The organism is Methylocella sp. (assembly GCF_041905455.1).
Classification (GTDB): domain Bacteria; phylum Pseudomonadota; class Alphaproteobacteria; order Rhizobiales; family Beijerinckiaceae; genus Methylocapsa.
Genome location: NZ_JAYRLA010000008.1, coordinates 113,322 through 168,807, shown reverse-complemented (window position 1 = coordinate 168,807; position 55,486 = coordinate 113,322). Strand labels below are relative to the sequence as shown.

The window sequence follows — 55,486 nt, the reverse complement described above, 5'->3', positions numbered from 1 at the left end:
GCTCGGGAAGGACGTGGGCGAGGGCGACGTTGAGGGGAATCATGGAGCGCGCCTTAATAAGTCGGACGGTCGGCGGAGACGGCGGAGGCCCGCGCCGTCCCGCTCTCGGCTGCGGCCAGCGTCTGGCCGTCATGCGCCGCGAGCCGCGTGTCGTAGGCCTCGATGAGCTGCGCGATCGAGGCCTTCGAGGCGTCGAGGATCGGCTTCGGATGGACGCCGTAATAGATCGTCAGCGCGACGAGGGGGGCGAAGATCGCCTTCTCCCGCCAGTTGAGGTCGAGCATCGCGCGCAGCGCCGGCTTGTCGAGCGGGCCGAACATCACCTTGCGGTAGAGCGTCAGGGCGTAGGCCGCCGAGAAGATGACGCCGGTCGTCGCGAACAGCGCGATGAAGCTGTTGACGCGGAAGCCGCCGAGAAGGCTCAGGAACTCGCCGATGAAGCCGGAGGTGCCCGGCAGGCCGACGTTGGCCATGGTGAAGACCATGAAAACCACGGCGTAGACCGGCATGCGCGCGACGAGCCCGCCATAGGCGGCGATCTCGCGAGTGTGCATCCGGTCGTAGACGACGCCGACGCACAGGAACAGGGCGCCCGACACGAAGCCGTGCGAGATCATCTGGAACATCGCGCCCTGCACGCCCTGCTCGGTCATGGTGAACAGGCCCATGGTGACGAAGCCCATGTGCGCGACCGAGGAATAGGCGATCAGCTTCTTCATGTCCTCCTGCACCAGCGCCACCAGCGAGGTGTAGACGATGGCGATGATCGACAGCGCGTAGACGAGCGGCGCGAAATAGGCCGAGGCGTCGGGGAACATCGGCAGCGAGAAGCGGATGAAGCCGTAGCCGCCCATCTTGAGCAGGATGCCGGCGAGGATCACCGAGCCCGCCGTAGGCGCCTCGACATGGGCGTCGGGCAGCCAGGTGTGCACCGGCCACATCGGCATCTTCACCGCCAGCGAGGCGAAGAAGGCGAGGAACAGCCAGGTTTGCATCGAGGCCGGGAAATGCGCCTTGAGGAGGGCGACGATGTCGGTCGTGCCGGCGAAGCCGTACATCGCCATGACGGCGAGCAGCATCAAGAGCGAGCCGACGAGGGTGTAGAGGAAGAACTTGAAGGCGGCGTAGACGCGCCGCTTGCCGCCCCAGACGCCGATGATCAGGAACATCGGAATGAGGCCGCCCTCGAAGAACAGATAGAACAGCACGAGGTCGAGCGCGCAGAAGACGCCGAGCATCAGCGTCTCGAGCGCGAGGAAGGCGATCATGTACTCCTTCACCCGGTAGGTGACGGAGGTCCATGAGGCGGCGATGCAGAACGGCGTCAGGAACGCCGTCAGCAGCACGAAGGGCATCGAGATGCCGTCGACGCCGAGCTTGTAGACGAGGCCCGAGCCGAACCAGCCCCTCTCCTCGACGAGCTGGAAGCCCGGCTGCGCGGGATCGAACATGGCCCACGCGTAGAGCGAGAGCAGGAAGACGATGATGGTGGTCGCGAAGGCCGCCCAGCGCGCGTTGTTGAGCGTCGCTTCGTCCTCGCCGCGCAGGCAAAGGATGAAGGCGACGCCGACGAGCGGCAGGAAGACGAGGCAGGAGAGAATGCCGAAGCCGAACATCAGCGGACGCTCCCGACGAGATACCAGGTTATGATGGCGGCGAGGCCGATCATCATCGCGAAGGCGTAGTGATAGATGTAGCCGCTCTGCAGCTTGACGACGCGCCCGGTGGCGTCGACGACGCGCGCCGCGACCCCGTCCGGCCCGAGCCGGTCGATGAGGCCGACGTCGCCTTTCTTCCAGAAGACGCGGCCGATGGCGATCGCGGGCTTGACGAAGATCGCGTCGTACAATTCGTCGAAGTACCACTTGTTGAGCAGGAAGCGGTAGAGCCCGGGCAAGGCCTCGGCGAGGCGGCGCGGCGTCGCGGGCGCGATCACATACATGAAGACGGCGACGACGAAGCCCAGCGCCATCATCACAGTCGGGATCAGCGACACGGCGTGCGGGACCTCGTGCATCTCGTGCAGGATATGATTCTCGGGGCCGAGGAAGATCGCGCCCTTCCAGAACTCGCTGAACTTCTCGCCGATGAAGTCGGCGTGGAACAGGGCGCCGGCGAACAGCGCGCCGAGGCTCAGCACGGCGAGCGGGATCAGCATGACGATCGCCGGCTCGCGCGGGTCGAGCGGCCCGTGATGGGCGTGGTCGTCGTGACCGTGATCGTCATGCCCCTCGTCATGAGCGTGCGCGTCGTCGGCGTGCGCGTCATGGACGGCCGCGGCGCCGAGCGAATGCGCCGGCTCGTGCGCCTCGTCCCATTTCGGCTGGCCGAAGAAGGTCATGAACACGAGCCGCCAGGAGTAGAAGGAGGTGAGGCCCGCGGCGATCACCGTCATCAGGAAGCCGTAGAAGGCGAAGGTTCGGTGCGAGGCGAAGGCCGTCTCGATGATCGCGTCCTTGGAGAAATAGCCGGCGGTGTAGGGAAAGCCGGTGAGCGCCAGCGTGCCGATGGTCATCATCGCGAAGGTGAACGGGATCTTGCGCGCGAGCCCGCCCATCTGCCGCATGTCCTGCTCGTGATGCATGGCGACGATCACCGCGCCCGCGCCGAGGAACAGGAGCGCCTTGAAGAAGGCGTGGGTGAACAGATGGAAGATTCCGGCGGAATAGGCGCCGACGCCGAGGGCGACGAACATGTAGCCGAGCTGCGAGCAGGTCGAATAGGCGATGACCCGCTTGATGTCGTTCTGCACGAGGCCGACGGTGGCGGCGAAGAAGGCCGTCGTCGCGCCGGTCAGGATGACGAAGGAGAGCGCGGTCGGCGCCTGCTCGAACAGCGGCGAGAGGCGGGCGACCATGAACACGCCGGCGGTGACCATGGTCGCGGCGTGGATCAGCGCCGAGACCGGGGTCGGACCCTCCATGGCGTCGGGAAGCCAGGTGTGCAGCAGGAACTGCGCCGACTTGCCCATCGCGCCCATGAACAGGAGAAGACAGGTCACGGTCATGGCGTCGAACCAGCCGCCGAAGACGTAAACGTTCTTGCCGGCGAGGCCCGGCGCCGCGGCGAAGATCTGGTCGAAGGCGACCGAACCGGTGAGGCCGAACACCATGAAGATGCCGAGCAGGAAGCCGAAGTCGCCGACGCGGTTGACGACGAAGGCCTTGATGGCGGCGGCGTTGGCGGAGGGCTTCTGGTACCAGAAGCCGATCAGCAGGTAGGAGGCGAGGCCGACGCCTTCCCAGCCGAAGAACATCTGCAGCAGGTTGTCGGCGGTCACCAGCATCAGCATGGCGAAGGTGAACAGCGACAGATAGGAGAAGAAGCGCGGGCGCGACGGGTCGTCGGCCATGTAGCCGATCGAATAGAGGTGGACGAGCGCCGAGACGGTGGTGACGACGACGAGCATCACCGCGGTCAGCGTGTCGACGCGGATCGTCCAGTCGGCCTTGAGCGCGCCCGACGAGAACCATTCGGCCAGCACGCGGACCGAGCCCGGCTCCTCGCCCAGCGCGACATGCGCGAAGGTGAACCACGAGAAGGCGGCGCAGACGAACAGCAGGCTCGTCGTCACGAGCTCGCTCGGCCGCGCGCCGATATAGCGGCCGAAAGGCCCGGCGATCAGGAAGCCGAGAAGCGGAAGGAAAAGGATCGCCGCATACATCGGCTCAGCCCTTCATCATGTTGATGTCTTGCACCGCGATCGAGCCGCGGTTGCGGTAGTAGGCGACGAGGATGGCGAGGCCGATCGCGGCCTCGGCGGCGGCGACGGTCAAGATGAACAGCGAGAAGATCTGGCCGGTGAGGTCGCCGAAGAAGCTCGAGAAGGAGACGAGGTTGATGTTGACCGACAGGAGGATCAGCTCGACCGACATCAGGACGATGATGATGTTCTTGCGGTTCAGGATGATGCCGGCGACGCCGATGGTGAAGACGATGGCGGCGACGACGAGGAAATGAGCGAGCGACAGGGTCATCAGCGCCTCCCGGCGGCGGCGAAACAGGCGAAATGCTTGACGGAGGCCATCAGACGCCCTCGCGGAACGGCTTCTTGCGCAGCTCGACGGCCTCGGCCGGCGTGCGTGCGTTCTGGGCGGCGACGTTCTGGCGCTTGACGCCAGCCTTGTGATGCAGGGTCAGGATGATCGCGCCGATCATCGCGGTGAGGAGGACCATGCCGGCGGTGAGGAAGGGATAGGCGTATTGCGTGTAGAGCACGCGGCCGATGGCCAGCGTGTTGCTCATGCCGGGCGGCGAGGGCGTCGCGGCGGCGGCGAGCGCGGAGGGTTCGACGCGCCAGCCGCCGACCACCACGACGAGCTCGAGCAGCACGATCGCGCCGATCGTCCCGCCGATCGGCAGGTAGCGCATGAAGCCCTGCCTGAGCTCGGCGAAGTCGACGTCGAGCATCATGACGACGAACAGGAACAGCACCGCCACCGCGCCGACGTAGACGATGACGAGCAGCATCGCCAGGAACTCGGCGCCGAGCAGCAGGAAGAGGCCCGCCGCGTTGAAGAAGGCGAGGATCAGGAACAGGACCGAATGGACCGGATTGCGCGCCGAGATCACGAGGAAGGCGGACGCGATCAGGACCGCGGAGAAGAAATAAAAGAACAGCGCCGCGATCATCGCTCAAACCCCTGTGCGCGCATGGTTCCGGTCATCGTCAGCCCTCACCGGTAGGGCGCGTCGAGCGCGATGTTGCGGGCGATCTCGCGCTCCCAGCGCGCGCCGTTTTCGAGCAGGCGGTTCTTGTCGAAGAAGAGCTCCTCGCGCGTCTCGACCGAGAATTCGGCGTTCGGCCCCTCGACGATGGCGTCGACCGGGCAGGCCTCCTGGCAGAAGCCGCAGTAGATGCATTTCACCATGTCGATGTCGTAGCGCGTGGTGCGCCGCGTGCCGTCGTTGCGGCGCGGGCCGGCCTCGATGGTGATCGCCTGCGCCGGGCAGATCGCCTCGCACAGCTTGCAGGCGATGCAGCGCTCCTCGCCGTTCGGATAGCGGCGCAGCGCGTGCTCGCCGCGGTAGCGCGGCGACTGCGGGTTCTTCTCGTGCGGATAGTTCAGCGTCGGCTTCGGCTTGAAGAAGTAGCGCATCGACAAGAGGAACGCGCCGACGAACTCGGTCAGGAACAGGGCCTTGGCGGACTGGTCGAGTTTCATGTCAAGCTCTTTCAAACCCGGAGCGGGAGGTCAGCGCGCGAGCGCCGCGCCCCAGCCCGTCGCCTGCAACACGGCGGCGACGAGGACGACCATGACGAGGGAGATCGGCAGGAACACCTTCCAGCCGAGACGCATCAGCTGGTCGTAGCGGTAGCGCGGCACGAAGGCCTTGACCATCGCGAACATGAAGAAGACGGCGCAGACCTTCAGCACGAACCAGATCACGCCGGGAACGAGCGTGAAGGGCGCAAAGGGGATGGGCGAGAGCCAGCCGCCGAGGAACAGGATCGTCGTCAGCGCGCACATGGTGATGATCGCCACATATTCGGCGAGCATGAACAGCATGTAGGGCGTCGAGGAATATTCGACCATGAAGCCGGCGACGAGCTCGGATTCGGCTTCGGCGAGGTCGAAGGGCGGCCGGTTCGTCTCGGCGAGCGCCGAGACGAAGAAGATCACGAACATCGGAAACAGCGGCAGCCAGTACCAGCCGAGGAATCCCCAGCCGTTGTCCTGCGCGCGCACGATGTCGGTGAGGTTCAGCGAGCCGACGACGAGCAGCACGGTGATGATGACGAAGCCGATCGAGACTTCATAGGAGATCATCTGCGCCGCCGCGCGCAGCGCCGACAGGAACGGATATTTCGAGTTCGACGCCCAGCCGCCCATGATGACGCCGTAGACGCCGAGCGAAGAGACCGCGAGGATGTACAGAATTCCGACGTTGATGTCGGCGACCGCCCAGCCTTCGGCGACGGGGATCACCGCCCAGGCCGAGAGCGACAGGAGGCCCATGACGAAGGGCGCAAGCAGGAACACGCCCTTGTTGGAGCCGTCCGGGACGACCGGCTCCTTGAAGACGAACTTCAGCATGTCCGCGAAGCTCTGGAAGAGCCCCCAGGGACCGACGACGTTGGGGCCCCGCCGCAGCTGCACCGCCGCCCATACCTTGCGGTCGGCGTAGAGGATGTAGGCGATGAAGATCAGCAGCACGACGAGCAGGACGACGCTCTTCAGCGCCGTCAGCAGCAGCGGAACGAACCAGCCGGACTGTTCCATATTCGTCTACTCCGCCGCCTGGCGCGCGAGGTCGAGGCGCAGCGCGGAGCATTCCGCCATCACCGCCGACGCCCTCGCGATCGGATTGGTCAGATAGAAATCCTCGACCGTCGAGCGGAACGGGGCGGAGCCCGCCGCACCGCCCGCCGCCGCGAGCTTTTCGAGCCCCTGCGCGTCGCCGGCGGCGATCGCGTCGAGCCCGGCGAGCCCGGGATGAACCGAAAACAGCCGCGCGCGCAGGCCTTTCAGCGAATCGAAGGGCAGCTTGCGCCCGAGCGTCTCGGACAGCGCCCGCAGGATCGCCCAGTCCTCGCGCGCCTCGCCCGGCGGGAAATTGGCCCGGTCGGCGAGCTGGACGCGGCCTTCCGTGTTGACGTAGAGGCCGGACTTCTCGGTGTAGGCCGCGCCCGGCAGGATGACGTCGGCGCGCGCCGCGCCCCTGTCGCCGTGCGAGCCCTGGTAGATCACGAAGGCGCCGGGGCCGATCTCGATTTCGTCGGCGCCGAGATTATAGAGGACGTCGAGCGCGCCGGCCTGCGCCATCGCCGCCGCGTCGAGCCCGCCCTGCCCCGGAACGAAGCCGAGGTCGAGGCCGCCGACGCGCGCCGCCGCCGTATGCAGCACGGAAAAGCCGTTCCAGCCCTCCGTGACGACGCCGAGCGACAGCGCCGCCTTGGCCGCGACGGAGAGGATGGCGAAGCCGTCGGGGCGGGCGAGCGCTCCCTGCCCGACGAGCAGGATCGGCTTCTCCATCTTCGCCCTGGCGTGTTCGGAGAAGCCTGCGAGCGTCTCGGGACCGGCGCCGAGATAGGCGTAGTCATAGGTGAGGTCGGCCTGCTCGCCGATCACGCCGATCTTGTAGCCGCCCTTGAGCCAGCGACGGCGGATGCGCGCGTTGAGCACCGGCGCCTCGAGGCGAGGATTGGCCCCGACGATCATCAGCCCGTCGGACTCGTCGATTCCCGCGATCGTCGGGTTGAACAGGTAGCTCGCCCGCCCGAACGCAGGATCGAGCTTCGTCCCGTCCTGCCGGCAGTCGAGCGAGACGGCGCCGAGCCCGCCCATCAGCGTCTTCAGCGCGAACATCTCCTCGAGCGTCGCGAGGTCGCCGGCGAGCGCGCCGACGCGGGCGGGCGGAGCCGCCTTGACCTTCTGCGCGATGAGGGCGAAGGCCTCGCGCCAGGAGGCCGGGCGCAGCCTGCCGTTCTCGCGCACATAAGGCTTGTCGAGCCGGCGCGCCTTCAGCCCGTCGACGATCTGGCGCGCCTTGTCGGAGATCCACTCCTCGTTCACGCTGTCGTTCTGGCGCGGCAGCACGCGCATCACCTCGCGTCCGCGCACGTCGACGCGGATGGCGCTGCCGAGCGCGTCCATGACGTCGATCGAGTCGGTCTTGACGAGCTCCCAGCTGCGCGCCTTGAAGGCGTAGGGCTTGGGCAGCAGCGCGCCCACGGGACACAGGTCGGCGACGTTGCCCTGCAGCTCGGAGCGCATCGCCGTCTCGAGATAGGTGGTGATCTCCATGTCCTCGCCGCGGCCGATCGCGCCCATGTCGGCGGTGCCGGCGACCTCCGCGGTGAAGCGGACGCAGCGGGTGCAGTGGATGCAGCGGTTCATCGAGGTGCGCACCAGCGGCCCGATGTACTTGTCCTCGACCGCGCGCTTGTTCTCGGCGTAGCGCGAACTGGCGAAGCCGAAGGCCACCGCCTGATCCTGCAGGTCGCACTCGCCGCCCTGGTCGCAGATCGGGCAGTCGAGCGGATGGTTGATGAGCAGGAACTCCATCACCCCTTCGCGCGCCTTCCTGACCATCGGCGAATTGGTGAGCACCACCGGCGGCTCGCCGTTGGGGCCGGGCCGCAGGTCGCGCACGGCGACGGCGCAGGAGGCGGAGGGCTTGGGCGGGCCGCCCTTCACCTCGACGAGGCACATGCGGCAGTTGCCGGCGATCGACAGCCGCTCGTGGAAGCAGAAGCGCGGGATCTCGGCGCCCGCCTGCTCGCAGGCCTGCAGCAGCGTGTATTCGGGCGGGACGTCGATTTCGACGTCGTCGACGATCAGCTTGGTCATGCCCTGTCCCTGACGCGGCGCGCCGCCGCGCGGCGCCCGATGCGGTCAATCATGGCGCCCTACTCCGCGGCGGCGACGAAGCCCGAGACGGGCTCGGAATGCGGATTGGCGGCGTATTGGTCGATGCGCTTCTCGATCTCGGGGCGGAAGTGGCGGATCAGCCCCTGCACCGGCCAGGCGGCGGCGTCGCCGAGCGCGCAGATGGTGTGGCCCTCGATCTGCGTCGTAACCTCGAGCAGCATGTCGATCTCGCGCTTCTGCGCCCGACCCTCGGCCATGCGCGAGACGACGCGCCACAGCCAGCCCGTGCCCTCGCGGCAGGGCGTGCACTGGCCGCAGCTCTCATGCTTGTAGAAATGGCTGAGGCGGGCGATGGCGCGGATGATGTCGGTCGACTTGTCCATGACGATGACCGCCGCCGTGCCGAGGCCCGACTTCAGGTCGCGCAGCGTGTCGAAATCCATCGCCGCGTCGATGATCTGGTGCGCCGGCACGCAGGGCACGGAGGAGCCGCCGGGGATCACCGCGAGCAGATTGTCGGAGCCGCCGCGCACGCCGCCGCAATGCCTGTCGACCAGCTCGCGGAAGGGGATCGACATCGCCTCCTCGACGTTGCACGGCTTGTTGACGTGGCCGGAGACGCAGAACAGCTTGGTGCCGGAATTGTTCTTGGCCCCGAAGTTCGAGAACCAGGCCGCGCCGCGGCGCAGGATGGTCGGCGCGACGGCGATGGACTCGACGTTGTTGACCGTGGTCGGGCAGCCGTAGAGGCCCATGTTGGCCGGGAACGGCGGCTTCAGCCGCGGCATCCCCTTCTTGCCCTCGAGCGACTCGAGGAGCGCCGTCTCCTCGCCGCAGATATAGGCTCCGGCGCCGCGGTGGACGTAGATGTCGAACGGCCAGCCGTGAACGTTGTCCTTGCCGACGAGGCCCGCCTCATAGGCCTGCGCGATCGCCGCCTCGAGCCGGTCGGCCTCGAAGATATACTCGCCGCGGATGTAGATGTAGCAGGCGTGCGCCTCCATCGCGACGCAGGCGACGAAGCAGCCCTCGATCAGAAGGTGCGGATCATTGCGCATGATCTCGCGGTCCTTGCAGGTGCCGGGCTCGGATTCGTCGGCGTTGACGACGAGATAGGACGGCCGCGCGGGGTCCGCCTTCGGCATGAAGGACCATTTGAGCCCGGTGGGGAAGCCCGCCCCGCCGCGCCCGCGCAGCCCCGACGCCTTCATCTCGGAAAGGATCCAGTCCTTGCCTTTCTCGATGAGGCCCTTGGTGCCGTCCCACGCGCCGCGCGACCGGGCGCCCTTCAGCGTCCAGTCGCCGTAACCGTAGAGATTGGTGAAGATGCGATCCTTGTCGTCCAGCATCGGATGCGTCCTCAGGCTTTCGCGTCGCTCGGCGGCTCGGCCGCGGGCTTCTCGGGCGGGTCGACTTCAGTGCGCGGCGCGAGCGCGGCGCCGACGCTCTCGGGCTTGCCGACATGCCCGGCGTGCTCCTGCGCGACCTTTTCCACCTCGCCGGCGAGCGGCGCGGCGTCGGCTTGCGGCGCCGGCGGCGTCTCTTGCTCCAGCGCCTGCGCCGCCGCCTCGGTCGCCGCCCGCGACTGCGGGCCGCTCACGCCGTCGACGCCGTAGAGCGTCGTCAGCGAGGTGAGGCCGCCCGTCGGCTCGGAGGAGACGCGGCCGGTCTGCGAGCCGATCTTCACCGGGCGTCCGGCTGCGAGGTCGTCGAGCAGCTTTCCGAAGTTCTCCGGCGTCAGGTCCTCGTAATAATCGTCGTTGATCTGGACCATCGGCGCGTTGCAGCAGGCGCCGAGGCATTCGACCTCGATCCACGAGAACTTGCCGTCGGCGGTCACCTGACCCGAGTCGCCGACACGTTCCCTCAGCACCGCCTTGAGGCCGTCCGAGCCGCGCAGCTGGCAGGGCGTGGTGCCGCACAGCTGGATGAAATGCTCGCCGACTGGGGCGAGGTTGAACATGGTGTAGAAGGTCGCGACCTCGAGCACGCGGATGTAGGGCATGCCGAGCTTGCGCGCGACCGCCTCGATCGCCGCGCGCGGCAGCCAGTAGTCGTTCTGCGCCTGCGCCCGCCACAGCAGCGAGATCACCGCCGAGGCCTGCCGCCCTTCAGGATATTTGGCGATGATCCCTTCGGCCCAGGCCTCGTTGTCGGGCGTGAAGGCGAAGCTGTCGGGCTGGACTTCGGCTAATCTGCGGACGGACATCAGCTTCGCTCGGTCTTGAACGGGAAAGGTCGGGCGGGCGCTCTCATCGGTCGACCTCGCCGAAGACGATGTCGATCGATCCAAGGATGGCGCTGACGTCCGCGAGCATGGACTTGCGGCACAGGAAATCCATGGCGGCGAGATGGGCGAAGCCCGGCGCCCTGATCTTGCAGCGGTAGGGCTTGTTGGTGCCGTCCGAGACGAGGTAGACGCCGAACTCGCCCTTGGGCGCCTCGACCGCGGCGTAGACCTCCCCCGCGGGCACGTGGAAGCCCTCGGTGTACAGCTTGAAATGATGGATCAGGGCCTCCATCGAGCGCTTCATCTCGCCGCGCGTCGGCGGCGTGAATTTTCCGCGCGCCAGCACAGGGCCCTGACCGTCCGGCGCGCGCAGCTTGGCGACGCACTGCTTCATGATGGCGACCGACTGGCGCATCTCCTCCATGCGGATGACCTGCCGGTCGTAATTGTCGCCATGGCGCCCGACCGGAACGTCGAACTCCATCTCCTCGTAGCATTCATAGGGCTGCGCCTTGCGCAGGTCCCAGGCGGCTCCGGAGCCGCGCACCATCACGCCCGAGAAGCCCCAGCGCCAGCAGTCCTCGAGGCTGACGACGCCGATGTCGACGTTGCGCTGCTTGAAGATGCGGTTGTCGATGAAGAGGACTTGAAGATCGTCGCAGGTCTTGAGGAAGGGGTCGCACCACGCCTCGATGTCGTCGATCAGCGCGGGCGGGATGTCCTGATGCACGCCGCCAGGGCGGAAATAGTTGGCGTGCAGCCGCGCGCCCGAGGCGCGCTCGTAGAACACCATCAGCTTCTCGCGCTCCTCGAAGCCCCACAGCGGCGGAGTGAGCGCGCCGACGTCCATCGCCTGCGTCGTGACGTTGAGCAGATGCGAGAGGATGCGGCCGATCTCGCAGAACAGCACGCGCAGCAGCTGCGCGCGGCGCGGGACCTCGATCCCGGCGAGCCGCTCGATGGCGAGGCAGAAGGCGTGCTCCTGATTCATCGGCGCGACATAGTCGAGCCGGTCGAAATAGGGCACGTTCTGGAGATAGGTGCGCGCCTCCATCAGCTTCTCGGTGCCGCGATGGAGCAGGCCGATATGCGGGTCGACGCGCTCGACGACCTCGCCGTCGAGCTCGAGCACCAGACGCAGCACGCCATGCGCCGCCGGATGCTGCGGGCCGAAGTTGATCGTGAAATTGCGGACCTGATCGTTCATGACGAAAATCTCGGGCCTTCGCGGGGCGCTGGAGCGTGAGGCTCAGGACGGGTTGCGGCTCGTCTTCTCGTCGCCCGGCAGCACATAGTCGCCGCCGCCCTCCCAGGGCGAGAGGAAGTCGAAGCTGCGGTAGTCCTGCGTGAGCTGCACCGGCTCGTAGATGACGCGCTTCTCCTCGTCGTCGTAGCGCACCTCGACGTAGCCGGTCATCGGGAAGTCCTTGCGCAGCGGATGGCCGTCGAAGCCATAGTCTGTGAGCAGGCGCCGCAGGTCGGGATGGTCGGAGAAGACGACGCCGTACATGTCGTAGGCCTCGCGCTCGAACCAGATGGCCGCCGGATAGAGGCCCGACAGCGAGGGGACCGGCGTGCGCTCGTCGGTCGCGGTCTTCACCCGGATGCGGCGATTGTGCTTCGGCGACAGAAGATGCGTCACGACGTCGAAGCGTTTCTCACGCGCGGGATAGTCGACCGCCGTAAGGTCGATGAAGGAGACGAACAGGCAGGCCGGATCGTCGCGCAGATGCGCGACAGCCTCGACGAGGCAGTCGGCGCGCACGGTCAGGGTCAGCTCGCCGAAGGCGACGTCCGCCGCCTCCACCCAGCCGCGCAGGGCGCCGCGCAGCGTCTCGGCGAACTGCTTCAGGTCCTCGTCCATCACGCCTCCGCGAAACCTTCGCGTCCGCCGGTCGAGCGGCCGCGCCCGCATGGCGCCGCGTCCCGGGCGCCAGATTCATCCAGACCCGCGCGCCGCGCGGAAGCTAGCGCTCGATCGTGCCGGTGCGGCGGATCTTGCGCTGCAGCAGCAGCACGCCGTAGAGCAGCGCCTCGGCCGACGGCGGGCAGCCGGGGACGTAGACGTCGACCGGCACGATGCGGTCGCAGCCGCGCACGACGGAATAGGAGTAATGGTAGTAGCCGCCGCCGTTGGCGCAGGAGCCCATCGAGATCACGTAGCGCGGCTCGGGCATCTGGTCGTAGACCTTGCGCAAGGCGGGCGCCATCTTGTTGGTGAGCGTGCCGGCGACGATCATCACGTCGGACTGGCGCGGCGAGCCGCGCGGCGCGAAGCCGAATCGCTCGACGTCGTAGCGCGGCATCGAGGCCTGCATCATCTCGACGGCGCAGCAGGCGAGGCCGAAGGTCATCCACATCAGCGAGCCAGTGCGGGCCCAGTTGATGAGCTCGTCCGTCGAGGTGACGATGAAGCCCTTGTCGGCCAGCTTGTCGTTGATCGACTGGAAATAGGGATCGCCGGCGCGCAGCGGCCGGTCGGTCGCCGGGTCAATCTCGACTGGCGGGTTCAATCCCATTCGAGCGCCCCTTTCCTCCATTCATAGACGAAGCCGACGGTCAGCACGCCGAGGAAGGCCATCATCGACCAGAAGCCGAGGGCGCCGACCTGATGGAAGGCGACGGCCCATGGAAACAGGAAGGCGACCTCGAGGTCGAAGACGATGAACAGCAGCGAGACGAGATAGAAGCGCACGTCGAACTGCATGCGCGCGTCGTCGAAGGCGTTGAAGCCGCATTCATAGGCCGACAGCTTCTCGCTGTCGGGCGCCTTGAAGGCGACGAGGAAGGGCGCGACGAGCAGAGCGCCCGAGATCACGGCGGCGATGGCCATGAACACGGCGAGGGGCAGATACTGATCGAGAAGGCTCGGCATTCGCAAGCTCTCAGGCAGGCTTTGGCCTGCGCCCGGGACGGGCGGACGACGGGATCGGGCGACCCGTCGCGGCGACGGCGGGCGCGCCCAAACGCGAGCGCCGCGCCGTTCTGGGATGCGTAGCCCAGCGTTCGCCGCGGCGCAAGACGATGTTTTAAATCCTTCTAAAGCTAAATCGCGGCCATGCGCGCGCGCCTCGGAGAAAGGGGCGGCACTAGTGCTTCAGGAGGATGAGGAAGGCGTGAGGTCCGTCGAAGCGGAACGACGCCGGGCGCGACCGGGACTGGCGAGAGAGACGGGACTTGAACCCGCGACCTCCGGCGTGACAGGCCGGCGCTCTAACCAACTGAGCTACTCCCCCGCGGAGCGCGGCGAGGACGCCGCGAACCGGAGAGCAGTCGGATAGGGCGCGGCGCGACGCAAGTCAAGCGCCAAACCTCGCCTCTCCGGCTGCGGATTCGCGCGGCGCGGACCGGCGCGAATGGGCGCCTGCGCGACTGGTGGGCGGTGACGGTCTCGAACCGCCGACCCTCTCGGTGTAAACGAGATGCTCTACCAACTGAGCTAACCGCCCGGCCGCGCGAGGCCGGCTTCGGATCGCACAGGACGCAGCCCCGGTCAACGCCGCGCCGCCGCGCGCGGGAGACCTGCGCGCGAATCGAAAAGGCCGCGGCTGGACCGCGGCCTTTCGGCTTGCGCCTTGAGCCGGCGGACGCCCGCCGGCCGGCGTCAGTGCGCCACGGCCCCCGAAGCGTCGTCCTCGGCGGCGAGCCCGCGCGCCGGCTTCTTCAGATCCTCCTCCCAGACGATCGGCTGCGGCTGGCGCACCAGCGCATGGGCGAGCACCTCGTCCATGCGCGCGACGGGCACGATCTCGAGCGCGTTCTTGACCGAGTTCGGGATGTCGACGAGGTCCTTGGCGTTCTCCTCGGGGATCAGCACCTTCCTGAGGCCGCCGCGCAGCGCCGCGAGCAGCTTCTCCTTGAGGCCGCCGATCGGCAGGATGCGGCCGCGCAGCGTGATCTCGCCGGTCATGGCGATGTCGCGCCGGATCGGGATGCCGGTGATGATCGACACGATCGCCGTCGCCATGGCGACGCCCGCCGAAGGCCCGTCCTTCGGGGTCGCCCCCTCGGGAACATGGACGTGGATGTCGCGGCGGTCGAACAGCGGCGGCTCGATGCCGAAATCCACCGCGCGCGAGCGCACGTAAGACGCGGCCGCCGAGATCGACTCCTTCATCACGTCGCGCAGATTGCCGGTCACCGTCATGCGGCCCTTGCCGGGCATCATCACGCCTTCGATCGTGAGCAGCTCGCCGCCGACCTCGGTCCAGGCGAGGCCGGTGACGACGCCGACCTGATCCTCGGCCTCCGCCTCGCCGAAGCGATAGCGCGGCACGCCGAGAAAGTCGGCGAGGTTGTCGACCGTGACCTTCACCGACTTGACGTCGCTCGTCAGGATCTGCTTGACCGCCTTGCGCGCGAGCTTGGAGATCTCGCGCTCGAGGTTGCGCACGCCGGCCTCCCGCGTGTAGCGGCGGATGGCGAGGACGAGCGCGGCGTCGTCGATCGACCATTCCTTCGCGCCGAGGCCGTGCTTCTTGAGCGCCGCCGGGATGAGGTGGCGGCGGGCGATCTCGACCTTCTCGTCCTCGGTGTAGCCGGCGATGCGGATGATCTCCATGCGGTCCATCAGCGGCGCCGGGATGTTCAGCGTGTTGGCCGTCGTGACGAACATCACGTTGGACAGGTCGTAGTCGACCTCGAGGTAATGGTCGTTGAAGGCCTGGTTCTGCTCGGGGTCGAGCACCTCGAGCAGGGCGGACGAGGGATCGCCGCGAAAATCCATGCCCATCTTGTCGATCTCGTCGAGCAGGAAGAGCGGATTGGAGCTTTTCGCCTTGCGCATCGACTGGATGATCTTGCCGGGCATCGAGCCGATATAGGTGCGCCGATGGCCGCGGATCTCCGCCTCGTCGCGCACGCCGCCGAGCGACATGCGCACGAATTCGCGGCCCGTCGCCTTGGCGATCGACTTGCCGAGCGAGGTCTTGCCGACGCCGGGCGGGCCGACGAGGCACAGGATCGGGCCGGCGAGCTTGTTGGCGCGCGTCTGCACGGCGAGATATTCGAGGATGCGCTCCTTGACCTTCTCGAGGCCGAAATGCTCGGCGTCGAGCAGATCCTCGGCCAGAACAAGGTTCTTCTTGACCTTGGACTTCTTGCTCCACGGGATCGAGAGCAGCCAGTCGAGGTAGTTGCGCACCACCGTCGCCTCGGCCGACATCGGCGACATCTGGCGCAGCTTCTTGAGCTCGGCCTGGGCCTTGTCGCGCGCCTCTTTGGAGAGCTTGGTCGACTTGATCCGCTCGTCGAGCTCTGCGAGGTCGTCCTTGCCGTCCTCGTCGCCGAGCTCCTTCTGGATCGCCTTCATCTGCTCGTTGAGGTAGTACTCGCGCTGGGTCTTCTCCATCTGGCGCTTGACGCGCGTGCGGATGCGCTTTTCGACCTGCAGCACCGAAATCTCGCTCTCCATCAGCGAGAGGCACTTCTCCAGCCGCTTCGCGACCGAGGTGGTCTCGAGCACGGCCTGCTTGTCGGAGATCTTGACGGACAGATGCGAGGCCACCGTGTCGGCGAGCTTGCCGAACTCCTCGATCTGGGTGACGGCGGCCGCGACCTCGGGCGAGATCTTCTTGTTGAGCTTGACGTAGCCCTCGAACTCCGAGACGACGGAGCGGCCGAGCGCTTCGACCTCGACCTTGTCGACCGGATCGTCGGCGAGCACCTCGGCGTCGGCCTCGTAATAATCGTCGGTCTTCGAATAGCCCTGCACGCGCGCGCGCACCTGGCCCTCGACCAGCACCTTGACGGTGCCGTCGGGCAGCTTCAGGAGCTGCAGCACGGAGGCGAGCGTCCCGGTCGAGAAGATCGCCTTGGGCGCCGGGTCGTCGTCCGAGGCGTTCATCTGCGTGGCGAGCAGGATGAGGCTGTCCGTCTTCATCACCTCTTCGAGGGCGCGGATCGACTTTTCGCGCCCGACGAACAGCGGCACGATCATGTGCGGGAACACGACGATGTCGCGCAGCGGCAGCACGGGATAGCTTTCGACCGCTCCAGGAGGTGCAGGCTCGCGCTTCTGGGTCATTCTTGATCCTAACTGAAAACCCGCCGGCGGCGGGGCGGCGGCGCGGCGCGGGAGGCTGCGGCGACGCCGGGAAGATGATCGTCAGATGGAGAGGGCGGAGCCGCGCCGCAAGCGTCGCCCCGCCGTCACATAGCCGCGAGACGCCGCGCGTCAGGCGCTGGCGCCGGTCTTCTCGTTGCGCTCGGCGTAGATGTAGAGCGGGCGCGACTTGCCCTCGACGACGTCGGGGCCGATGACCACCTGCTCGACGGCGTCGAGCCCCGGCAGATCGAACATGGTGTCGAGCAGGATGCCCTCCATGATCGAGCGCAGGCCGCGCGCGCCGGTGCGCCGCTCGATCGCCTTCTTGGCGACGACGTTCAGCGCCTCCTCCTGGAAGGTGAGCTCGGTGTTCTCCATTTCGAACAGGCGCTGGTACTGCTTGACGAGCGCGTTCTTCGGCTCGGTGAGGATCTTCTTCAACGCCTCCTCGTCGAGGTCCTCGAGCGTCGCGATGACCGGCAGGCGGCCGACGAACTCGGGGATGAGCCCGAACCTGAGGAGATCCTCGGGCTCGACCTTGCGGAAGATCTCGCCGGTGCGGCGGTCGTCGGGCGCCTGCACCTGCGCGCCGAAGCCGATCGAGGTCCCCTTGCCGCGCATGGAGATGATCTTCTCGAGGCCGGCGAAGGCGCCGCCGCAGATGAACAGGATGTTGGTCGTGTCGACCTGCAGGAACTCCTGCTGCGGATGCTTGCGCCCGCCCTGCGGCGGCACGGAGGCGACGGTGCCCTCCATGATCTTGAGCAGCGCCTGCTGCACGCCCTCGCCCGACACGTCGCGGGTGATCGAGGGATTGTCGGACTTGCGCGAGATCTTGTCGATCTCGTCAATGTAAACGATGCCGCGCTGCGCCCGCTCGACGTTGTAGTCGGAGGCCTGCAGCAGCTTCAGGATGATGTTCTCGACGTCCTCGCCGACATAGCCCGCCTCGGTGAGCGTCGTCGCGTCGGCCATGGTGAAGGGAACGTCGAGGATGCGCGCCAGCGTCTGCGCGAGCAGCGTCTTGCCCGAGCCGGTCGGGCCGATCAGCAGGATGTTCGACTTGGCGAGTTCGACGTCGTTGTGCTTCGTCGCGTGGTTGAGCCGCTTGTAATGGTTATGCACCGCGACCGAGAGCACGCGCTTGGCCTGCGCCTGGCCGATCACGTAATCGTCGAGGACCTTGCAGATCTCCTTCGGCGTCGGGATGCCGTCGCGGCTCTTCACCAGCGAGGACTTGTTCTCCTCGCGAATGATATCCATGCACAGTTCGACGCATTCGTCGCAGATGAACACCGTGGGGCCGGCGATCAGTTTGCGGACCTCGTGCTGGCTCTTGCCGCAGAAGGAGCAATAGAGCGTATTCTTCGCGTCGCCGCCGCCAACCTTGGTCATGGATAGTCTCCAGTCGACCGGACTCTCGGGCGAGATCCGGCCTTGCTTGAACAGGACGCCTGCGGCCCGCCGCCGGGCTGCGCGGCGCGTCTTTCGGCGCGGCGGCCGCGCCCTGCGCTTCCCGACGCTCGGGCCGCCGTCCCTTGCTTCGCTCTCCCCCGCTTGCGAACCCGATCCGAAATGCAATCATGTTCGCGGCGCCGACGCAAGGCCTCGCCCCTTCAAGGCGCAAACTAGACGCAAGCGGAGCGCAAGGATGGACGGGAGCGGCGCGGCGCGGTCGCCTCCGCGCGTCAAAACGACGCAGCGAGAGCCGAAGGCCGCGACGCGCCCGGGACGTCTGTTCCGGGTCCGGGAGCGACGCGGCTCAGAGCCATATAAGCAACAAACGCGCCATCGCCAGGACAGGCGTGGCGGCCTCGGCGCGCCCGGCCGGCGATAAAAGGGAGGACGGCGGGCCGAAGGCGCCGGGCGCGCATGCGGCGCCCGGCGCGGATTGCATGCTCAGGACGCGCCGGGCGCGCGTCAGGCCGATTTGCGCTGCTCGGCCGCGTCGTCGGGGCGGTTCGAGATCACCTGATCGACGATGCCGAAGTCCCTGGCCTCGTCCGCGGACATGAAATGGTCGCGGTCGAGCGTCGTCTCGATGGTGTCGTACTCGCGGCCGGTGTGCTTCACGTAGATTTCGTTCAGCCGGCGCTTCACCTTCATGATGTCCTCGGCGTGGCGCAGGATGTCGGAGGCCTGGCCCTGGAAGCCGCCCGAGGGCTGATGCACCATGATGCGCGCGTTGGGCAGGGCGAAGCGCTGGCCGGCCTCGCCGGCGCACAGCAGCAGCGAGCCCATCGAGGCCGCCTGGCCGACGCAGAGCGTCGAGACCTTCGGGCGGATGAACTGCATGGTGTCGTAGATCGCGAGGCCCGCCGTGACGACGCCGCCCGGCGAATTGATGTACATCGCGATCTCCTTCTTCGGGTTCTCCGCCTCGAGGAAGAGCAACTGGGCGATAATCACCGAGGCCATATGGTCCTCGACGGGACCGGTCAGGAAGATGATCCGCTCGCGCAGCAGCCGCGAATAGATGTCGAAGCCGCGCTCGCCGCGGCTCGTGTTTTCGATGACCTGTGGAATCAGATAGTTATTGTAGACTTCGATCGGATCGCGGTCGCGCATTCGCCTTTTATCCCTTGAAGCGTCGGGCGGGCGCCCGCCGCGGCGGACGGCCGCGCGGCCGTCCGTAAATTGCGCGGCCCTGCGGCCGCCTGACCGGGCGCAGCATATCGAAACGTCGCCGTGCGCCAAGCCCGCGCCGCCGCGCGTCGGAATGGAGAAGGCGGCCCCGTCGCGCGCGTCGGTCGGGCCAGTCCCGCGAAGCGGCGGACGCCGCTCCTCCCGTCAGCCCTCCTGCGCCGCGGGCTCGGCGGATTTCGAGGCCGCCGGGATTTCGTCCTCGTCGGGCTCGGGCGCGAGCAGCTCTTCCTTCGGCACGGTCTTGTCGGTCACCTTGATCCTGGTCAGGATATGGTCGACCACCTTCTCCTCGTAAAGGGGGGCGCGGATCTCGGCGAGCGCAGCCGGATTCTTGCGGTAGAAGTCCCAGATCATCTGCTCCTGGCCGGGGAAGGAGCGCAGCCGCTCGACGAGCGCCTGATTGACCTCCTGGTCCTCGACCTTGACGCCGGCGGCGTCGCCGACGTCGGCGAGCAGCAGGCCGAGCCGCACCCGGCGCTCGGCGATCTTGCGGTAGTCGGCCTTCGCCGCCTCCTGCGTCGTTCCCTCGTCCTCGAAGCTGGCGCCCGTGCGCGCCTGCTCCGCCTCGACCTGGCGCCAGATCGCGTCGAACTCCTGCGAGACGAGCGCCTCGGGCAGGTCGAAGGCGTAGCGCTTGTCGAGCGCGTCGAGCAGCGCGCGCTTCCACTTGCGGCGCGACGCGCCGGCGTAATCGCGTTCGATGCTGGCGCGGATGGAGGACTTGAGGCCGTCGAGGTTCTCGAAGCCGTAGCCCTTGGCGAATTCGTCGTCGACCGCGAGCGCGCCGGGCGCGGCGAGCGCCTTGAGGGTCACCTCGAACTCGGCCGGCTTGCCGGCGAGATGGGCGGCCGAATAATCCTGCGGGAAGGTCACGGCGACGGTCTTCGTCTCGCCGACCTTGAGGCCCTCGACCTGCTCCTCGAAGCCGGGGATGAAGCCGCCCGAGCCGAGCACGAGGTCGACGCCCTCGCCCGAGCCGCCCTCGAAGACCTCGCCCTCGAGGCGGCCGACGAAGTCGATGGTCGCCTTGTCGCCCTTCTCGGCCGCGGCGCCCTCCGCCTTCGGCTCGAAGGGCCGCGCCTGGTCGGCGAGACGGTTCAGCGCCGCGTCGATCTCGGCGTCGCCGACCTGCGCCACGAGGCGCTCGATCTCGATGTCCTCGAAGCCGCCGACCTCGATCTTGGGCAGCACCTCGAGCGCCACGGTGAAGGCGAAGTCGCCCTGCGCCTCGAACGCCTTCTCGAGGTCCTCCTTCTCGCCGCCGAAGTCGATCTTCGGCTGCGAGGCCGGACGCAGCGAATTGTCCTCGACGATCTTGCGATGCGCCTCGTTGACCGCCTCCTGCACGACCTCGGCCATCACCGAGCGGCCGTACATCTTCTTGAGGAAGGACAGCGGCGCCTTGCCCGGACGGAACCCGTTGATGCGCGCCTTGGCCCGGATCTCGACGAGCTGGCCCTCGAGGCGGCTCGCGAGGTCGGCCGCCGGGAGCACGACCGCATATTCGCGCTTCAGGCCCTGCGAAAGGGTTTCCGTAACTTGCATGGTCGCTTAAGCCTTTTCCTGTCTCGTCTGTCTCGCGCGAGCCGGGCCCCGGCCGAACGCCTCATGATAAACCCGATGGTGCGGGCGGAGGGACTTGAACCCCCACGATTTTCACCACCGGATTCTAAGTCCGGCGCGTCTGCCAGTTCCGCCACGCCCGCGCGTCCGCCGGGCCCCATGGAGCGCCCGCGGATGTCTTCGGGGGCGCTCTATAGCAACCGGCCGGCTGGCGCGCAGCAAAAAAAGCGTCATTTTGCCGAAGAAGCCCGCGCGCGCCAACCCCGGAAGCCTGATGCGAAAGGCCGACGTCGCCATGTCCCCGCTCCTCTCCCGCCGCGCCGTGGTCGGCGCGGGCCTCGCCCTCGCGCTCACCGACCTCACGAGGGCGCGCGGCGGCGAGGCGAACGCGCAAGGCGCGACGACCCTCGAGGCCGCGCCCAAAGCCCTGCGCCTGGCGCCTGAGCCGGCCAAGGACGCGAGCCTGTTCGCCTATGGCGCGAGCATCCCCGGCCCGCCGCTGCGCAAGCGGATCGGCGAGACGTTCTCGCTGCGCCTCGTCAACGCCCTGCCCGAGCCGACGAGCTTCGCCCTGCTCGGCGCGTCCGCCCCCAACGCCATGGACGGCGTCGCGCCGCTGACCGGGCCGCCCCTCGCCGCCGGCGCCTCGGCCGAGCTGCGCTTTCCCGCCCGCTCGGCCGGCCTCTTCGCCTATCGGCCGCTCTACGCGCCGCTCGCCGCCGGGCAGATCGGACGCGGCCTTTTCGGCGCGATGATCGTCGACGAGGAGCGCCCGCCCGAGGTCGACGGCGACCTTCTCGCCGTCGTCGCCGACTGGCGCCTCGCGGAAGACGGGACGCTCGACCCCGACTTCGCCGCCAGGCCCGACGCCGGCCGGATCGGCGGGCTCGTCAGCCTCGGAGAATCTCCCGCGCCGCTCGCCGTCGCGGGCCGTCCCGGCGCGCGCATGCGGCTGCGCCTCGTCAGCGCCTGCGCCGCCCGCATCTTCCTCGCCGCCTTCGAGGGCGCCGCGCCCACGGTTCTCGCCATCGACGGCGCGCCGGCCGACTCGCCCTTCGAGCCGGGGCGCGGCGCCGTTCCCGTCGGCCCCGGCGCGCGTTTCGACCTCGCCTTCGCCCTGCCCGCCTCAGGCGAGGCGCGCCTCCTCATGCGCGGCGAAGGAGAAGCCGACCGCCCGCTCGTCGTGTTCAAGGTCGAGGGCGAGCCGGCCCCCGCGCGCGGGCCGATCGCGCCCCTGCCGGCCGACCCGCTGCTGCCGACGCGCATAAAACTCGAGGCGGCGAAGCGCGCCGACTTCGTCGTCGAGCTCGCCAAGGCGCCCGGCCGCGGCCCGGACGGGACGCCGCTGCTGTGGAGCGTCAACGGCGCGCTCAACGCGCCCTTCGCGGCCGGGCCGCTCCTTTCCGTCAAGCGCGGCGCGCCGGTCGTGCTCAACCTCGTCAACCGCAGCCCCTTCGCGCAGCAGATCCACGTGCGGGGGCATCATTTCCGCCTGCTGCACGACCTCGACGACGGCTGGGACCCGTTCTGGCGCGACTGCCTGCTGCTCGCGCCCGGGCGCAGCAAGCGCGTCGCCTTCGTCGCGCGCGAGGAAGGGCGCTGGGCGATCCTCTCGCTGATCCCCGACCGATTCGCGGCCGGGCTCTGCGCTTATTTCGTGGTGGCCTGAACCCGCCGGCGGCGTTCTTCTCCTGCGCCGCGTGGACCGTCGCCGCCGCCTCCACCCGCGACACGGCCTTCAGCGTCCGGCTCTCGAGCCCCTGCAGCCGCAGCTTCGGGGCGATCGACGGCGAGCCGGCGCAGGCGGACAGCGCATCCGTCAACTCTGTTTCTCCCGCGGCTCCGCGCCGGGCCATAGCACATCGCGGGAGCGCATCGCGGGTCTTCCGCGCGGGGGTGTCGGAATTTAACGCGGCGCCCTAAAAGGGCGGATGACCGATTTCCCGCCGATCCATGTCGTGGGGGCCGGCCTCGCCGGCGCCGAGGCCGCCTGGCAGATCGCGCGCGCCGGCGTCCCCGTCGCGCTGCACGAGATGCGGCCCTTGCGCCAGACGGCGGCGCACCGCACCGGCGGCTTCGCCGAGCTCGTCTGCTCCAACTCCTTCCGCGCCGACGACGCTCAGGGCTCGGCGATCGGCCTGCTGCATCAGGAGATGCGCCGCCTCGGCTCGCTGATCCTGACGAGCGCCGACGCCTGCCGCCTGCCCGCCGGCGGCGCGCTCGCCGTCGACCGCGACGGCTTTTCCGCGCGGGTCACCGCCGCGCTCGAAGCCGAGCCGCTGGCGACGATTCTGCGCGAGGAGGTCGAGGGGCTTCCGCCGCCCGAATGGGGCGAGACCATCGTCGCGACGGGCCCGCTCACCGCCCCGGCGCTGGCGCAGGCGGTCGCCGCGCTCACCGGCGAGGAGGGCCTCGCCTTCTACGACGCCATCGCGCCGGTCGTGCATTTCGATTCGATCGACATGGGCGCGGCGTGGATGCAGTCGCGCTACGACAAGGCCGGGCCGGGCGGGACCGGCGCCGACTATGTCAACTGCCCGATGACGCGCGAGCAATATGAAACCTTCGTCGCCGGCCTGCTCGCCGGCGAGAAAACCGAGTTCAAGGATTTCGAGAAGACCCCCTATTTCGACGGCTGCCTGCCGATCGAAGTGATGGCCGAGCGCGGGCCGGAGACGCTGCGGCACGGACCGTTCAAGCCGGTCGGGCTCACCAATCCGCATGATCCGGCGGTCAAGCCCTACGCCGTCGTCCAGCTGCGCCAGGACAACGCGCTCGGCACGCTTTATAATATGGTCGGCTGCCAGACGAAGCTGAAGCATGGCGCGCAGGTCGAGCTGTTCCGCACGATTCCGGGGCTCGAGCGCGCCGAGTTCGCGCGGCTCGGCGGGCTGCATCGCAACACGTTCCTCAATTCGCCGAAGCTGCTCGACCCGTTCTTCCGCCTCAAGGCGCTGCCCCGGCTGCGCTTCGCCGGCCAGATCACCGGCTGCGAGGGCTATGTCGAGAGCGCCGCCGTCGGACTGATCGTCGGCCGCATGGCTGCGGCTGAGCGGCTTGGCGCGCCCTTTTCGCCGCCGCCGGCGACGACCGCGCTCGGCGCGCTGATCAACCACATCACCGCCGGCCATATCGAGACGATCGACGCGGGGCCGCGCTCGTTCCAGCCGATGAACGTCAACTTCGGCCTGTTCCCCCCGCTCGACGCGCCGCCGCCGCGCCCGCAGGGCCGCCGGCTGCGCGGGCCGGAGAAAGCCGCGCTGCGGAAGGCGGCGCTCTGCGCGCGCGCGGCGGCCGACCTCGACGCCTGGCTCCGCGCCGGGCCCGCGGCCGCGCCGGCGTGACACGCGACAGGCGAAGCGGCGGTTGCAATGGGCGCGCCTTTCCGCCACATTGACCCGGTTTCCGCGACGGATTGGCGCATGAGCGAGGACGCCTCGATACTGGTGCTTGGCATGGACGAGCTCGCCTCGTCCGTGGCGCGCAAGCTCCATCTCGCCGGCCACGCCGTCGCCATTCACCAGCCTTCGCCGCCGCAGACGATCCGCCGGCGCATGGCCTTCGTCGACGCCTGGTTCGACGGCGCCTGCGCCTTCGAGGGCGTCGAGGCCCGCCGCGCCGACAAGACACGCGACTTCCTCGCCTCGCTCAAGAGCGGCGTGGCGATCCCGATCCTCTGGCGCTCCTTCGAGGACGTCGCGACGCGCTGGCCGTGGGACATCATCGTCGACGCGCGCGCCGACGCCTCGCTTCCGGCGGAGCAGCTGACGCGCTTCGCCGACTTCACCATCGGCCTCGGCCGGCGTTACGTCGCCGGCGCCAATTGCGACGTCCTGATCGACATCGGCGCGCGCGATCCCGGCGGGGTGATCCGGCAAGGATCGCTCGACGCCCGCGGCGAGGCGGTCGACCGGCGCTTCTCGGACGGCCGCGTCCTGCACGCCCCCAACCACGGCATGTTCCACAGCGAGCGGCGGATCGGCGAAGGCGTGCGCATCGGCGAGGTGCTGGGCAGCGTCGGCGCGACGCCGATCATCGCGCCGGGCTCGGGCCGGCTGCGCGGCCTCGCGCGCGAGGGCGCGGCGGTCGCGAAGGGCGCGGAGGTCTGCGAAGTCGTCGCCTCGCCCGGCGTGGAGTTCGCCGGCGTGACGCGGCGCGACCGGCTGATCGCCCGCTCCGTCGCCTTCGTGGTGGAAATGGAGCGCTCGGGCTTCGCGCCGATCTCGCTTGAAAGCTATTTCTGAGCGGCGCTTCTTTTAAACTCTTCTTATTTTAAACTTCGCATTATTTGACGCAGGCCCTTTCGGAGGCCGCGCGACATAGCTAAATCTTGTCCATGACGCGCCGCGACGCCCGCGCGGGGCCCGGCGCAAGAGCCCTTCGGCCCGTCGGCGCGCCTTGCGCGGCGCTCCCTTCCGAGCCCGCCGCGCGCGAGGCTTTTCAAGAGGTTTTCTCCATGGCCAATCGCAATTCCGGCTACGGCCCAACATATGGGCCGCAGCAAGCTCCGCAGCGCCGCATCGACCTGCTCGACGTCGTCGAAGGCGTGCTCACGGACGGGCTCAGCATCTCGAATTTCTCACGCATCGCGCGGGCCAGCGGCTCGAAGTTCTGGCTCGGCGCCGCGATCGGCGCGGGGCTCGTCGCCCTCGCCCACCGACCGGACGTGCGGGCCGCCGTGGGCGGCGTTGTCGAGAAGGTCAAGGCCAGAAGCAGGCCCGACGACGCGCAAGCCCGCGCGCGCGAGCCGGCCGAAGACTGACGCACACGAGCAGTAGAGAGAGTGGCGATGAAATCCGAATCCGTGCAGCATCATTACTATTATTACGGCGCGACCGGCGCGGCGGCTCTGGAGGGCGGCGCGCAAGCCGCTCCGCCGAACGGCGTCTACGCCCCGCCGCCCGCCGCAGCCTACGGCCCCGTCGTCGATCCCGCGCTTGCGCCGGGCTACAACGCTCACCCGCATCCAGGCGCCGACCAGCTCGTCAAGGGCCTCGTCGTCGGCGCGGGCGCGGCCTACCTGCTCACCAACGAGACGGCGCAACGCTTCATCCTGCGCACGGCCCTCTCCGCCTGGGTCCGCGTGCGCGGCGCCTTCGCGGAGGCGAAGGAGCGCTTCCACGACGCCGAGGCGGAAGTCGAGGCGACCGAGTCGCGGCGGCGCGACGGCTGAGGGCCATGATCCGCGTCGTTCATGAACTGCCGGGCCGGCTGCGGCTGCGCCTGCCGGCGGACCATCTCGCCGACGCGACGGCGGCGCTGAGCCGCGCGGAGGGCGTGCGCGCGGCGCGCGCTAACCCGCGCTGCGGCTCGCTCGCGGTCGTCCACGACGGGCGCGCGCCGACCCGCGCGCGGATCTTGAAGATCGCGGCGAACCCGCCGCCCGCGCCCGAGCCCGCGCCGTCCCCGCCGCCCGCCGAAGGCGCGGCGCTGGCGCTCTCGGTGGGCGCCTTCCTCGTCGCGCTCGCCGCGCCGCGCCCGCTCGCCGCCCTTGTGACGCTCGCCAACATATCGCGCGCGATCTTATTGGGGATCGAGGCGACGCTCGCGCACGGCATGAAGGTCGAGACGCTCGACGCGCTGGCGGTCGCCCTGCCCGCCGCGCGCGGCGACTACGCCACCGCGAATTTCACCCGCCTGCTCACGACGCTCGCCGGCTACATCGAATCGACCACCATCGAACGCTCCGACGAACTTTTGCGCTCGCTGCTGCGCCGCCGCCCGGAGGACGTCTGGGTGCGCGCCCCGGACGGCGAGCTGAGGCGCGTCGCCTTCGCCAGCCTTAAGGGCGGCGAGGAGGTCGCGGTCGGCCTCGGCGAGACCATTCCCGTCGACGGGACGGTGCTCGACGGCGACGCCTATGTCGACCAGTCGGCGGTGACCGGCGAAAGCCTGCCGCTGCCGCTCGGCCCCGGTGGGACGGCGCTCGCCGGCGCGATCGTGACCGACGGACGGCTCGTCATCCGCGCCGAGCGCGTCGGCGGCGCGACGACCACGGGGCGCATCACGCGCTACATCCAGGAGGCGCTCGAGCGCCCCGCCGAGATCCAGTCCGTCTCCGACGAGATGGCCGACCGCCGCGTCGGCATCACGCTCGGCTCGGCGGCCGGCGTCTTCGCGTTGACGCGCAGCTGGCGCCGGCTCGAATCGGTGTTCCAGGTCGACTACTCCTGCACCGTCAAGCTCGGCACGCCGATCGCGCTCAAGACGGCGATGTACCGCGCCGCGCGCGAGGGCGCGCTCGTCAAGAGCGGCCAGGCGCTCGAGACGCTCGCCGGCGTCGACACGGTCGTCTTCGACAAGACCGGCACGCTCACCCACAACACGCTCGAAGTGACCGACATCTTCCCGCTGCGGCCGGGCGTCGACGAGGACCGGGCGATCGCCATCGTCGCCTCGCTCGGCGAGCATACGACCCATCCGATCGCCCGCGCCGTCGTCGAGCTCGCGCGGCGCCGGCGCCTCGCGCATATTCCGCACGAGGAGGTGAACTTCATCGTCGGCCACGGCGTCGAGGGCGAAATCGCCGACGGCGCGGTGATCTTCGGCAGCCGTCACTTCCTCGAGGACGACGAGAACGTCTCCTTCGCGCCGCAGCGCGCGCTCGCGGCGCGGCTCGCGGGCGAAGGCAAGTCGCTGCTGTTCGCCGCGCTCGACGAGCGCCCGCTCGCCGTGTTCGCGCTGCGCGACCGGCTGCGCGAAGACGCGGCGGCGACGCTCGCGCGGCTGCGCGCGCGCGGCGTCAGGCGCCTCGTCATGATCACCGGCGACGGGCGCGAGAAGGCGCTCGCCTTCGGCGAGCAGCTCGGCCTCGACGAGGTGTTCTACGAGCGGCAGCCGGAGGACAAGGCGCGCATCGTCGAAAGCTTGAGGAAAGATGGCGCGCGCGTCGCCTTCGTCGGCGACGGCGTCAACGACGGCCCGGCCCTGATGGCCGCCGACGTCGGGATCGCCATGCCGCGCGCCGCCGACATCGCCCGCGCGACCGCCGACGTCGCGCTCATCGACGACAGGCTCGACGCGCTCGCCGACCTGCACGAGCTGGCGCAGGCGACGATGGCGCTCATCCGCTCGAACTTCTCGGTCGCGGTCGGCGCCAACACGGCGATTCTCGCCGGCGCCGCCGGCGGGCTCCTCTCGCCGCGGGCGACGGCCGCCCTGCACAACGGCGCGACGATCGGCGTGCTGCTGCGCTCGCTCGCCGCCAACCGGGCGCCCGCGCGCACGCCGGCGCCGCGCCCCCCCGCGCCGCCCGCGCTAGCTCTGCAGCGCGAGGCGGAGCGACTCGGCGAGGAGCCCGCCGAACAGGATCAGCCCCGCATCGCGGTTGGAGCGGAACAGGCGTAGCGCGAGCGCGCCAGGAACCTCGGCGTCGCCCTTGCGGGCGGCGCGCAGCCGCGCGGCCTGCCAGGCGAGATGCAGCCCGTAGCCGCTGAGCCCGACGAGCGCGAGCCCGCCCGCCGAGGCGGCGACGAGCGCGGCCGCGGCGAAGGCGAAGGCGAGCGCGTAGAAGCCGCCGACGGCGAGGTCGACCTTGTCGCCGAACAGGCGCGCGGTCGAGCCGACGCCGATCACCGCGTCGTCCTTGACGTCCTGCAGGGCGTAGACCGTGTCGTAGCCGATCGTCCAGGCGACCGCCCCGAAATAAAGAAGCGCGGGAGCCGGCGCGAGCGCGCCGCGCGCCGCCGCCCAGCCCATCAGCGCGCCCCAGGCGAACGCCGCCCCGAGCACCGCCTGCGGCCAGTGGCTGAAGCGCTTGACGAAAGGGTAGACCGCGACGAAGCCGAGCGAGCAAAGCCCCAGCGCGATCGTGAAGCCGTTGAAGCATAGCAGCACGGCGAGCCCGACGAGCGCCTGCGCGACGAGGAAGGCCGCCGCCGCCCGCGCCGTGACGGCGCCGGACGGAATGGGACGCGCCCGCGTGCGCTCGACGCGGGCGTCGATGTCGCGGTCGACGATATCGTTGAAGGTCGAGCCCGCGCCGCGCATGGCGATCGCGCCGGCGAGGAACAGCAGCATGTCGGAAAGCCGCGGGGCGAGCCCGTAGGCCGCGCCGGCGAGCGCGCTCGACTGCAGGCAGGGCAGCAGCAGAAGCTGCCAGCCGATCGGCCGGTCGAGCCGCGCGAGCTGGAGATAGGGACGAATCCGCGCCGGCGCGAGCCGGAACAGCGACGGATTGGCGGCGTCCGGCAACGGATCCGCCGCGCCGCGCGCTCCCGCCTCTGGCGCGCCCTGCGCCACGACCGGCCTAGAGCGGGCCGCTCGGCAGCTTCTGCGCCGGCGGCAGCCCGGCGCCGGTCGCCTGCTGCTCCTGCGCCTTCTTCATCTGCGCGGCGATCTTGCACGCCTGCCCGGCGACCGAAGTTGATTTCTGGACGCTGGCCGTAATGTTCTCGACGGCGTTGTCGGGAACGTTGCACCAGTCCTTGTTCTTGGCGAAATAATCGGCGAGCTGGCGCTCGGCGGCGACGAGCGCCTTGAGCTGCGGACAGGAGGCGACCGGATCGAGCTGGCCCTTGTTCTTCTTGGCGAGCGCGTTCAGCGTGTCGATGACGCCCTGGCGCTTCTTGGTGAGCGCGCCGATGTCGCCGTTGCAGTCGAGCGCGAAGGCCGTCCCGCACGCGAGGGCCGCGAACGAGAAGGCGGCGAAAGCCGCCGCTTTACCGCGGATGCGAAGACGTCTATTCGCGATCATCGACAAGGCCTCTCGCCGCTCGTCTTTCCCTTCCGCCGTGCGACGCTCCGCGTCAGGACGGTCCAAGAGGCGTCAATAGCAAAAGCGCCGGCGCCAAGGCAAGCCGCCGAAGGACCGACCCCGACCCGCCATGGCTTCCTACGACTTCTCCTCCCCGCGCCTCTTCGTCGAGGCGGCGCTCGCGCCGGGCGCCGAGGTCGCGCTCGACGCGGCGCAGGCCAATTATCTGCGCAACGCGCTGCGGCTGAGGGAAGGCGACGGCGTCCTCGCCTTCAACGGGCGCGACGGCGAGTGGCGGGCGGCGCTCGCCCCGCGCGGGCGCCGGGCGCTCGCGCTCGAGGTCGGCGAGCGGACGAGGCCGCAGCCGGACGCGCCGACGCTCTCCTATCTCTTCGCGCCGCTGAAGCACGCCCGGCTCGACTACATGGTCCAGAAGGCGGTCGAGATGGGCGCCGGCGCGCTACGGCCCGTGCTGACGCGGCGCACGCAGGCCGAGCGCGTCAATCTGGAGCGGATGCGGGCCAACGCCGTCGAGGCCGCCGAACAGTGCGGCGTGCTGTGCGTCCCGCGGATCGACGCGCCGCAGCGCCTTTCCGACGCGCTGAAGGACTGGCCGGCCGACCGGATGCTGGTCTTCTGCGACGAGGACGCGCCACAGGGCGATCCGCGCGCCGCGCTTCTTGGCTCCCGCGCCGGCTTTCCCGGCGGCGCGCCGGCGGCGCTCGCCGTCCTCGTCGGGCCCGAGGGCGGCTTCGCGCCGGAGGAGCGCGAGGCGCTGCTCGCCCTGCCGCAGGCGGCGCGGATTTCGCTCGGGCCGCGCGTCCTGCGCGCCGACACGGCGGCGGTGGCCGCGCTCGCCCTCGTCCAGGCGACGCTCGGCGACTGGCGGGACGCCCAAGCTTTCGCTAACGAACCATCAAATCGCCCCATTATAAAGACATGAACTGAGCCGATTCGACGTCCTGCGAGGTTCAAGGTCCGCCATGCGCATGCACTCCGGCAGCCTTCTGCTCCTGTCGAGCCTTTGCCTTGGAAGCCTCGCGCTCCCCGCGGCGGCCGGCGAGGCTGACCTTCAGGAGGGCGCGCCGGGCCGCTGCGAGGCGGCGTTCGGCCCCGGCTTCGTCGCCGCTCCGGGCGGAGGCTGCGGCTGGGCCGGAGGCCATGTGCGGGTCGGCGTCGGCTTTCCCGCCCGTCGCGCGGCCACGGGCGAAGGCGGCGCGATGCGCGTCAACTCCGCCGGCGGCCCGGCTCCCGCGGCGATGTCCGGACACCTTCGCCTCAACGAGGATTCCGCCGATCGCGTCATCAGGCGCTGAGCCGCGCCGGCGAGGCAGCGGGCTGGCCATGTCTTCCTGAAAAGCCTATCTAGAGGGGCGCTCGCCTCTCTCCGGCGCGGAACGGGACGGGCGCCGCCCGCGGCGACGCCGCAGGGCCGCAGACCCAGACGCGTCAGAGCTCCGGCCTTGAACCGGACGTTCGGAGACCTCCATGTTCATCGAGACGGAAACGACCCCCAACCCCGCCACATTGAAATTCCTGCCCGGCCGCCCGGTGATGAGCGCCGGCACGCTCGACATCCGCGACGCCGAGGGCGCCCGCCAGTCGCCGCTGGCGCAGGCGCTGTTCGCGCTCGAGGGCGTGCGCGGCGCATTCTTCGGCGCCGACTTCATCTCCGTCACCAATGACGGCGGCGACTGGAGCGACCTGAAGCCTGCCGTGCTCGGCGCGATCATCGAGCACTTCCTCTCCGGCGAGCCGCTGCTGACGCCCGAGGCCGAGGTCTCGGCCGGCGGCGACGAGCCGGAGTTCTTCGCCGAAGCCGACGCCGAGGCGGTCGAGGCGATCAAGCAGCTGATCGAGACGCATGTGCGCCCGGCGGTGGCCGGCGACGGCGGCGACATCCGCTTCCGCGGCTTTCGCGACGGAATCGTCTATCTCGCCATGAAGGGCTCGTGCTCGGGTTGTCCGTCCTCGACGGCGACGCTGAAGCACGGCGTGCAGAATCTCCTCAAGCATTACATTCCGGATGTCAGGGCCGTCGAATCCATCTAGCTCTCGCGCCGGAGGGACGCCGGCGCCGTGAAGATCCTCGCCGTCGACACCGCCCTGCAGGCGGCTTCCGCGTGCGTGCTCGACGGCGAGACCGGCGAGTTCGAGGCGCTCGAGAGCCTGCCGATGGAGCGCGGCCACGCGGAGGCGCTGATGCCGCTGATCGAGCGGATCTGCGCCCGCGTCGAGGGCGGCTTTCCGGCTCTCTCGCGGGTCGGCGTCACGGTCGGGCCCGGCTCGTTCACCGGCCTGCGCGTCGGCCTCGCGGCGGCGCGCGCCATCGGCCTCGCCTGCGGCGTTCCCGTCGTCGGCGTCTCGACGCTCGCCGCGCTCGCCGCTCCGCTCATCGTCGAGCGGCGGCCGGAGATCGTCGCCGCGGTCGTCGACGCCCGCCACGGGGCGGTCTATTACGCCGGCTTCGAGCCGGGCGGCCGGGCGCTGTCGCTTCCCCGCATCCTGCCGGCCGCGGAGGCCGCGGCCGAGATCGCGCTCGCCGAGGCGGCGCTGCGCCGGCACGGCGGCGACCCGGAGGCCGGCGCGCTCGTCAGGCTCGCGGGCTCCGGCGCCGGCCTCGTCCTCAGGGAGCTCGAGCGGCGCGGCGTCGGGGCAGAAGCCGCCGGCGAAAACGCGCCGGACATCCGCTTCGTCGCCCGGCTCGCCCTCGCCGCCGACCCCGCGCTCGCCCCGCCCCGCCCGCTCTACCTCAAGCCAGCCGACGCCAAGCCGCAGGCGCCCTCCGTCTTCGTCGCGGCGCCCGAGGCCGCCGGCGAGGCGGAAGGCGCGACCCCGTGAGCGAGGGCGCGAGCCGAACCCTCGGCGGCTCGATGAGCCAGTCGATGCGTCGCCTGTTCGCCCGCGCGCCGGCCTATCGGCCGTTGCCGGCGGCGCGCGCCGGCGAATGCGCCCGCCTGCACGCGACGGGCTTCTCCTTCCCATGGAGCGAGGAAGATTTCGAGCAGCTCCTGACCGACGCGAGCGTCGTCGCCGACGGCGCTTTCGACGCCGACGACGCCCTGTGCGGCATGATCCTGTCGCGGACGGCGGCCGACGAGGCCGAAATCCTGACCATCGCCGTCGCCCCCGAGCGCCGCCGGGCCGGCGTCGGCGCGGCGCTCCTCAGAGTGCAGACGCCGCGCCTCGTCGCGCGGGGGGCGGAGCGGCTGTTTCTCGAGGTCGATTCGGGCAACCTCGCGGCGCGGGCGCTCTACGCCGCGCGCGGCTTCCGCAAGGTCGGCGAGCGCAAGGCCTATTACCGCAAGGGGGACGCGCCGCCGGCGAGCGCGCTCCTGTTGCGGCTGGACTTCAATCCGTGACTGCGCGACACAGAAAGAGTACGATGGGTTACGTCGGTCCGCGCGGCGGCGGCGGGATCGGAGGATGATGTCGGGCGAGACGAAGACGAGGCGCGAGGCGGACGCGCCGCGGGCCGGGCGACGGATGTTCATCCAGTCCTACGGCTGCCAGATGAACGTCTATGACGCGCGGCGCATGAGCGACCTCCTCGCCCTGCAGGGCTACGGCGAGGCCGCGAGCGCCGAGGACGCCGACCTCGTCGTGCTCAACACCTGCCACATCCGCGAGCGCGCTTCGGAAAAGATCTTCTCCGAGCTCGGGCGCCTGCGCGAGCTCAAAGCCGCGCGCTCGGCGTCGGGCGACGCGCTGAAGATCGTCGTCGCCGGCTGCCTCGCGCAGGCCGAGGGCGCCGAAATCCAGCGCCGCCAGAGCGCCGTCGACGTCGTCGTCGGCCCGCAGAGCTACCATCGCCTGCCCGAGCTCCTCGCGCGCGCCGGCAATGGCGCCCATGTCGTCGAGGCGGAGTTTCCGGAAGAGGACAAGTTCGGCTTCCTCCCCGCCCCGACCGAGGCGGCGACGCGCCGGCGCGGCGTGTCCGCCTTCCTCACCGTGCAGGAGGGCTGCGACAAGTTCTGCTCCTTCTGCGTCGTGCCCTACACGCGCGGCGCGGAATTTTCGCGCCCGGTCGCGGCGGTCGTCGAGGAGGCGCGGGCGCTCCTTGCGCAGGGCGTGCGCGAATTGACCCTCATCGGCCAGAACGTCAACGCCTATCATGGCGAGGACGAGGACGGCGCTCAAGCTTCGCTCGCCGGCCTCATGGAGCGGCTCGCGCGCCTGCCCGGCCTCGCGCGGCTGCGCTATACCACGAGCCATCCCAACGACATGGCCGCCGACCTCATCGAAGCGCACAGGGCGCTGCCCGCGCTGGCGCCTTATCTGCACCTGCCCGTGCAGTCGGGCTCGGACGCGATCCTCAAGGCGATGAACCGGCGGCACACGAGCGCCGACTATCTCGCGCTGATCGGGGAGATCCGCGCCGCGCGGCCCGACATCGCCCTCTCCTCCGACTTCATCGTCGGCTTCCCCGGCGAGAGCGAGGCCGATTTCGCGGCGACAATGGCGCTCGTCGAAGCCGTCGGCTTTTCCGCCTCCTTCTCCTTCAAATATTCGCCGCGTCCCGGCACGCCCGGCGCGGAGCGCTCCGACCAGATTCCCGAGGAGGTCAAGTCGCGCCGGCTGCTCGCCTTGCAGGAGCTGCTCGAGCGCCAGCGGCAGGCGTTCAACCGCGCCTGCGTCGGGCGCACGCTCGACGTGCTGGTCGAGAAGCGCGGCCGCCACGAGGGCCAGGTCGGCGGCAAGACGCCCTATCTGCAGGCCGTCCATTTCGAGGGCGGCCCCGAGCTCGTCGGGCGCATGCTCCCCGTCGAAATCCTTTCCGCCGGCTCCAATTCGCTGCATGGCCGGCTCAAGGCGCGGGAGGCCGCGTGAAGCCTACGGAACGCCAGACGCTCGAGCGTCCCGGGCTCGGCTTCGGGGCCCGCGCGGAGGGGCGTCGCGGCGCCGGCGAGCCGCAGGCGGCGGAAGTCAACCTCGCCTTCGAGGACAACCGGCTCGCCTCGCTGGTGTTCGGCCATTACGACCAGAACCTCGCCCGCCTCGAGCGCCGGCTCGGCGTCGTCGCCATCGCCAACGGCAATCTCGTCACCATCAAGGGTCCCGCCGACTCCTGCGAGCGCGCCCGGCTCGCGCTCGAAAACCTCTACGGCCGCGTGCGCGAGGGCCACGCCCTGACGCTCGGCGACGTCGACGGGGCGATCCAGGAGGGCGCGCTGCAGGGCTCGCTGTTCCCGCAGGAGGCGGAGGCCGGGCGCATCGCCTTCGAGCAGATCGGCACGCGGCGGCGCGGCCCGGTGCGCGCGCGCAACGCCGCGCAGGACCATTACCTGCGCCTCCTCAAACGCCATGAGCTCGTCTTCGCCGAGGGGCCGGCGGGCACCGGCAAGACCTGGCTCGCCGTCGGCTACGCCGTGCTGCTGCTCGAGCAGGGCGCCGTCGAGCGCCTGATCCTGTCGCGGCCGGCGGTCGAGGCGGGCGAGCGCCTCGGCTTCCTGCCCGGCGACATGCGCGAGAAGGTCGATCCCTATCTGCGGCCGATATTCGACGCGCTCGGCGACTTCATGGACCCGCGCATGCTGGAGCGCGGGATGCAGACCGGCATGATCGAGGTCGCGCCGCTCGCCTTCATGCGCGGGCGCACCCTGTCCAACGCCTGCGTCCTGCTCGACGAGGCGCAGAACGCGACCTCGACGCAGATGAAGATGTTCCTCACCCGCCTTGGCGAGAATTCGCGTATGATCGTCACCGGCGATCCCACCCAGACCGACCTGCCGCCGGGGCAGAAGTCCGGCCTCTCCGAGGCGATCTCCCTGCTTGCGGGGCTCGAAGGCGTCGGCCACGTCGTGTTCAGGGAAGGCGACGTGGTGCGCCACGACCTCGTGCGGCGCATCGTCGGGGCCTATGAGGCGGCGGCCCGCGGCGGCGAGGAGAAGGTCCGACGATGATCCCGCTCGTCGACGTCGCGGTCGAATCGGAAGGCTGGAAGGCGCTCGACGACCTTCAGGGCCTCGCCGAACGGGCGATCGGCGCGGCGATCGCGCAGGAAGGCCTCACGCTTTCGCCGCAGGCCGAGGTCAGCCTGATGTTCTGCGGCGACGCGTTCATCCAGGCGCTCAACCTGCTCTGGCGCGGCTTCGACAAGCCGACCAACGTGCTGTCCTTCCCGACCGAAGGCGAACTCGAGACGGCGCGGGCGCTCGGCGACGTCGTCGTCGCCTTCGAGACCTGCGCGCGCGAGGCGCGCGAGGCGGGCAGGCCGCTCGCCGATCATGTCTCCCATCTCATCGTCCACGGCTTCCTGCATCTCGTCGGCTACGACCACGAGGACGAGGAGGAGGCGGAGGAAATGGAGGCGGCCGAGCGCGCGGCCCTCGCCCGCCTCGGCGTCGACGACCCCTATCGCGAGCCCGCGGCCCCACATAAAGAGCGATGACGATCCTATGAGCGAACGCGACAGCGCCGCCTCCGAGGCGGAGACGGACAGACCTCGAAGTCAGCGCCCCGGCCTTTTCGACCGGCTGCGCGCCGTCTTCGGCGGCGCCCCCGAGAACGACGAATTGCAGGAGGCTTTCGCCGAGGCCGACGACATGCCGCCGCGCGAGCGCGCCATGCTGAAGAACGTGCTCGGCCTGCGCGAGACCTTCGTCGAGGACGTCATGGTGCCGCGCGCCGACATCGTCGCCGTGCCGGTCGGGACGAGCGTCGTCGAGGCGCTGGCGATCTTCCGCAGCGCGGGCCATTCGCGCCTGCCGGCGCATGGCGACACGCTCGACGATCCGCGCGGCATGATCCACATCCGCGACCTTCTCGGCTACGGCCACTCCAAGCCGGCTGCCGCCCCCGCGGCGCGGCGGCGCGCCGGCGCGCCGGCGCCGGGCTTCCCCGACCTTTCCCTGTCGATCGCCGACGCGCGGCTGGTGCGCCCCGTCCTGTTCGTGCCGCCCTCGATGCAGGCGATCGAGCTGCTCGTGAAGATGCAGGCGACGCGCACCCACATGGCCCTCGTCATCGACGAATATGGCGGCGTCGACGGCCTCGCCTCGATCGAGGACATCGTCGAGGTGATCGTCGGCGACATCGAGGACGAGCATGATTCCGACGAGAGCCCGAAGATCGACCCGGCGCCCGGCGGCGGCGTTTTCGTCGACGCGCGCGCCCCGATCGAGGACGTCGCGCGCGCGCTCGGCGTCGCCCCCGAGACGCTCGACGGGACCGAGGAGGTCGACACCATCGGCGGTCTGATCGCCATGCGCGCCGGCCACGTGCCCGCCGCCGGCGAAATCATCGTCGAGCCGCCGTTCGAGTTCGAGGTCCTCGAGGCGGACCCGCGCCGCGCGCGGCGCCTGCGCGTCGCGCTCATGCGCCACGAGGGCGCAGGAGGGGCGTGAGCCGTCCGTCGCCCATGTCTTTTCGCGCCTGGTCTTTTCGCGCTCGGCCTTTTCGCGCTTGGCGAACGCGGCTGAGACGAGCGGCCGGCTCGATCGCCCTCGCGTGCGGCTGGCGCCGGCGCCTCTTCGCCTTTTCCGCCGGCGCCTGCGGCGCTCTCGCGCTCCCGCCGCTCGGGCTCATGCCGGCGCTCGCGCTCGCGCTCGTCCCTGCGGTCTGGCTGATCGACGGCCGCGTGTTTGACGCCTCTTCACGAAGGGCGGTCGTCCGCGGCTGCTTCGCCGACGGCTTCGCCTTCGGCTTCGGCTATTTTCTCGCCGGGCTGTGGTGGCTCGGCGCGGCCTTCCTGGTCGAGGCCGATCAGTTCGCCTGGGCGCTGCCGCTCGGCGTCCTCGGCCTGCCCACCGTCCTCGCGCTGTTTCCGGCGGCGGGATTTTCGCTCGCCGGCTTTCTCTGGACGCCAGGCCCTTCGCGCGTGCTCGTCTTCGCCGCGGCGCTTTCGGCGAGCGAATGGCTGCGCGGCCATCTGTTCACCGGCTTCCCCTGGAACGCCTTCGGCATGGCGCTCGGGGGCAATCTCCTCAGCGCCCAATTCGCCTCGATCGTCGGCCTTTACGGCCTCACCACTCTGGCGCTCGCGATCTTCAGCGCGCCGGCGACGCTCGCCGACAAGCCCTTCGGCGCCCGCGCCTTCGCTCCGGGCCTTCTCGCGGCGGCGGCGCTCGCCAGCCTCTTCGCCTTTGGCGCGCTGCGGCTGGCGCGCGGGGAGACGCGCTTCGTCAAGGATGTCGAAATCCGCCTGATGCAGCCGAACATGGCGCTCGACGACAAATTCAGCGCCAAATTCGGGCGCGAGATCGTCGAGCGCTATCTCGCCCTGTCGCAGCTCGACCGCCCGCCGCCGGACGGCGACGCCATGCTTCTCGTCTGGCCGGAGTCGGCTTTCCCGTTCATCCTGTCGCGCAGCCCCGGCGCCGTGGCCGACATCGCCGCGGCGCTGCCGCTCGGCGGCTTTCTCGCGACGGGCGCCGCGCGCGTCGCGCAGGCGCCGGGGGCGCCGGCCGACGAGGCCGAGCCCGAGCGGCTCGACCGGCCGGTCTTCTACAATTCGATCCACGTCATCTCGAGCGCCGGGCTGATCGTCGACACCTACGACAAGTCCCATCTCGTGCCGTTCGGCGAATACCTGCCCTTCGAGGCGCTGCTCTCGAGGCTCGGGCTGAAGCAGTTCGTGACGCTGCCCGGCGGATTCGCGGCGGGGCATGGACGACGCACGCTGACCGTTCCGGGCCTGCCGCCGGCGGCGCCGCTGATCTGCTACGAGGCGATCTTTCCCGGCGAGGCGCTGCCGCAGGAGCGGGACGCGCCGCGCCCCGGCTTTCTGCTCAACGTGACCGACGACGGCTGGTTCGGCCACACGCTCGGACCCGGCCAGCATTTCGCGCAGGCCCGTCTGCGCGCCATCGAGGAGGGCCTTCCCCTGCTGCGCGCCGCCAACACCGGAATTTCGGCGATCGTCGATCCATACGGGCGCATCCTCGAGAGCCTGCCGCTCGGCGCGCGGGGGCTCGTCGTCGGCGCCCTGCCGGAGGCGGCTGAGAAGACGCCTTTCGCGCGCCTCGGCGCCTTATGGAGCGCGCTGCCGTTTGCGGCGGCGGCGGCGGCCGGATCAATTATGGCTTTTTTGCGCAAGCGCATTTGACAGCATGAAATAATTGTCATGTAATTACATTCGACTTTTATCAGCGCCGTGCGCGAAACCGCGCGGCCCCGTCGACGTTGACGAATGATAAAAGAAGGACATTTTTCACTACGCATGGTTGAGCTATGACCGACCAGACCAGGGTTATGGATAAAGTCAAAAAAGTCCCCAATCCGATTGACCGTCACGTCGGCAGCCGCGTCAGGATGCGCCGCGTGATACTCGGCATGAGCCAGGAGAAGCTCGGCGAGGCGCTCGGGCTGACGTTCCAGCAGGTGCAGAAATACGAGAAGGGCGCGAACCGGATCGGCGCGAGCCGGCTCCAGCAGATTTCCCGCACGCTCGACGTGCCGCCCGCCTTCTTCTTCGAGGGCGCGCCGTCTTTCGAGGATGAGACGGCGAGCGCTCCGCCCTCGGGCGTCGCCGAGGAGGGCGGCTCGGCCTATGTCGCCGACTTCCTTTCGACCGCCGAAGGGCTCCATCTCAACTTGGCCTTCGCCCGGATTCAGGATCCGAAGGTGCGCAAGCGCATCGTCGATCTCGTGACGGCGCTGGCCGGCGAGGAGACGGGCGAGGCCTCGCTGCTGAAGCCCCGAGCCAACGGAGGGTTCAACAATTGATCGGACGGGCGACAGCCCAAACGTTCTGTCTAACGAACGAATTCGCCCAAATCGCTTGACAAAACGAACGCCATTATAGCATTTCGCCCTCTAGGAGCCGGTTCGGCGCGTCGTCGACTGGCGCGGGGCGCGATTGCGGGCGTCTCGCGCGTCGCCCACGATCCATTGCGGTCGCCAAGGCGGCGTCGCGCGGGCGCGCGTCGGCCCAGGCATCCGCAGCGGAGGGGCCGATGGCTCGAGAAAACTACCTGTTCACCAGCGAATCGGTCTCTGAGGGCCACCCGGACAAGGTCTGCGACCGCATTTCCGACGAGATCGTCGACCTGTTCTTCCGCGAAGGCGACCGCGTGGGAATGGATCCGGCCCAGATCCGCGTCGCGTGCGAGACGCTCGCCACCACCAATCGCGTCGTCATCGCCGGCGAGACGCGCGGCCCGGCGCTCGGCTTCGACGCCATCGAGCAGGCGGCGCGCGGCGCGATCAAGCGCATCGGCTACGAGCAGGCCGGCTTCCACTGGCGCGACGCCAATGTCGAGATCCTCCTGCACAAGCAGTCCGCCGACATCGCGCAAGGCGTCGACGCCGCCGGCAACAAGGACGAGGGCGCCGGCGACCAGGGCATCATGTTCGGCTACGCCTGCCGCGAGACGCCGGAGCTGATGCCGGCGCCGCTGTATTACGCGCACAAGATCCTCGAGACGCTCGCGACGGCGCGTCACGCCCGCGAGGGCGACGCGGCGAAGCTCGGCCCCGACGCCAAGAGCCAGGTCACCGTTCGCTACGTCGGCGGCAAGCCGGTCGGCGTCACGCAGATCGTGCTCTCGACCCAGCATCTCGACGAATCGCTGACCTCGGAGGACGTGCGCGCCATCGTCGAGCCCTACATCCGCGCCGCCCTGCCGGCGGACTGGATCGACGAAGAGACCGCCTGGCACGTCAATCCGACCGGCAAGTTCGTCATCGGCGGGCCGGACGGCGACACCGGCCTCACCGGCCGCAAGATCATCGTCGACACCTACGGCGGCGCGGCGCCCCATGGCGGCGGCGCCTTCTCGGGCAAGGATCCGACCAAGGTCGACCGTTCGGCCGCCTACGCCGCGCGCTACCTCGCCAAGAACGTCGTCGCCGCCGGCCTCGCCGACCGCTGCACCATCCAGCTCGCCTACGCCATCGGCGTCGCCGAGCCGCTGTCGATCTACGTCGACGGGCACGGCACGGCGAAAGTCGACGAAGGCCGGCTCGAGACGACGCTGCGCGACAGCATGAAGCTGTCCCCGCGCGGCATCCGCGAGCATCTCGGGCTCAACCGGCCGATCTACGCCCGCACCGCGGCCTACGGCCATTTCGGCCGCGCGCCGGAGTCGGACGGCGGCTTCTCGTGGGAGCGCACCGACCTCGGCGAGAAGCTCAAGGCCCATCTTTCCTGATCCCGCCGCTCCCTGACGACATGGGCGTGAAGGACGCCGAGGGCGCGCGTCCTCCCTCGGGCGGCCTGCATGGCCGCCGACGCGGCAAGGCGCTGCGCGCGCGCCACGCCGCGCTCATGCGCGAGGCCCTGCCCGCGCTCGCCGTCGACGCCTCGAGGCCGATCGACCCCGCCGCGCTGTTCGGCGGCCCGTTCAGCGCCCTCTGGCTCGAGATCGGCTTCGGGGCCGGCGAACATCTGGCCGCCCGCGCCGCGCGCGAGCCGGAGACCGGCTTCATCGGCTGCGAGGCCTTCCACAACGGGGTCGCCGGCGCGCTCGCGCTGATCGAGGCGGGCGCCCTCTCCAACGTCCGGCTCTACGAGGGCGACGCGCGCGACGTGATCGAGGCGCTGCCCGAGGATTCGCTCGACGGCGCCTGCCTGCTCTTTCCCGATCCCTGGCCCAAGCGGCGCCAGCGCAAGCGGCGGTTTCTTTCGGATGAGACGCTGGCTCGCCTCGCAAGGGTCATGAAGCCGGGCGCGCCGCTGCGTTTCGCCACCGACGTCGACGACAACGCCGGCTGGACGCTGGCCCGCGTCCTGCGCTCGTCCTTCTTCGAATGGCCGGCGCATGGGCCCGACGACTGGCGCCGCCCCTACGCTGGATGGAGCGGCACGCGCTACGAGGCCAAAGCCCTGCGCGAAGGACGCGACTGCGCCTATTTCACCTTCGTCGCCACCGGCCGCAAGCCGGCGCGGACCGGGGCCGCGCGCGTCGCCTCGGGCGCGTAGGCGATGGCGCCGCCGCGCCGCGCGCGGGGCAGGACGACACCTATGACATAGCCGACTTCGACGCTGGCGATCATCAGCCCCGCGCCGACCGCCGCGCCCAAAAGAGAGGCGTATCCTCCGGTCCAGACTATTATCCCGGCGCCTGCGATCAACATGCTGGTGGGCAAAAGGACGTAGGCCGTGAAGATACGGCCGAGACAAACGCCGAGTAGAAGGCAGGCGGCGGCGAAGACGAGCATCGGATATCTCCCGATCGTTTCTTTAGTGCTGCAAGGCGAACCCTGTAAGAATTGCAACCATGAGGCGCATGACTATATCGCAGCGCAACATATCTGCTACAACTATTTTGCGTCGCAGCGTTATTACCAACAACTTCCAGTAAGCTGCGCACGACGGCGACGAGCTGTTTTGATGTAGCACGTATTTATACTGTTGACTATCAATATTTATCATCTAGAGCTGAACTGTAGCTTCATGCTCGTCCAATTCGATGAACTCGCCCTTTTTCATAAATTCCTGCGATCCGGCCACGTCCCCCGCGACGGCGAAGGCGCGTCTCCTGCAAGAGGAACGTCTCGCGTTCCTGCTCGAGGCCGGCTGCCCCGCGGACCTGCTCGCCCAGGCCGCGGCGCTCGCGTCGGCGCAGGGCGTCGAGCCCGAGGCGGCGCTGCTGAGCCTTGGCGTCGGCGAGTCCTTTTTCTATCGCGCGCTCGCCGTCCATCTCGGCGTCGCCTTCGCCGCGCCGGCCGCCCGCCGCGGCTCCGGCGCGCGCTCTCCGCATGCGCGGCGCGCCGGCGGCGCGCCCCGCGCCGGCGCGGGGCCGCGCTGGCTCGTCGCCCCGCGCGGGGCGACGCTCGAAAGCCTGCTGCGCCGGCGCGCGCGCGGCGAGGAGATGGCCGGCAGCCTCGTCGTCACGACCCCGGCCAACATGTCGCGGCTCGTGCGCGCGCGGGCGGCGCCGGCGATCGCCGCTCACGCCAGCCTCGCGCTTCTCACGCGCGATCCGCGCCTTTGCGCCAGGGACGGGGCGAGCGAGGGACAGATCTGCGCGGGCGTCGCCGCCCTCGTCTTCGCGGCGCTCGCCTGCGCCCTCGCGCCGGCGGCGGCCAGCGTCGTCGCCATCGCCGCGAGCCTCGCCTTCCTCGCCGGGATCGTGCTGCGCCTCGTCGCCGGCCTCGCGAGCTTCGCCCCGCCGGCGCGGCGCGGCCCGCGCGTCGACGACCGGCTCCTGCCGCCTTATTCGATCATCGTCGCCCTGCACAAGGAGGCGCGCATCGTCGGCGAGCTCGTCCGCGCGCTCGAGGCGATCGACTATCCGCGCGGCAAGCTCGACATCAAGCTCGTCGTCGAAGAGCACGACGCGTCGACGCGGGAGGCGCTGGAGGCGCTGCGCCTCCCGTCCGCCTATGAGATCGTCGTCGCGCCGCCCGGCTGGCCGCAGACCAAGCCGCGCGCCCTCAACATCGCGTTGAACCTCGTCGCCGGCGACTATGTCGCGATCTTCGACGCCGAGGACGCGCCGGCGCCCGGCCAGCTGCGCGACGCCGCCGAGCGCTTCATGGAGGCCTCGCCGCGCGTCGTCTGCCTGCAGGCGCAGCTCGCCATCGACAATGTCGAGGACTCCTGGCTGACGCGCCTGTTCTCGATCGAATACGCCGCGCTGTTCGACGTGACGACCCACGGGCTCGCGAGCCTGCGCTGGCCGGTCCCGCTCGGCGGCACGTCGAATCATTTCCGCGTCGGCGCGCTGCGGCGCCTGTGCGGCTGGGACGCGTGGAACGTGACGGAGGACGCCGACCTCGGCCTGCGCATGGCGCGGTTCGGCTATCGCAGCGAGACCTTCCATTCGACGACGCGCGAGGAGGCGCCGGCGCGCATGAAGGCCTGGATCACGCAGCGCCGGCGCTGGGCCAAGGGCTGGATGCAGACCTTCATCACCCTCTCCCGCGACCCGCCGCGCCTCAGGCGCGAAGTCGGCTGGACGGGGATGGTGTTCTACGCCCTGATGATGGTCAATCTGGTGCTGGGGCCGCTGCTGTGGCCGTTCCTCAGCGCCTTCATGGCCTTCGACCTTCTGCGCTTCGGCCCGCCCTGCCCCGATTCGGAGCTCGCCCTCGTCGAGGCGACGCTATGGGTGTCCGTCGTCGGCTTCGGCGCCGGCTCGATCGTGTGGATCGCGCTGATCGGCATGCGCCGGCGCCGGCTGATGGGCCTGTGGGCCTTCCTGCCGCTGCTGCTGCCCTATTATCTGCTGATGTCGGCGGCGACCTGGGCCGCGCTCTACGATCTGATCCTGCGTCCGTTCCACTGGCACAAGACCGAGCATGGGCTGTCGAAGAGCTCCTGGGCGAAGGCCGGGAGGGCGCTCGTCGAGACGGGTCCGCCGATCGTCCTCGACGAGGAGATGCACCTCGCCGGCTGAAGCCTCAGCGCCCCTGCGCGAGGTCGGCGACATGCTCGCCGATGGCGAGCGAGGCGGTTAGGCCCGGCGATTCGATCCCGAACAGGCTGACGACCCTGACGCCGCCGTAATCCCCCGGACCAAGGATCAGGAAGTCGCGCGCCGGCGCGCCGGGCGGCGAGAGCTTCGGGCGCAGGCCGCAGAAGGCCGGCTGCAGCGCGCCGTCCTTGAGGTCCGGCCAGTAGCGCCTGATCGCGGCGTAGAACGAGGCCGCCCGCGACGGATCGACGACATAATCCTCCTTCTCGACCCATTCGACGTCCGGCCCGAAGCGCGCCGCGCCGGCGAGGTCGAAGGTCAGGTGCACGCCAAGGCCGCCTGAGACCGGCGCCGGATAGATGAGCCGCGCGAACGGCGCCTTCTGGCCGACGAGCGAGAAGTAATTTCCCTTGGCGAGATAGGTCCGCGGCGCAAGCGCCGGGTCGAGGCCCGCGACGCTCCGGGCGAGCTTCGTCGCGGCGAGGCCGGCGGCGTTGACGAGGAGCTTGCAGCGCAGCCGCGTCGGCGCCGCGCCGCCAAGGTCGAGCGCGACGCGTTCGCCCGTCGCCGCGCCGCCGAGCGCGGGCGTCTTGAGCGCCACGACGCCGCCAAGGGATTCAAGCTCGCCCTGCAGCGCGCGCATATAAGCGTCGCTGTCGAAAATTCCGGTCGAAGGCGAGAGCAGCGCCGCGACGCACGAGAGCCCGGGTTCGAGCGCGCGCGCCTGCGCGCCATCGAGAAGGACGACGTCGTCGACGCCGTTGCCCCGCGCGCGCTCCCTCAGCGCCTCAAGCTCGCCGATCTCCCCGGCCGAGGCCGCGACGATCATCTTGCCGCATTCGCCATGGGGGATGTGGCGCGAGGCGCAGAAATCGTAAAGCGCGCGGCGGCCCTCGACGCACAGCCGGGCCATCAGACTCCCCCTGGGATAATAGAGGCCGGCGTGGACGACCTCGCTGTTGCGCGAGGAGATTCCCGAGCCGATCCGATCGGTCGCCTCGACGACGATAACCTCGCGGCCGCGCGCGGCGAGCGCGCGGGCGGCGGCGAGCCCGATCGCCCCCGCTCCGACGACGAGGCAATCCACGCTTTCCACAGGGCGCCGCTCCCTTACGACGGCCGCCGGCCGCGCCGCGTCACCCCGCGCGCGCGGCGGCGGTCTCCTCCAGCGCCGCACCGAGCGCGCCGATCGCCTCGAGCAGCTCGGATTCCTCGATCACCAGCGGCGGGGCGAGGCGCAGCACGGTCTCATGCGTCTCCTTGGCGAGGACGCCGCGCCGCAGCAGGGCGAGGCAGACGTCCTTGCCCCTGGCGAGCGCCGGGTCGAGCTCGACGCCGACCCACAGGCCCCGTCCGCGCGCCGCGATGACCGCCGGGCTGCGCAGCGCCTCGATCGCCTCCATGAGCACGGCGCCGAGCCGCGCGCTGCGCGCCGAGAGCTCCTCCTCGCGCATCAGCGCGATCGCCTCGCGGCCGACGGCGGCGGCGAGCGGATTGCCGCCGAAGGTCGAGCCATGGCTGCCGGGCGTGAACACGTTCATCAGCGCGCGGCGCGCGACGAAGGCGGAGACCGGCAGGATTCCGCCGCCGAGCGCCTTGCCGACGGTCACGCCGTCGGGCCGCGCGTCCTCGTGCATCCACACGAAATCGCGGCCGGTGCGGCCGAAGCCCGACTGCACCTCGTCGAAGATGAGCAGAATGCCGTGGCGGTCGCAGATGCGGCGAAGGTCGGAGAGATAGCCGCGCGGCGGCACGATCACCCCGCCCTCGCCCTGGATCGGCTCGACGAGGATCGCCGCCGTGGACGGGTTGACGGCGCGCTCGGCCGCGCCCGCGTCGCCGAACGGGACATGGGCGAAGCCGGGCGCGAACGGCCCGAAGCCGCGCCGCGCGTTGGGATCGTCCGAGAAGCCGACGATGGTGGTGGTGCGGCCGTGGAAATTGCCGTGCGCGACGATGATCTCCGCCGTATCCGGCGGAATCGCGAGCTCGTCATAGGCGTAGCGGCGCGCCGCCTTGATCGCCGTCTCGACCGCCTCCGCCCCCGTGTTCATGACGAGACAGGCGTCGAGCCCGCAAAACTCCGCGAGCTCCTGGCAGAAGGCGCCGAGATTGTCGCTGTGGAAGGCGCGCGAGACGATGTCGAGACGCTCGAGCTGGTCGCGCGCCGCCTTGACGAGGCGCGGATGCAGATGGCCGAAGCTCGCCGCCGAATAGGCGCTCATCATGTCGATATAGCGCTTGCCGGCGACGTCGAAGAGCTGCGCGCCGCGTCCATGCGACAGCACGACCGGCAGCGGCGCGTAGTTCTGCGCGCCGAAAAGCCTTTCGCGGTCGATGATGTGCTGGCCGTCCATGGACGAAGTCGTCTCCTTCAATTCGCCGAAACCTCACGTCTGCGCGTCATTTGCGGGCGAATCGCGGCGCTTGCGCTCGCCGCGCGCGCTCTTTCCGGCATTTTCCGCCTTCTTGCGCGCCCCTTTCACGGCTGTGTGGCCGCGCGGGAGCCGCATCGGCCATTTGACGATATGATCCGGGTAGTCGTCGAGGGCGACCTCGGTCTCGAGCGCCGCGACGCGTCCGCGCACAGATATCCCCGCCTCATGCACGCTGTCGGGCGAGCCGGAGACGAGCGGATGCCAGGCCGGCAGGTCGGCCCCCGCGCCGACGAGGCGATAGGCGCAGGTCGGCGGCAGCCAGGAGAGCGCGCGCGCCTGCGCGGGGTCGAGCTTGACGCAGTCGCGCACCCGGCGCCGGCGGCGCGCGTAGTCGGCGCATCGGCAGGCCGCGGCGTCGAACAGGCGGCAGGCGACGTCGGTGAAATGAATCTCGCCGGTGTCCTCGTCCTCGAGCTTGACGAGGCAGCAGCGCCCGCAGCCGTCGCACAGGCTCTCCCACTCGGCCTCGGTCATCTCCTCGAGCGTCTTGCGACGCCAGAACGGCGCGTCGGGCGCGCTGGTCATCCGGTTTTCCTCGTTGAAACCCATGCAGGTGCGCCGCCGGAGCCTTCGCGTCAAGCGCGGCGGCGACGCCTTTTCATATCAGGCCGGCGGCGCCTTTTCATGTCGGGCTGGCGGCGCCTTCATTTCATCCTCTTCGCGCGGCAGCCTGCGGAAGCTTTCACGCGTCTGTCGATGGGCCGGCCGGCGAAAGCCTGCTATGTCCAACACGCGCGCGCCGTACGAAGGCGCGCCGCAGGAGCCCTGACCGCAGATGTTCGACGGCCTGCGCCGATCGCGGCTTTGGACAAGCCTCGCCCGCGTCCTGCTCGCGGCCGACGCCTGGCTCGACTCCACGCTCTATCGCGCCGGCGAGGACGCGCGCGAGCGCTACGCCGACTTCAGCGCCTATATGGAGCGCTTCCGCCTGTCGGGCTGGCGGCGGGGCGCGGTCGAGATCGCCTGCGAGACGCTGACCATCGCCATCGCCGGCGGAATCCTCGCCCTCGCGCTCGCCGTGCCGGCCTTCCGCGAGACCTCCGACGACTGGCTGAAGAAGCAGGACCTCGCCGTCACCTTCCTCGACCGCTACGGCCGCGAGGTCGGCCGGCGCGGCATCAAGCACGACGATTCCGTCGGCCTCGACGAGCTGCCGGAGTCCTTCGTCGCCGCCGCGCTCGCGACCGAGGACCGCCGCTTCTACGACCATTTCGGCGTCGACGTCATCGGCACGGCGCGCGCGCTCACCGTCAACGCCAAGGCCGACGGCGTCGTGCAGGGCGGCTCGACGATCACCCAGCAGCTCGCGAAAAACCTGTTCCTGTCGAACAAGCGCACCATCGAGCGCAAGATCAAGGAGGCCTATCTCGCCCTGTGGCTGGAGTTTCGCCTCTCCAAGAAGGAGATCCTGAAGCTCTATTTCGACCGCGCCTATCTCGGCGGCGGCGCCTTCGGCGTGCAGGCGGCGGCGCAGTTCTATTTCGGCAAGTCGGCGCGCGACCTCACCCTCGCCGAATCGGCGATGCTCGCCGGCCTGTTCAAGGCGCCGACGAAATACGCCCCGCACGTCAACCTGCCGGCCGCCAGAGCGCGGGCGCACGACGTCCTCAACAACATGGTCGACGCCGGCTATCTGACCGAGGGGCAGATCTACGCCGCGCTGCGCAATCCGGCGACGCCGGTCGACCGCGCCAAGGACGCGAGCCCCGACTGGTACCTTGACTACGCCTATCAGGAGGTCAAGCGCCTCGCCGAGGACAACAAGCTCGGCGAGGAGCGCGTGCTCACCGTGCGCACCGCGCTCGACCTCGGGCTGCAGCAGCGCGCCGAGGCGACGATCGAGGATCAGCTGCGCCAGTACGGCCCGGGCTACAAGGCGAAGCAGGGCGCGATGGTCGCGATGGAGCCGAACGGCGCGCTGCGCGCCATCGTCGGCGGGCGCGACTACGGCGCCAGCCAGTTCAACCGGGCGACCGACGCCCTGCGCCAGCCAGGCTCGTCCTTCAAGCCCTTCGTCTACCTGACCGCTCTGCTCACCGGCAAATTCAAACCCTCGACCATCGTCGTCGACGCGCCGATCTGCATCGGCAACTGGTGCCCCCACAACTACAAGAACACCTACGCCGGCGCCCTGCCGCTGTCGCAGGCGCTCGCCCGCTCGCTGAACACCGTCGCGGTGCGGCTCGCGACCGCCATCGGCGACGGCAGCCCGCGCGCCGGGCGCGCCAAGATCGTCGAGAACGCGCGGGCGATGGGGCTGACGACGCCGCTCGTCGACACGGTCTCGCTGCCGATCGGCGCGGCGGAGGTGACGGTGATCGACATGGCCTCGGCCTATTGCGTGTTCGCCAACGGAGGCCTGCGCGCCCCGCCCTTCGCCGCCGTCGAGATCGCGAACGGGCGCGGCGAAACCATCTATCGCCACGACCGCGACGGGCCGCAGCCGCGCCGCCTGTTCCCCGAAGAGACCATCGCCACAATGGATTCGATGCTGCTGCAGGTGGTCGAGGGCGGCACGGCGACGCGGGCGAAGCTCGAGGGGATCGACGTCGCCGGCAAGACCGGCACGACCAACGGCTACAAGGACGCCTGGTTCGTCGGCTTCACCGGCAATTACGTCGCCGCCGTCTGGTACGGCAACGACGACGACACGCCGATGGAGAAGATGACCGGCGGCTCGCTGCCCGCCGCGACCTGGCGCGAGGTGATGGCCTATGCGCATCAGGGGATCGAGCTCAAGGCGCTGCCGGGCGGCAAGCAGCCGGCGCAGGGAGCCGCGCTCGCCGCCGCGCCGCCTGTCGCCGCCGGCGCGCCGCTTCGTCCGGCAAGCCTTTCGGCCCGTTCGGCGCAGACCCTCGGCGACATCGCCAGAGCCATGGACGAGGCGCTGGAGCAGGCGCAGAAGCGGCGCGAGGACGGCGCCGCGGCGCGCTTTTCGACGCCCGAGGACGGCCGCGTCGGCGCGCGGACGCTCGCTCCCGCGCCCGGCGGCGGCTGAACCGCCCGCCGTCCGCCTCCCGCGACCCCGCGCCCGGCCTGGTCAAACCCGTGCTGCTTCTTGGAAAATATCTCCTCGTGCTCGTCGCCGGCCTCTGCCTCGGCCTTGCGGCGACGGCTCTGACGCTCCAGACGGGCTTCGGCTTCGGCGCGACGCGCGCGGGGCCGTGGGTCGCCTTTGCGCGCCGCGACGGCGCGGGCCTCGACCCCTACGCGCGGGCGACGTTCGCCCATACGGGCGAAATCCCGCTCGGGGCGACGGAGGGGCTGAGCTTCCTCGCCCACGCGGACAGCGACGGCGGGCGGCTCGACGCGCGCTGCGACTACATCGTCTCCGGCCGCACCCCCGCCGCCCGCCGCTGGACCCTCAGCGCGCTGTCGCCCGAGGGACGCCTCCTTCCCAATGCGGCCGAGCGCTACGGCTTCACCTCGAGCGAGCTTCTGCGCGACGCGCGGGGCGGCTTCCGCATCGTCCTGTCGCGCCATGCGCGGCCGGGGAACTGGACGCCGCTGCCGCAGGCCGGCCCGTTCGCGCTGATGCTTCGCCTTTACGAATCCGAGTTCAGCGCCTCGAGCCTCGCCTTCGACGCGCAGAGCCTGCCGACGATAACGCGCGGGGACTGCTCGTGAGCCGGCTCGACCGCATCCTCGCCGGCGCGCTGTGGGCGCTCGGCGTCCTGCTGGCGGCCGCGGCCGCGCATGTCGGCGCCGTGCTCCTCCTGCCGAGGATCGTCGGCGAGCCGCCGATGCGCCGGCTCGCCGCCCTCGCCAGGCCGGGCGAGACGACGCTCCTGCCGCGCGCGACGCCCGCGGCGCAATGGGCGCCCTTCCTCGATCCGGCGCTGGCGCAGAGCGTCTGCCTGTTCGACCTCGCGCGCGGGCCGGTGCGCGTCTCCGGCCCGGTCGATCCCGAACGCATGCTGACGCTGAGCTTCCGCGCCCCGGACGGAGAAATCTTCTATTCGATGAGCGAGCACGCCGCCCAGCGCGGAACGATCGAGGTGCTGCTGCTCACCAACGACCAGCTCGAAGCGCTCGAGGCGGAGGACGAGGACGACGAGGAGCCGACGCAGGAGCTTCGCCTCGTCGCTCCGAGCGCGACCGGCTTCGTGCTGGTCGACGCCCTCGCCGATTTCCCCGGCGAGCGGGCCGACGCCGAGCGCCGCGCCGCCGCGATCTCCTGCAAGCGGGAGGAGCCGCCCGCGCCGTGACTTCGCGGCGCCCGCTTCATTTGTCGGACGTCGCCGCCCGCTCCTCGCCGACGCCGCGGTTGGCCGCCGGGCAGGCGGGGCGCGTCTGACCGGCGCCCGCCGCGGGCGCCTGCGCCACGTGCTCGCGCCACACGCCGGTGAAGAGAAGAACGTCCCCGGGCCGCCCCGGACGCGCCGCGCGCGAGCCTTCGCGCGCTGGTCTCCAAGCGATCACTTCGCCCATCAGCCTGCCCTCCGACTCGCCGGCGCGCCGCCGGCCCTCACGACGCCGAAACGCTCGATGTCCGCGCCGGCCTCGCCGATGCAGCGCCTTTCCCGCGCTTCAGGCAAGAGCCTGCGCCCTTGCGCGGCGCTCCGAAGCGCGCCGCCGCACACGCCGCTCCCGCGCCGAACGTCCGATGGACGAAAGACGTTTCGTCAACGGCCGCGGCGACCTCAGAGAAACTGGCCGAGCCCGGGAACGGACAAGGCGACGGCCCGCACCCGCTCCTCGCCCGCCCGCTCCTGAGCGTAGGCGAACAATTCGCGGCCGATCGTCTGCATCTGCGCCATGCCGAGGCCGAACCCCGTCAGGCGCGCGGCGAGGCCCATGAGCCCGCCGCCCATCTTGCCCATGAGGCCGGCGAGCGCGCCGCCCTGCGCGGCCGACGCGTCCGCCGCCTCGGCCGCCCCCGGCAGGCGGGCGAACAGCTCGTCGACGTCCTCCCGCCGCCCCTCCTTGCGCAGAAAGGCGAGAATGGCGCCGATCGCCTTGCGCGCCGCGTCCTCGTCGACGCCGGCGGCGGCGGAAATCCGCGTCACGAGCCGGTCGAGCTGATCCTTGTCCGTCATGCTTGCCCTTTCGCTCATCATCCGCCGCGAGGCTTGCCCGAACCTCGCCGGACCTCGCCAAATCCCGCTCGACATGCGCCGCCGCAACCGTGGCGCGCGCGCGTCGTCATCGCTCTGTCATGCGTCATGGCTAGGCCGTTCCCGCGCCTTCGCCCCGGGAGCCTTTCCATGACCACGATCGCCACGCAAGACTACGCCGCGCCGCCGCCGGCGGCGGTCAAGAAGCCCGACCTCGACAAGCCGATGTCGATGCGCACGCTGATCGCCCTTCTGGCGGTGCTCGGCCTCGGCCTTTTCTTCACCGCCTTCAGCATCTACCGCGACGTGTCCGCCGCCGGAACAAGCGTCAAATCCGCCCTGCCCTTCGTGCTGCTCGGCGTCGCCCTGCTGATCGCGCTCGGCTTCGAGTTCGTCAACGGCTTCCACGACACCGCCAACGCCGTGGCGACGGTGATCTACACCCATTCCCTCGCCCCGCCGGTCGCGGTCGTCTGGTCCGGCTTCTTCAACTTCCTCGGCGTGCTGTTCTCGACCGGCGCCGTCGCCTTCGGCATCGTCTCGCTGCTGCCGGTCGAGCTGATCCTGCAGGTCGGCTCGGAGGCCGGCTTCGCCATGGTCTTCGCGATGCTGATCGCGGCGATCATCTGGAACCTCGGCACCTGGTGGCTCGGCCTGCCGGCGTCCTCCTCGCACACGCTGATCGGCTCGATCATCGGCGTCGGCGTCGCCAACGCCCTGATGCGCGGGCGCGACGGCACCTCGGGCGTCGACTGGGGCAAGGCGACCGAGATCGGCTACGCGCTGCTGTTCTCGCCGATCGTCGGCTTCGTCTGCGCCGCCGGCCTGCTCCTCCTGATGAAGCTCCTCGTCCGCAAGCCCGAGCTCTACGCCGCGCCGAAGGCGCAGGGCGCGCCGCCGGCCTGGATCCGCGGCCTGCTGATCTTCACCTCGGCGGGCGTCTCCTTCGCCCACGGCTCGAACGACGGCCAGAAGGGCATGGGCCTCATCATGCTGATCCTGATCGGCACGGTGCCCACCGCCTACGCCCTGAACCGGGCCTTGCCGCCGGGCGAGGTCGCGAGCTTCATCGAAAGCTCGCACGCCGCCTCGCAGACCGTGGAGTCGATCGCCGGAGGCCATCACGTCATCGGCGACCCGCGGCCGATCGTCACCGCCTACATCGCCTCGCACGAATTCACCGAAGGCACGATGCCGGCTCTCGCGGCGCTGATCCGCGACATCGCCGGCCAGGTCGACCGCTACGGCTCGATCGCCGCCATTCCGGCGACGAGCGTCGGCAACGTGCGCAACGACATGTATCTCGCCTCCGAGGCGATCCGCTTCCTGCAGAAGGACAAGGCGGCGGCGCTCACCAAGGCCGACCTCGCTTCGCTGGCCGCCTACAAGAAGCACCTCGACGCGGCGACCCGCTTCGTCCCCGACTGGGTCAAGATCTCGGTCGCCGTCGCGCTGGGCCTTGGCACCATGGTCGGCTGGAAGCGCATCGTCGTCACAGTCGGCGAGAAGATCGGCAAAAGCCATCTCACCTATGGGCAGGGCGCCGCGGCCGAGCTCGTCGCCATGGGCACCATCGCCGCGGCCGACACGTTCGGCCTGCCGGTCTCGACGACGCATGTGCTGTCCTCGGGCGTCGCCGGGACCATGGCCGCCAACGGCTCCGGCGTGCAGATGTCCACGGTGCGCAGCCTGGCGCTCGCCTGGGTGCTGACCCTGCCCTGCGCCATCGCCCTCTCGGCGCTGCTGTTCGTGATTTTCCGCCAGTTCGAGCGTTTCATCTGACGGCGCGCCGCCGGCGCGGCTTTCTCCTCCTCGCGCGGGGCCGGACGTTCGTCCGGCCCCGTTTCGTTTCAGGGCCTCGCCTCACTCGATCGCGACGCCCGACTCGGCGCTCAGCGCGCGCGCCGCCGCGCCGGTCAGATCGCCGTTGCTCTTGCGGCCGCGGTCGCGCTCGAAGCGCTCGATCGCCTGACGCGTCGAAGCTCCCATCACCCCGTCGGCCTTCAGCACGAAGCCGAGCTTCACCAGCGCCTTCTGCGCCGCCATCACCGTCTTCGAGACGGCGGGAGCGGCGGCCTCGCGCGCAGGCGACGTCTCCCGCGGCGGCGCGCCGGTGCGGATGAGATCGGAGATCGGATCATGCGCCGGCGCCTCGGAGGCGGCCGGCGGCTTCGCGCGCTTCTCCTCGGGCTTTTTTTCTTCGGGCCTGGCCTCGGCGCGCGGCTCCTCGGCCTCGCGCGCGGCGACGACCGGCTGCGGCCGCGGCGCCGGCAGGGGCGCGGGCGCGACGGCGACAGGCGCCGGACGCTCGGGAGCGGCCTTTGCGAACAGCGGCGCAGGATGGCGCGTCTTCTGCAGCGCGAGGGCGTTGACGAGGATGCCGGCGAGCGCGCCGACGCACACGAGCCCGAGGGCGATCGCGGCGGCGCGCTTCTTCGCGCGGCCGGCGCCGCGGGGCGAGGATTTCTTCCGGCCGCCGCCGCGCCGCGCGCGGGACGGACGGGGGCCGCTGACGAGGAAATCGTGGCCGGCGGCGGCGAGAGCTTCACGCAATTTTCTTCACCATCTCGTTCGGGGAGGGCTCGACGCGCGCGTCGTCCCGGCGGTAGCGCGCGATGATCTCGATGTCGGCGCAGGCTCTCGCGGCGGCCGCGCGGCAATCCAGCGGCAGGCGCACGGTCACCCGGGCGCCGTGCTGCGGCTCGCTTTCGATCGACATGAGCCCGCCGTGCAGGCCGACGAGGCCGGCGACGATCGAAAGGCCGAGCCCCGTGCCTTCGCATGGCCGCTCATGCGCGCTCCGGGCCTGGAAGAACGGGCGCCCGAGCCGCTCCAGATCCTGCGCGGCGACGCCGATCCCGTCGTCGGCGACGCGCAGCTCGAGGTGGCCGCCGTCGACGCGCGCGAAAATCCCCACCTCGCCGCCGGGGGCTGAGAACTTCACGGCGTTGGACAGGAGGTTGGTGAGGATCTGCCGGCAGGCGCGCCGGTCGGCGACGATTTCGCCGACGTTCTCGTCGAGGCGGCGGACGAGGCGGACGTCGCGCGCCGCAGCGTCCAGCCGCATCATGTCGCAGCAGTCGTCGACCAGCGGCGCGACGCCGAAGGGCGCGGGGCTGAGGGCGAAGGCGCCCGAGCGCATCTTGGAGAGGTCGAGGATCGAGTCGACGACCGACAACAGATGCTGGCCGCAGTGATGGATGATCGCGGCGTATTCGCGCCGCTTGGCCGGGTCCGCCGGCGCCTCGCGCAGAATTTCGGAAAAGCCGATGATCGCGTTGAGCGGCGTGCGCAGCTCGTGGCTCATGCTGGCGAGGAAATGGTCCTTGGAGAGGGCCGCCGCCGCTGCCCGCTCGCGCGCGGCCTCGATCTCCTCCTGTCGCCCCCGGAGCTCGGCGACGTTGCGGAACACGGCGAGCGCGCGCCCCGCGCCGTCGCCGCGCGCGCGCATGTCGAGCCACAGGAACGCCGGCTCGGCGCAGGCGGCGCGCGTGCGCAGCCGCACCACGGCGCCGGCGCAGGCTTCGCCGGCGCCGCCGCGCGCGGCCTGCGCGATCGCCTGCAGGAAGGCGGGGCGGTCGGCGACATGCACGAGGTCGAAGAAGCCGCGCCCGAGCAACTCGCGCGCGCCGAGGCCGAACGCTTCGGACCTCGGCCCGGCGAGGGCGAGGGCGCGGCCGGAGCGGTCGTAAAGCAGCGCCGCGTCGCCGGCGAGGCCGCAGACGTCCTGCGCGTCGGAGCGGACGCGCCGGCGACGCGCGGCGCGCAGGCCGCCGCGCGTCGCGGCGCCGCCGGCGGCCCGGCCGCGCCCGGCCGGCCGGGCGCGGCCGGCCGCCGCCGGAGCGCCCAGCGCGTCGGCGCCTCCGGCGGCGGCCGAGGCGATCAGGGCGCTCGCGCCGCTGGCGGCGACCAGCGTCGCCTCGCCCGCAGCGATCGCGTCGACCGGGGCGAGGATGAGCCAGGCGAGCGCCGCGCCTCCCGCCTCGCCGCCGAGCGCGGCCGCCAGCGAGGCGGCGACGAGGCCGAGCGTCGAGGCGCCGGCGAGGCTCGCCAGCGCGCCGGGAGCGGCCATGAGCGCGAGGACGCAGAGGGGGATGGCGACGGCGCCCGCGAGCGCGGCGACGAAGGCGCCAGGCGCGCCGCGCAGGACGATGAGCGTCGCCGCCGCCAGGATCGGCGCGAGCGCGAGCGGG

52 protein-coding genes and 3 tRNA genes (2 of these 55 only partly in view) are annotated in these 55,486 nt (G+C 70.2%); 24 read left to right on the top strand and 31 right to left on the bottom strand.

What is annotated here, in order from left to right; all coding sequences use genetic code 11:
- The 21 genes from nuoN to ACE3OG_RS08985 form a co-directional block, all read right to left on the bottom strand.
- Positions 1-43: the start of an NADH-quinone oxidoreductase subunit NuoN gene (gene nuoN / locus ACE3OG_RS09085; RefSeq protein ID WP_374307817.1), read on the bottom strand. The gene continues 1,403 nt to the left of window position 1, outside the view; only the first 43 of its 1,446 coding nucleotides appear in the window; the start codon lies at positions 41-43; the stop codon falls past the left edge of the window.
- 10 nt (positions 44-53) lie between these two features.
- The gene (locus tag ACE3OG_RS09080) at positions 54-1,616 is read right to left on the bottom strand and encodes an NADH-quinone oxidoreductase subunit M (RefSeq protein ID WP_374307815.1); all 1,563 of its coding nucleotides are present in this window, start codon (positions 1,614-1,616) and stop codon (positions 54-56) included.
- On the bottom strand, positions 1,616-3,664 hold the full coding sequence (nuoL, locus tag ACE3OG_RS09075; RefSeq protein WP_374307813.1) for an NADH-quinone oxidoreductase subunit L: 2,049 nt from the start codon (positions 3,662-3,664) through the stop codon (positions 1,616-1,618). The genes ACE3OG_RS09080 and nuoL overlap by 1 nt, the downstream gene beginning before the upstream one ends.
- A 4-nt stretch (positions 3,665-3,668) precedes the next feature.
- Positions 3,669-3,977, bottom strand: coding sequence for an NADH-quinone oxidoreductase subunit NuoK (gene nuoK / locus ACE3OG_RS09070; protein WP_374307811.1), 309 nt, complete (start codon positions 3,975-3,977; stop codon positions 3,669-3,671).
- A 49-nt stretch (positions 3,978-4,026) separates the two neighbouring features.
- Positions 4,027-4,632, bottom strand: coding sequence for an NADH-quinone oxidoreductase subunit J (locus tag ACE3OG_RS09065; protein ID WP_374307809.1), 606 nt, complete (start codon positions 4,630-4,632; stop codon positions 4,027-4,029).
- Positions 4,633-4,676: 44 nt separating this feature from the next.
- Positions 4,677-5,165 (bottom strand): NADH-quinone oxidoreductase subunit NuoI, encoded by a 489-nt coding sequence (nuoI, locus tag ACE3OG_RS09060; protein WP_374307807.1) that lies wholly within the window; start codon positions 5,163-5,165, stop codon positions 4,677-4,679.
- A gap of 30 nt (positions 5,166-5,195) precedes the next feature.
- The gene (gene nuoH, locus ACE3OG_RS09055) at positions 5,196-6,224 is read right to left on the bottom strand and encodes an NADH-quinone oxidoreductase subunit NuoH (protein ID WP_374307805.1); all 1,029 of its coding nucleotides are present in this window, start codon (positions 6,222-6,224) and stop codon (positions 5,196-5,198) included.
- A 6-nt stretch (positions 6,225-6,230) separates the two neighbouring features.
- A complete protein-coding gene (gene nuoG, locus ACE3OG_RS09050) occupies positions 6,231-8,294 on the bottom strand; it encodes an NADH-quinone oxidoreductase subunit NuoG (RefSeq protein WP_374307803.1) in 2,064 nt (687 codons plus the stop codon).
- A gap of 59 nt (positions 8,295-8,353) precedes the next feature.
- Positions 8,354-9,664, bottom strand: coding sequence for an NADH-quinone oxidoreductase subunit NuoF (nuoF, locus tag ACE3OG_RS09045; protein ID WP_374307801.1), 1,311 nt, complete (start codon positions 9,662-9,664; stop codon positions 8,354-8,356).
- 11 nt (positions 9,665-9,675) lie between these two features.
- A complete protein-coding gene (gene nuoE, locus ACE3OG_RS09040; RefSeq protein ID WP_374307799.1) occupies positions 9,676-10,524 on the bottom strand; it encodes an NADH-quinone oxidoreductase subunit NuoE in 849 nt (282 codons plus the stop codon).
- A 43-nt stretch (positions 10,525-10,567) separates the two neighbouring features.
- On the bottom strand, positions 10,568-11,752 hold the full coding sequence (locus tag ACE3OG_RS09035; protein WP_374307797.1) for an NADH-quinone oxidoreductase subunit D: 1,185 nt from the start codon (positions 11,750-11,752) through the stop codon (positions 10,568-10,570).
- Between the two features lie 42 nt (positions 11,753-11,794).
- On the bottom strand, positions 11,795-12,409 hold the full coding sequence (locus ACE3OG_RS09030; protein ID WP_374307795.1) for an NADH-quinone oxidoreductase subunit C: 615 nt from the start codon (positions 12,407-12,409) through the stop codon (positions 11,795-11,797).
- Positions 12,410-12,512: 103 nt separating this feature from the next.
- On the bottom strand, positions 12,513-13,085 hold the full coding sequence (locus ACE3OG_RS09025) for an NADH-quinone oxidoreductase subunit B family protein (RefSeq protein WP_374307793.1): 573 nt from the start codon (positions 13,083-13,085) through the stop codon (positions 12,513-12,515).
- Positions 13,055-13,420, bottom strand: coding sequence for an NADH-quinone oxidoreductase subunit A (locus ACE3OG_RS09020; RefSeq protein ID WP_374307791.1), 366 nt, complete (start codon positions 13,418-13,420; stop codon positions 13,055-13,057). Before ACE3OG_RS09020 ends, ACE3OG_RS09025 begins: the two co-directional genes overlap by 31 nt.
- Before the next feature lie 284 nt (positions 13,421-13,704).
- Positions 13,705-13,781 (bottom strand) — tRNA-Asp (locus tag ACE3OG_RS09015).
- A 137-nt stretch (positions 13,782-13,918) separates the two neighbouring features.
- Positions 13,919-13,994: transfer RNA gene (locus ACE3OG_RS09010), tRNA-Val, on the bottom strand.
- Between the two features lie 155 nt (positions 13,995-14,149).
- On the bottom strand, positions 14,150-16,570 hold the full coding sequence (lon, locus tag ACE3OG_RS09005) for an endopeptidase La (protein WP_374307790.1): 2,421 nt from the start codon (positions 16,568-16,570) through the stop codon (positions 14,150-14,152).
- 150 nt (positions 16,571-16,720) lie between these two features.
- Positions 16,721-17,986 (bottom strand): ATP-dependent Clp protease ATP-binding subunit ClpX, encoded by a 1,266-nt coding sequence (clpX, locus tag ACE3OG_RS09000; protein ID WP_374307788.1) that lies wholly within the window; start codon positions 17,984-17,986, stop codon positions 16,721-16,723.
- Positions 17,987-18,511: 525 nt separating this feature from the next.
- Positions 18,512-19,159, bottom strand: coding sequence for an ATP-dependent Clp protease proteolytic subunit (locus ACE3OG_RS08995; protein ID WP_374307786.1), 648 nt, complete (start codon positions 19,157-19,159; stop codon positions 18,512-18,514).
- A gap of 222 nt (positions 19,160-19,381) precedes the next feature.
- Positions 19,382-20,782 (bottom strand): trigger factor, encoded by a 1,401-nt coding sequence (gene tig, locus ACE3OG_RS08990; protein ID WP_374307784.1) that lies wholly within the window; start codon positions 20,780-20,782, stop codon positions 19,382-19,384.
- Positions 20,783-20,858: 76 nt separating this feature from the next.
- A tRNA-Leu gene (locus ACE3OG_RS08985) sits at positions 20,859-20,943 on the bottom strand.
- A gap of 131 nt (positions 20,944-21,074) precedes the next feature.
- On the opposite strand from ACE3OG_RS08985, the gene ACE3OG_RS08980 reads away from it, so the two are divergent.
- The 6 genes from ACE3OG_RS08980 (at position 21,075) to ACE3OG_RS08955 (ending at position 28,147) form a co-directional block, all read left to right on the top strand.
- Positions 21,075-22,469, top strand: a complete 1,395-nt coding sequence (locus ACE3OG_RS08980) for a multicopper oxidase family protein (protein WP_374307782.1) — start codon at positions 21,075-21,077, stop codon at positions 22,467-22,469.
- 262 nt (positions 22,470-22,731) lie between these two features.
- Complete coding sequence (gene trmFO / locus ACE3OG_RS08975) at positions 22,732-24,144, top strand: methylenetetrahydrofolate--tRNA-(uracil(54)-C(5))-methyltransferase (FADH(2)-oxidizing) TrmFO (RefSeq protein WP_374307780.1); 1,413 nt, start codon at positions 22,732-22,734, stop codon at positions 24,142-24,144.
- 78 nt (positions 24,145-24,222) lie between these two features.
- Positions 24,223-25,044, top strand: a complete 822-nt coding sequence (locus ACE3OG_RS08970) for a hypothetical protein (protein WP_374307778.1) — start codon at positions 24,223-24,225, stop codon at positions 25,042-25,044.
- A gap of 212 nt (positions 25,045-25,256) precedes the next feature.
- Complete coding sequence (locus tag ACE3OG_RS08965; protein WP_374307776.1) at positions 25,257-25,562, top strand: hypothetical protein; 306 nt, start codon at positions 25,257-25,259, stop codon at positions 25,560-25,562.
- A 27-nt stretch (positions 25,563-25,589) separates the two neighbouring features.
- On the top strand, positions 25,590-25,973 hold the full coding sequence (locus ACE3OG_RS08960) for a hypothetical protein (RefSeq protein WP_374307774.1): 384 nt from the start codon (positions 25,590-25,592) through the stop codon (positions 25,971-25,973).
- 5 nt (positions 25,974-25,978) lie between these two features.
- Positions 25,979-28,147 (top strand): heavy metal translocating P-type ATPase, encoded by a 2,169-nt coding sequence (locus ACE3OG_RS08955; protein ID WP_374307772.1) that lies wholly within the window; start codon positions 25,979-25,981, stop codon positions 28,145-28,147.
- Here the strand turns inward: ACE3OG_RS08955 and ubiA are convergent.
- Together ubiA and ACE3OG_RS08945 are read right to left on the bottom strand one after the other, a co-directional pair.
- Positions 28,058-28,993 (bottom strand): 4-hydroxybenzoate octaprenyltransferase, encoded by a 936-nt coding sequence (gene ubiA / locus ACE3OG_RS08950; protein ID WP_374307771.1) that lies wholly within the window; start codon positions 28,991-28,993, stop codon positions 28,058-28,060. The genes ACE3OG_RS08955 and ubiA overlap by 90 nt on opposite strands.
- A 55-nt stretch (positions 28,994-29,048) precedes the next feature.
- Positions 29,049-29,495, bottom strand: coding sequence for a hypothetical protein (locus ACE3OG_RS08945; RefSeq protein ID WP_374307769.1), 447 nt, complete (start codon positions 29,493-29,495; stop codon positions 29,049-29,051).
- A gap of 130 nt (positions 29,496-29,625) precedes the next feature.
- Between ACE3OG_RS08945 and ACE3OG_RS08940 the strand changes: the two genes are divergently transcribed.
- The 13 genes from ACE3OG_RS08940 to ACE3OG_RS08880 all read left to right on the top strand — a co-directional run bounded on the left by ACE3OG_RS08940 (position 29,626) and on the right by ACE3OG_RS08880 (position 41,358).
- Positions 29,626-30,438: a 16S rRNA (uracil(1498)-N(3))-methyltransferase gene (locus ACE3OG_RS08940; protein ID WP_374307767.1), complete on the top strand. Its 813-nt coding sequence runs from the start codon at positions 29,626-29,628 to the stop codon at positions 30,436-30,438.
- A gap of 40 nt (positions 30,439-30,478) precedes the next feature.
- Positions 30,479-30,811 carry a hypothetical protein gene (locus tag ACE3OG_RS08935; protein WP_374307766.1) on the top strand — a complete coding sequence of 111 codons (333 nt, stop codon included), beginning with the start codon at positions 30,479-30,481 and terminating at the stop codon, positions 30,809-30,811.
- Positions 30,812-30,983: 172 nt separating this feature from the next.
- Positions 30,984-31,547 carry a NifU family protein gene (locus ACE3OG_RS08930; RefSeq protein WP_374307764.1) on the top strand — a complete coding sequence of 188 codons (564 nt, stop codon included), beginning with the start codon at positions 30,984-30,986 and terminating at the stop codon, positions 31,545-31,547.
- Between the two features lie 27 nt (positions 31,548-31,574).
- Positions 31,575-32,336: a tRNA (adenosine(37)-N6)-threonylcarbamoyltransferase complex dimerization subunit type 1 TsaB gene (tsaB, locus tag ACE3OG_RS08925; protein WP_374307762.1), complete on the top strand. Its 762-nt coding sequence runs from the start codon at positions 31,575-31,577 to the stop codon at positions 32,334-32,336.
- Positions 32,333-32,857, top strand: coding sequence for a GNAT family N-acetyltransferase (locus tag ACE3OG_RS08920; protein ID WP_374307760.1), 525 nt, complete (start codon positions 32,333-32,335; stop codon positions 32,855-32,857). The genes tsaB and ACE3OG_RS08920 overlap by 4 nt, the downstream gene beginning before the upstream one ends.
- Before the next feature lie 67 nt (positions 32,858-32,924).
- Positions 32,925-34,325, top strand: a complete 1,401-nt coding sequence (gene miaB, locus ACE3OG_RS08915; RefSeq protein ID WP_374307759.1) for a tRNA (N6-isopentenyl adenosine(37)-C2)-methylthiotransferase MiaB — start codon at positions 32,925-32,927, stop codon at positions 34,323-34,325.
- A complete protein-coding gene (locus ACE3OG_RS08910; protein ID WP_374307757.1) occupies positions 34,322-35,398 on the top strand; it encodes a PhoH family protein in 1,077 nt (358 codons plus the stop codon). Before miaB ends, ACE3OG_RS08910 begins: the two co-directional genes overlap by 4 nt.
- Positions 35,395-35,886, top strand: a complete 492-nt coding sequence (ybeY, locus tag ACE3OG_RS08905) for an rRNA maturation RNase YbeY (RefSeq protein ID WP_374307755.1) — start codon at positions 35,395-35,397, stop codon at positions 35,884-35,886. Before ACE3OG_RS08910 ends, ybeY begins: the two co-directional genes overlap by 4 nt.
- Positions 35,887-35,893: 7 nt before the next feature.
- Positions 35,894-36,841, top strand: coding sequence for a hemolysin family protein (locus ACE3OG_RS08900; RefSeq protein WP_374307753.1), 948 nt, complete (start codon positions 35,894-35,896; stop codon positions 36,839-36,841).
- A gap of 14 nt (positions 36,842-36,855) precedes the next feature.
- The gene (lnt, locus tag ACE3OG_RS08895; RefSeq protein WP_374307836.1) at positions 36,856-38,541 is read left to right on the top strand and encodes an apolipoprotein N-acyltransferase; all 1,686 of its coding nucleotides are present in this window, start codon (positions 36,856-36,858) and stop codon (positions 38,539-38,541) included.
- A gap of 125 nt (positions 38,542-38,666) precedes the next feature.
- Entirely contained in the window at positions 38,667-39,161 is a 495-nt protein-coding gene (locus tag ACE3OG_RS08890) for a helix-turn-helix domain-containing protein (RefSeq protein ID WP_374307751.1), read from the top strand.
- Positions 39,162-39,391: 230 nt separating this feature from the next.
- Entirely contained in the window at positions 39,392-40,588 is a 1,197-nt protein-coding gene (gene metK, locus ACE3OG_RS08885) for a methionine adenosyltransferase (RefSeq protein ID WP_374307749.1), read from the top strand.
- Between the two features lie 20 nt (positions 40,589-40,608).
- Positions 40,609-41,358, top strand: a complete 750-nt coding sequence (locus tag ACE3OG_RS08880) for a tRNA (guanosine(46)-N(7))-methyltransferase TrmB (RefSeq protein ID WP_374307747.1) — start codon at positions 40,609-40,611, stop codon at positions 41,356-41,358.
- On the opposite strand, the gene ACE3OG_RS08875 is transcribed toward ACE3OG_RS08880, so the two are convergent.
- On the bottom strand, positions 41,286-41,597 hold the full coding sequence (locus tag ACE3OG_RS08875; protein WP_374307745.1) for a hypothetical protein: 312 nt from the start codon (positions 41,595-41,597) through the stop codon (positions 41,286-41,288). The genes ACE3OG_RS08880 and ACE3OG_RS08875 overlap by 73 nt on opposite strands.
- 251 nt (positions 41,598-41,848) lie before the next feature.
- Here ACE3OG_RS08875 and ACE3OG_RS08870 point away from each other — a divergent pair, with 251 nt between their 5' ends.
- The gene (locus ACE3OG_RS08870) at positions 41,849-43,780 is read left to right on the top strand and encodes a glycosyltransferase (RefSeq protein ID WP_374307743.1); all 1,932 of its coding nucleotides are present in this window, start codon (positions 41,849-41,851) and stop codon (positions 43,778-43,780) included.
- 4 nt (positions 43,781-43,784) lie between these two features.
- Here ACE3OG_RS08870 and ACE3OG_RS08865 read toward each other — a convergent pair whose 3' ends face one another.
- From ACE3OG_RS08865 to ACE3OG_RS08855, 3 genes are read right to left on the bottom strand one after another with little or no spacing between them, the layout of a single operon-like run.
- Positions 43,785-44,894, bottom strand: a complete 1,110-nt coding sequence (locus ACE3OG_RS08865; protein ID WP_374307742.1) for an NAD(P)/FAD-dependent oxidoreductase — start codon at positions 44,892-44,894, stop codon at positions 43,785-43,787.
- A gap of 40 nt (positions 44,895-44,934) precedes the next feature.
- Entirely contained in the window at positions 44,935-46,155 is a 1,221-nt protein-coding gene (rocD, locus tag ACE3OG_RS08860) for an ornithine--oxo-acid transaminase (protein ID WP_374307740.1), read from the bottom strand.
- Positions 46,156-46,188: 33 nt separating this feature from the next.
- Positions 46,189-46,785 carry a YcgN family cysteine cluster protein gene (locus ACE3OG_RS08855; protein ID WP_374307738.1) on the bottom strand — a complete coding sequence of 199 codons (597 nt, stop codon included), beginning with the start codon at positions 46,783-46,785 and terminating at the stop codon, positions 46,189-46,191.
- 226 nt (positions 46,786-47,011) lie between these two features.
- Between ACE3OG_RS08855 and ACE3OG_RS08850 the strand changes: the two genes are divergently transcribed.
- From ACE3OG_RS08850 to ACE3OG_RS08840, 3 genes are read left to right on the top strand one after another with little or no spacing between them, the layout of a single operon-like run.
- Complete coding sequence (locus ACE3OG_RS08850; RefSeq protein ID WP_374307737.1) at positions 47,012-49,234, top strand: transglycosylase domain-containing protein; 2,223 nt, start codon at positions 47,012-47,014, stop codon at positions 49,232-49,234.
- A gap of 50 nt (positions 49,235-49,284) precedes the next feature.
- Positions 49,285-49,863, top strand: a complete 579-nt coding sequence (locus tag ACE3OG_RS08845) for a DUF1214 domain-containing protein (protein ID WP_374307735.1) — start codon at positions 49,285-49,287, stop codon at positions 49,861-49,863.
- Positions 49,860-50,444 (top strand): hypothetical protein, encoded by a 585-nt coding sequence (locus ACE3OG_RS08840; protein WP_374307733.1) that lies wholly within the window; start codon positions 49,860-49,862, stop codon positions 50,442-50,444. The genes ACE3OG_RS08845 and ACE3OG_RS08840 overlap by 4 nt, the downstream gene beginning before the upstream one ends.
- Positions 50,445-50,460: 16 nt before the next feature.
- Here ACE3OG_RS08840 and ACE3OG_RS08835 read toward each other — a convergent pair whose 3' ends face one another.
- The gene (locus ACE3OG_RS08835; RefSeq protein ID WP_374307731.1) at positions 50,461-50,667 is read right to left on the bottom strand and encodes a hypothetical protein; all 207 of its coding nucleotides are present in this window, start codon (positions 50,665-50,667) and stop codon (positions 50,461-50,463) included.
- A gap of 212 nt (positions 50,668-50,879) precedes the next feature.
- A complete protein-coding gene (locus ACE3OG_RS08830; RefSeq protein WP_374307730.1) occupies positions 50,880-51,275 on the bottom strand; it encodes a DUF2267 domain-containing protein in 396 nt (131 codons plus the stop codon).
- Between the two features lie 168 nt (positions 51,276-51,443).
- Here ACE3OG_RS08830 and ACE3OG_RS08825 point away from each other — a divergent pair, with 168 nt between their 5' ends.
- A complete protein-coding gene (locus tag ACE3OG_RS08825) occupies positions 51,444-53,075 on the top strand; it encodes an inorganic phosphate transporter (RefSeq protein ID WP_374307728.1) in 1,632 nt (543 codons plus the stop codon).
- A gap of 81 nt (positions 53,076-53,156) precedes the next feature.
- Here the strand turns inward: ACE3OG_RS08825 and ACE3OG_RS08820 are convergent, their stop codons facing one another.
- Positions 53,157-53,846, bottom strand: a complete 690-nt coding sequence (locus ACE3OG_RS08820) for a peptidoglycan-binding protein (RefSeq protein ID WP_374307726.1) — start codon at positions 53,844-53,846, stop codon at positions 53,157-53,159.
- Positions 53,839-55,486: the 3' portion of a sensor histidine kinase gene (locus ACE3OG_RS08815; RefSeq protein WP_374307724.1), read on the bottom strand. The gene runs 89 nt beyond the window's last position; 1,648 of the gene's 1,737 nt are visible here — the last part of the coding sequence; the start codon falls outside the window, past its right edge; it ends in the stop codon at positions 53,839-53,841. The genes ACE3OG_RS08820 and ACE3OG_RS08815 overlap by 8 nt, the downstream gene beginning before the upstream one ends.

Coding starts and splice junctions, on each gene's coding strand:
- ACE3OG_RS09080 (WP_374307815.1), bottom strand. CDS start 1,616: ATGTTCGGCTTCGGCATTCTCTCCTGCCTCGTCTTCCTGCCGCTCGTC.
- nuoL (WP_374307813.1), bottom strand. CDS start 3,664: ATGTATGCGGCGATCCTTTTCCTTCCGCTTCTCGGCTTCCTGATCGCC.
- nuoK (WP_374307811.1), bottom strand. CDS start 3,977: ATGACCCTGTCGCTCGCTCATTTCCTCGTCGTCGCCGCCATCGTCTTC.
- ACE3OG_RS09065 (WP_374307809.1), bottom strand. CDS start 4,632: ATGATCGCGGCGCTGTTCTTTTATTTCTTCTCCGCGGTCCTGATCGCG.
- nuoI (WP_374307807.1), bottom strand. CDS start 5,165: ATGAAACTCGACCAGTCCGCCAAGGCCCTGTTCCTGACCGAGTTCGTC.
- nuoH (WP_374307805.1), bottom strand. CDS start 6,224: ATGGAACAGTCCGGCTGGTTCGTTCCGCTGCTGCTGACGGCGCTGAAG.
- nuoG (WP_374307803.1), bottom strand. CDS start 8,294: ATGACCAAGCTGATCGTCGACGACGTCGAAATCGACGTCCCGCCCGAA.
- nuoF (WP_374307801.1), bottom strand. CDS start 9,664: ATGCTGGACGACAAGGATCGCATCTTCACCAATCTCTACGGTTACGGC.
- nuoE (WP_374307799.1), bottom strand. CDS start 10,524: ATGTCCGTCCGCAGATTAGCCGAAGTCCAGCCCGACAGCTTCGCCTTC.
- ACE3OG_RS09035 (WP_374307797.1), bottom strand. CDS start 11,752: ATGAACGATCAGGTCCGCAATTTCACGATCAACTTCGGCCCGCAGCAT.
- ACE3OG_RS09030 (WP_374307795.1), bottom strand. CDS start 12,409: ATGGACGAGGACCTGAAGCAGTTCGCCGAGACGCTGCGCGGCGCCCTG.
- ACE3OG_RS09025 (WP_374307793.1), bottom strand. CDS start 13,085: ATGGAGGAAAGGGGCGCTCGAATGGGATTGAACCCGCCAGTCGAGATT.
- ACE3OG_RS09020 (WP_374307791.1), bottom strand. CDS start 13,420: ATGCCGAGCCTTCTCGATCAGTATCTGCCCCTCGCCGTGTTCATGGCC.
- lon (WP_374307790.1), bottom strand. CDS start 16,570: ATGACCCAGAAGCGCGAGCCTGCACCTCCTGGAGCGGTCGAAAGCTAT.
- clpX (WP_374307788.1), bottom strand. CDS start 17,986: ATGACCAAGGTTGGCGGCGGCGACGCGAAGAATACGCTCTATTGCTCC.
- ACE3OG_RS08995 (WP_374307786.1), bottom strand. CDS start 19,159: ATGCGCGACCGCGATCCGATCGAAGTCTACAATAACTATCTGATTCCA.
- tig (WP_374307784.1), bottom strand. CDS start 20,782: ATGCAAGTTACGGAAACCCTTTCGCAGGGCCTGAAGCGCGAATATGCG.
- ACE3OG_RS08980 (WP_374307782.1), top strand. CDS start 21,075: ATGCGAAAGGCCGACGTCGCCATGTCCCCGCTCCTCTCCCGCCGCGCC.
- trmFO (WP_374307780.1), top strand. CDS start 22,732: ATGACCGATTTCCCGCCGATCCATGTCGTGGGGGCCGGCCTCGCCGGC.
- ACE3OG_RS08970 (WP_374307778.1), top strand. CDS start 24,223: ATGAGCGAGGACGCCTCGATACTGGTGCTTGGCATGGACGAGCTCGCC.
- ACE3OG_RS08965 (WP_374307776.1), top strand. CDS start 25,257: ATGGCCAATCGCAATTCCGGCTACGGCCCAACATATGGGCCGCAGCAA.
- ACE3OG_RS08960 (WP_374307774.1), top strand. CDS start 25,590: ATGAAATCCGAATCCGTGCAGCATCATTACTATTATTACGGCGCGACC.
- ACE3OG_RS08955 (WP_374307772.1), top strand. CDS start 25,979: ATGATCCGCGTCGTTCATGAACTGCCGGGCCGGCTGCGGCTGCGCCTG.
- ACE3OG_RS08945 (WP_374307769.1), bottom strand. CDS start 29,495: ATGATCGCGAATAGACGTCTTCGCATCCGCGGTAAAGCGGCGGCTTTC.
- ACE3OG_RS08940 (WP_374307767.1), top strand. CDS start 29,626: ATGGCTTCCTACGACTTCTCCTCCCCGCGCCTCTTCGTCGAGGCGGCG.
- ACE3OG_RS08935 (WP_374307766.1), top strand. CDS start 30,479: ATGCGCATGCACTCCGGCAGCCTTCTGCTCCTGTCGAGCCTTTGCCTT.
- ACE3OG_RS08930 (WP_374307764.1), top strand. CDS start 30,984: ATGTTCATCGAGACGGAAACGACCCCCAACCCCGCCACATTGAAATTC.
- miaB (WP_374307759.1), top strand. CDS start 32,925: ATGTCGGGCGAGACGAAGACGAGGCGCGAGGCGGACGCGCCGCGGGCC.
- ybeY (WP_374307755.1), top strand. CDS start 35,395: ATGATCCCGCTCGTCGACGTCGCGGTCGAATCGGAAGGCTGGAAGGCG.
- ACE3OG_RS08900 (WP_374307753.1), top strand. CDS start 35,894: ATGAGCGAACGCGACAGCGCCGCCTCCGAGGCGGAGACGGACAGACCT.
- lnt (WP_374307836.1), top strand. CDS start 36,856: ATGTCTTTTCGCGCCTGGTCTTTTCGCGCTCGGCCTTTTCGCGCTTGG.
- ACE3OG_RS08890 (WP_374307751.1), top strand. CDS start 38,667: ATGACCGACCAGACCAGGGTTATGGATAAAGTCAAAAAAGTCCCCAAT.
- metK (WP_374307749.1), top strand. CDS start 39,392: ATGGCTCGAGAAAACTACCTGTTCACCAGCGAATCGGTCTCTGAGGGC.
- ACE3OG_RS08880 (WP_374307747.1), top strand. CDS start 40,609: ATGGGCGTGAAGGACGCCGAGGGCGCGCGTCCTCCCTCGGGCGGCCTG.
- ACE3OG_RS08875 (WP_374307745.1), bottom strand. CDS start 41,597: ATGCTCGTCTTCGCCGCCGCCTGCCTTCTACTCGGCGTTTGTCTCGGC.
- ACE3OG_RS08870 (WP_374307743.1), top strand. CDS start 41,849: ATGAACTCGCCCTTTTTCATAAATTCCTGCGATCCGGCCACGTCCCCC.
- rocD (WP_374307740.1), bottom strand. CDS start 46,155: ATGGACGGCCAGCACATCATCGACCGCGAAAGGCTTTTCGGCGCGCAG.
- ACE3OG_RS08855 (WP_374307738.1), bottom strand. CDS start 46,785: ATGGGTTTCAACGAGGAAAACCGGATGACCAGCGCGCCCGACGCGCCG.
- ACE3OG_RS08850 (WP_374307737.1), top strand. CDS start 47,012: ATGTTCGACGGCCTGCGCCGATCGCGGCTTTGGACAAGCCTCGCCCGC.
- ACE3OG_RS08835 (WP_374307731.1), bottom strand. CDS start 50,667: ATGGGCGAAGTGATCGCTTGGAGACCAGCGCGCGAAGGCTCGCGCGCG.
- ACE3OG_RS08830 (WP_374307730.1), bottom strand. CDS start 51,275: ATGACGGACAAGGATCAGCTCGACCGGCTCGTGACGCGGATTTCCGCC.
- ACE3OG_RS08825 (WP_374307728.1), top strand. CDS start 51,444: ATGACCACGATCGCCACGCAAGACTACGCCGCGCCGCCGCCGGCGGCG.